The 46,048-nt window shown below is 64.0% G+C and carries 38 protein-coding genes and 1 pseudogene; 14 read left to right on the forward strand and 25 right to left on the reverse strand.

Features of this window, described 5'->3' with window-relative positions:
• Positions 1-159: 159 nt before the first annotated feature.
• Positions 160-1,560 carry an asparagine--tRNA ligase gene (asnS, locus tag PG892_RS10670; RefSeq protein ID WP_039039869.1) on the reverse strand — a complete coding sequence of 467 codons (1,401 nt, stop codon included), beginning with the start codon at positions 1,558-1,560 and terminating at the stop codon, positions 160-162.
• Positions 1,561-1,800: 240 nt separating this feature from the next.
• Between asnS and PG892_RS10675 the strand changes: the two genes are divergently transcribed.
• Positions 1,801-2,103, forward strand: a complete 303-nt coding sequence (locus PG892_RS10675) for a hypothetical protein (protein WP_010674063.1) — start codon at positions 1,801-1,803, stop codon at positions 2,101-2,103.
• Here the strand turns inward: PG892_RS10675 and PG892_RS10680 are convergent.
• Positions 2,091-2,912 (reverse strand): HAMP domain-containing protein, encoded by an 822-nt coding sequence (locus tag PG892_RS10680; RefSeq protein ID WP_043155238.1) that lies wholly within the window; start codon positions 2,910-2,912, stop codon positions 2,091-2,093. The genes PG892_RS10675 and PG892_RS10680 overlap by 13 nt on opposite strands.
• A gap of 135 nt (positions 2,913-3,047) precedes the next feature.
• Positions 3,048-4,322 carry an adenosylmethionine--8-amino-7-oxononanoate transaminase gene (gene bioA / locus PG892_RS10685; protein WP_043155237.1) on the reverse strand — a complete coding sequence of 425 codons (1,275 nt, stop codon included), beginning with the start codon at positions 4,320-4,322 and terminating at the stop codon, positions 3,048-3,050.
• Between the two features lie 193 nt (positions 4,323-4,515).
• On the opposite strand from bioA, the gene bioB reads away from it, so the two are divergent.
• The 5 genes from bioB (at position 4,516) to htpX (ending at position 9,365) form a co-directional block, all read left to right on the forward strand.
• On the forward strand, positions 4,516-5,604 hold the full coding sequence (gene bioB, locus PG892_RS10690; RefSeq protein ID WP_043155235.1) for a biotin synthase BioB: 1,089 nt from the start codon (positions 4,516-4,518) through the stop codon (positions 5,602-5,604).
• A complete protein-coding gene (bioF, locus tag PG892_RS10695; protein WP_043155233.1) occupies positions 5,601-6,797 on the forward strand; it encodes an 8-amino-7-oxononanoate synthase in 1,197 nt (398 codons plus the stop codon). The genes bioB and bioF overlap by 4 nt, the downstream gene beginning before the upstream one ends.
• Entirely contained in the window at positions 6,787-7,590 is an 804-nt protein-coding gene (gene bioC / locus PG892_RS10700; RefSeq protein ID WP_041212694.1) for a malonyl-ACP O-methyltransferase BioC, read from the forward strand. The genes bioF and bioC overlap by 11 nt, the downstream gene beginning before the upstream one ends.
• Before the next feature lie 108 nt (positions 7,591-7,698).
• A complete protein-coding gene (gene bioD / locus PG892_RS10705; protein ID WP_041212695.1) occupies positions 7,699-8,379 on the forward strand; it encodes a dethiobiotin synthase in 681 nt (226 codons plus the stop codon).
• A 113-nt stretch (positions 8,380-8,492) separates the two neighbouring features.
• Entirely contained in the window at positions 8,493-9,365 is an 873-nt protein-coding gene (gene htpX / locus PG892_RS10710) for a protease HtpX (protein ID WP_010674070.1), read from the forward strand.
• A gap of 80 nt (positions 9,366-9,445) precedes the next feature.
• On the opposite strand, the gene PG892_RS10715 is transcribed toward htpX, so the two are convergent.
• Positions 9,446-11,248, reverse strand: coding sequence for a hybrid-cluster NAD(P)-dependent oxidoreductase (locus PG892_RS10715; RefSeq protein ID WP_270825398.1), 1,803 nt, complete (start codon positions 11,246-11,248; stop codon positions 9,446-9,448).
• Positions 11,249-11,598: 350 nt separating this feature from the next.
• Between PG892_RS10715 and PG892_RS10720 the strand changes: the two genes are divergently transcribed.
• Together PG892_RS10720 and nifJ are read left to right on the forward strand one after the other, a co-directional pair.
• Positions 11,599-13,245, forward strand: coding sequence for an NAD(P)-binding protein (locus PG892_RS10720; protein WP_270825399.1), 1,647 nt, complete (start codon positions 11,599-11,601; stop codon positions 13,243-13,245).
• Positions 13,242-16,817: a pyruvate:ferredoxin (flavodoxin) oxidoreductase gene (gene nifJ, locus PG892_RS10725; protein WP_270825400.1), complete on the forward strand. Its 3,576-nt coding sequence runs from the start codon at positions 13,242-13,244 to the stop codon at positions 16,815-16,817. Before PG892_RS10720 ends, nifJ begins: the two co-directional genes overlap by 4 nt.
• A 162-nt stretch (positions 16,818-16,979) precedes the next feature.
• Here the strand turns inward: nifJ and PG892_RS10730 are convergent, their stop codons facing one another.
• From PG892_RS10730 to PG892_RS10755, 6 genes are all read right to left on the reverse strand, one after another.
• Positions 16,980-17,195 carry a YdcH family protein gene (locus PG892_RS10730; RefSeq protein WP_005313020.1) on the reverse strand — a complete coding sequence of 72 codons (216 nt, stop codon included), beginning with the start codon at positions 17,193-17,195 and terminating at the stop codon, positions 16,980-16,982.
• A 276-nt stretch (positions 17,196-17,471) separates the two neighbouring features.
• Positions 17,472-18,062, reverse strand: a complete 591-nt coding sequence (locus PG892_RS10735) for a hypothetical protein (protein ID WP_039039859.1) — start codon at positions 18,060-18,062, stop codon at positions 17,472-17,474.
• A gap of 11 nt (positions 18,063-18,073) precedes the next feature.
• Entirely contained in the window at positions 18,074-19,420 is a 1,347-nt protein-coding gene (locus PG892_RS10740) for an MATE family efflux transporter (RefSeq protein WP_010674075.1), read from the reverse strand.
• Between the two features lie 122 nt (positions 19,421-19,542).
• Complete coding sequence (locus tag PG892_RS10745) at positions 19,543-21,366, reverse strand: SulP family inorganic anion transporter (protein WP_039039857.1); 1,824 nt, start codon at positions 21,364-21,366, stop codon at positions 19,543-19,545.
• Positions 21,367-21,436: 70 nt separating this feature from the next.
• Positions 21,437-22,021 carry a nucleotidyltransferase family protein gene (locus tag PG892_RS10750; protein ID WP_210600170.1) on the reverse strand — a complete coding sequence of 195 codons (585 nt, stop codon included), beginning with the start codon at positions 22,019-22,021 and terminating at the stop codon, positions 21,437-21,439.
• On the reverse strand, positions 22,011-22,268 hold the full coding sequence (locus PG892_RS10755; protein WP_041212700.1) for a GNAT family N-acetyltransferase: 258 nt from the start codon (positions 22,266-22,268) through the stop codon (positions 22,011-22,013). Before PG892_RS10755 ends, PG892_RS10750 begins: the two co-directional genes overlap by 11 nt.
• Positions 22,269-22,422: 154 nt before the next feature.
• On the opposite strand from PG892_RS10755, the gene cysM reads away from it, so the two are divergent.
• Positions 22,423-23,313, forward strand: a complete 891-nt coding sequence (gene cysM, locus PG892_RS10760; protein ID WP_270825401.1) for a cysteine synthase CysM — start codon at positions 22,423-22,425, stop codon at positions 23,311-23,313.
• 15 nt (positions 23,314-23,328) lie between these two features.
• On the opposite strand, the gene PG892_RS10765 is transcribed toward cysM, so the two are convergent.
• Genes PG892_RS10765 through PG892_RS10780 form a run of 4 tightly spaced genes read right to left on the reverse strand, consistent with a single transcriptional unit; the run spans position 23,329 to position 27,076 of the window.
• Positions 23,329-24,513, reverse strand: coding sequence for an iron-containing alcohol dehydrogenase (locus tag PG892_RS10765; protein WP_052814613.1), 1,185 nt, complete (start codon positions 24,511-24,513; stop codon positions 23,329-23,331).
• A gap of 16 nt (positions 24,514-24,529) precedes the next feature.
• Complete coding sequence (locus tag PG892_RS10770) at positions 24,530-25,057, reverse strand: hypothetical protein (protein WP_109112486.1); 528 nt, start codon at positions 25,055-25,057, stop codon at positions 24,530-24,532.
• Positions 25,047-25,637 (reverse strand): TetR/AcrR family transcriptional regulator, encoded by a 591-nt coding sequence (locus PG892_RS10775; RefSeq protein ID WP_109112487.1) that lies wholly within the window; start codon positions 25,635-25,637, stop codon positions 25,047-25,049. The genes PG892_RS10770 and PG892_RS10775 overlap by 11 nt, the downstream gene beginning before the upstream one ends.
• A gap of 8 nt (positions 25,638-25,645) precedes the next feature.
• Positions 25,646-27,076, reverse strand: coding sequence for a coniferyl aldehyde dehydrogenase (locus PG892_RS10780; protein WP_210537946.1), 1,431 nt, complete (start codon positions 27,074-27,076; stop codon positions 25,646-25,648).
• Positions 27,077-27,288: 212 nt separating this feature from the next.
• Between PG892_RS10780 and PG892_RS10785 the strand changes: the two genes are divergently transcribed.
• On the forward strand, positions 27,289-27,582 hold the full coding sequence (locus PG892_RS10785) for a hypothetical protein (protein WP_041212706.1): 294 nt from the start codon (positions 27,289-27,291) through the stop codon (positions 27,580-27,582).
• A 54-nt stretch (positions 27,583-27,636) separates the two neighbouring features.
• Here PG892_RS10785 and PG892_RS10790 read toward each other — a convergent pair whose 3' ends face one another.
• The 8 genes from PG892_RS10790 to PG892_RS10825 all read right to left on the reverse strand — a co-directional run bounded on the left by PG892_RS10790 (position 27,637) and on the right by PG892_RS10825 (position 35,657).
• Positions 27,637-28,086: a C40 family peptidase gene (locus tag PG892_RS10790; protein ID WP_143237323.1), complete on the reverse strand. Its 450-nt coding sequence runs from the start codon at positions 28,084-28,086 to the stop codon at positions 27,637-27,639.
• Between the two features lie 106 nt (positions 28,087-28,192).
• Positions 28,193-29,107: a hydrogen peroxide-inducible genes activator gene (locus PG892_RS10795; protein WP_010674086.1), complete on the reverse strand. Its 915-nt coding sequence runs from the start codon at positions 29,105-29,107 to the stop codon at positions 28,193-28,195.
• 297 nt (positions 29,108-29,404) lie between these two features.
• Positions 29,405-30,370 (reverse strand): alpha-L-glutamate ligase-like protein, encoded by a 966-nt coding sequence (locus PG892_RS10800; RefSeq protein WP_039039849.1) that lies wholly within the window; start codon positions 30,368-30,370, stop codon positions 29,405-29,407.
• A 3-nt stretch (positions 30,371-30,373) separates the two neighbouring features.
• A complete protein-coding gene (locus tag PG892_RS10805; RefSeq protein ID WP_041215543.1) occupies positions 30,374-31,912 on the reverse strand; it encodes an inactive transglutaminase family protein in 1,539 nt (512 codons plus the stop codon).
• A gap of 3 nt (positions 31,913-31,915) precedes the next feature.
• On the reverse strand, positions 31,916-32,704 hold the full coding sequence (locus PG892_RS10810) for an ATP-dependent zinc protease family protein (RefSeq protein ID WP_039039848.1): 789 nt from the start codon (positions 32,702-32,704) through the stop codon (positions 31,916-31,918).
• A gap of 52 nt (positions 32,705-32,756) precedes the next feature.
• Positions 32,757-33,734, reverse strand: a complete 978-nt coding sequence (cmoB, locus tag PG892_RS10815; RefSeq protein WP_201887768.1) for a tRNA 5-methoxyuridine(34)/uridine 5-oxyacetic acid(34) synthase CmoB — start codon at positions 33,732-33,734, stop codon at positions 32,757-32,759.
• A 3-nt stretch (positions 33,735-33,737) separates the two neighbouring features.
• A complete protein-coding gene (gene cmoA, locus PG892_RS10820) occupies positions 33,738-34,475 on the reverse strand; it encodes a carboxy-S-adenosyl-L-methionine synthase CmoA (RefSeq protein ID WP_223916386.1) in 738 nt (245 codons plus the stop codon).
• Positions 34,476-34,808: 333 nt separating this feature from the next.
• Complete coding sequence (locus tag PG892_RS10825) at positions 34,809-35,657, reverse strand: DUF72 domain-containing protein (protein WP_109112019.1); 849 nt, start codon at positions 35,655-35,657, stop codon at positions 34,809-34,811.
• Positions 35,658-36,085: 428 nt separating this feature from the next.
• Between PG892_RS10825 and aspS the strand changes: the two genes are divergently transcribed.
• From aspS to PG892_RS10840, 3 genes are all read left to right on the forward strand, one after another.
• Positions 36,086-37,852, forward strand: coding sequence for an aspartate--tRNA ligase (gene aspS / locus PG892_RS10830; RefSeq protein ID WP_045525291.1), 1,767 nt, complete (start codon positions 36,086-36,088; stop codon positions 37,850-37,852).
• Between the two features lie 100 nt (positions 37,853-37,952).
• A complete protein-coding gene (locus tag PG892_RS10835) occupies positions 37,953-38,693 on the forward strand; it encodes a YebC/PmpR family DNA-binding transcriptional regulator (protein ID WP_010674094.1) in 741 nt (246 codons plus the stop codon).
• Positions 38,694-39,150: 457 nt separating this feature from the next.
• Positions 39,151-40,776, forward strand: a complete 1,626-nt coding sequence (locus PG892_RS10840) for a phosphoethanolamine transferase (RefSeq protein ID WP_223916390.1) — start codon at positions 39,151-39,153, stop codon at positions 40,774-40,776.
• A 391-nt stretch (positions 40,777-41,167) separates the two neighbouring features.
• On the opposite strand, the gene nagC is transcribed toward PG892_RS10840, so the two are convergent.
• The 3 genes from nagC to nagB are packed head-to-tail and all read right to left on the reverse strand — an operon-like array spanning position 41,168 to position 44,342.
• Entirely contained in the window at positions 41,168-42,382 is a 1,215-nt protein-coding gene (gene nagC, locus PG892_RS10845) for a DNA-binding transcriptional regulator NagC (RefSeq protein ID WP_010674096.1), read from the reverse strand.
• A gap of 4 nt (positions 42,383-42,386) precedes the next feature.
• Positions 42,387-43,532 (reverse strand): N-acetylglucosamine-6-phosphate deacetylase, encoded by a 1,146-nt coding sequence (gene nagA / locus PG892_RS10850; protein ID WP_039039842.1) that lies wholly within the window; start codon positions 43,530-43,532, stop codon positions 42,387-42,389.
• A 9-nt stretch (positions 43,533-43,541) separates the two neighbouring features.
• Positions 43,542-44,342 (reverse strand): glucosamine-6-phosphate deaminase, encoded by an 801-nt coding sequence (gene nagB, locus PG892_RS10855; RefSeq protein WP_043155198.1) that lies wholly within the window; start codon positions 44,340-44,342, stop codon positions 43,542-43,544.
• Positions 44,343-44,614: 272 nt separating this feature from the next.
• Here nagB and nagE point away from each other — a divergent pair.
• A pseudogene (gene nagE / locus PG892_RS10860) lies at positions 44,615-45,973 on the forward strand (N-acetylglucosamine-specific PTS transporter subunit IIBC); the annotation flags it as partial.
• Between the last annotated feature and the right edge of the window lie 75 nt (positions 45,974-46,048).

Consider the following 46,048-nt stretch of genomic DNA (forward strand, 5'->3'; position numbering starts at 1 on the left):
CGATTGGATCGGACATACTGAGTACAGTGAAACCAGAATAGAGCAATTAGATCACATCTTTAATCTGATTGGTATGACAGGTGCGGGAAGAGCGAGGCGGGCATAAAAAAAGCCGACCCCGGGGGTCGGCTTTTGCACGGTGCGAGTAGGCGGGTCGCCTTAGAACTCGGCGGTGCGGGGAGTACGGGGGAAGGGGATCACGTCGCGCACGTTGCCCATGCCGGTCACGTAGACCACCAGGCGCTCGAAGCCCAGACCGAAGCCGGAGTGGGGCACGGTGCCATAGCGACGCAGATCGCGGTACCACCAGTAGTCTTCCTTGTTCAGGCCCATCTCGGCCAGACGGGCATCCAGCACCTCGAGGCGCTCTTCACGCTGGGAGCCGCCGATGATCTCGCCGATCCCCGGGGCCAGTACGTCCATGGCGGCAACGGTCTTGCCGTCGTCGTTGAGGCGCATGTAGAAGGCCTTGATGTCCTTCGGGTAGTTCTTCACCACCACCGGGGACTTGAAGTGCTCCTCGGCCAGGTAGCGCTCGTGCTCGGAGGAGAGGTCGATGCCCCAGGAGACCGGGAACTCGAAGCTCTTGCCGCAGTTTTGCAGCACGTCGATGGCGTCGGTGTAGTCAATCTGGGCGAAGTCGGAGGCGACGAAGCGCTCCAGACGGCCGATGGCGTCCTTGTCCACGTGCTGGGCGAAGAACTCCAGATCGTCGCGGCGCTCGGTCAGCACGGCGTTGAAGACGTACTTCAGCATGGCTTCGGCCAGGGCGGCGTTGTCTTCCAGATCGGCGAAGGCCACTTCCGGCTCCACCATCCAGAACTCGGCCAGGTGGCGGCTGGTGTTGGAGTTTTCGGCGCGGAAGGTCGGGCCGAAGGTGTAGACCTTGGACAGGGCGCAGGCGTAGGTTTCGACGTTCAGCTGGCCGGACACGGTCAGGAAGGTCTCCTTGCCGAAGAAGTCCTTGTCGTAGTCCACCTTGCCTTCGGGGGTGCGCGGCAGGTTTTCCATGTCCAGGGTGGAGACGCGGAACATCTCGCCGGCCCCTTCAGTGTCGGAGGCGGTGATGAGGGGCGCCGCGATCCAGAGGTAGCCCTGTTCGTGGAAGAAGCGGTGAATGGCCTGGGAGAGGCAGTTGCGAACCCGGGTCACGGCACCGACGATGTTGGTGCGGGCACGCAGGTGGCCCTGCTCGCGCAGGTACTCGATGCTGTGGCGCTTGGCAGACATGGGGTAGGTGTCCGGATCTTCGACCCAGCCCACCACCTTGACCTCGGTGGCCTGCAGTTCGAACGCTTGGCCGCTGCCCTGGGACTCGACCACGGTGCCGGTCACTTCGACGGAGCAAGCTGTGGTCAGACGTTGCACTTCATTCTCGTAATTGGCCAGGGTATTGGGGGCGACGGCCTGCACCGGATGGAAGCAGGAGCCATCGGAAACGGCCAAAAATGAGATCCCCGCCTTGGAATCGCGGCGGGTCCGGATCCACCCTTTCACAGTCAGGGTGGTGCCGACCGAATACTTACCGGCCAGCACATCAACTACGGATGCGTGCGTCATCGAAATATTGTCTCCAGCTTGTTCTTGCAGCGCTATTTGCAACACTAGGGGTCTGGCCCGGGCGCAGTTGGCCCACCATGGCAGACTAAGCCGTTCATCTTACCCGCGCAGGTTTGATAAACAAGCAAAAATGTCGGACCCTTGCGGGGATTTCCCCATGCATAGTGCATGGATCATGGCGGCTGGACGGGGGTGAGGGTGAAGGAGCGCAGGCGGGGGCCGGATGGCTGGATACGGGTGTTGCAGGGGCTGGTGATCCTCTGCTGGGGCGGCTTTGTCGCCCTGCTCTCCCTCTATCACTTCGCCCGGCCAGAGGTGGCTTACGGCTTTCTGGTCTATGGGGGCGTCAAGGTGCGCCAGAGCTGGGACCCCCTGCTTACCCCCTGGCTGGAGCGCGGGCTCTGGGGTTGCTGCCTGCTGACCCTGGTGGTGCTGGTGCTGGCCCGTGGCCGCAGCCGTCGGCAGGAAGATGCCCGCCACGTCAATCTCTTCATCCTGCTGCTGATCCTGGTGGCCTGCCTGCTGCTTTACTACCGGGGCTGAGGGCCGTCGCCGTCATCCAGCCCCTGAGAGGCGGGGCGCTTGCCTATCTGGCGCTCCACGCTGTCGAGCATCTGGTTGTAGGCGAGCGCCACCCGGCCAATCTCGTCCCCTTCATCCCCCTCCAGCCTGTGGCCGAAGTCGTTGCGATCGGTGGCCTCCTCCATGGAGCGGGTCAGCTGGTTGAGGGGGCGGACTATCCAGGTGCGGATGACCCAGAGGGTGAGCAGGAGTCCCAGCCCGAAGATGAGGGTGAGGCTCAGGGCCGAGGTGAGGATGTTCTGCTCCACCCGGGTAAACAGGGTGTCGAGGGAGTAGTCAAAACGCACCGCCCCCAGCACGGTGTTTTCCGGCACCTGGTGGCAGCTGGTGCAGTCGGTACCGCGAAAATCCTTTCTGGCCAGCAGCGGGCGGGTCACCACCAGCCGGCTGTGCATGCCGTCATGCTCTACCTCCAGGCTCCCCTTGCCCGCCAGCGCCAGGGCATCGTACCTGTCCTTCGGGGCCTCGACGTCACGGCCCGGCCCGTACTGCTTGTTGACCGCCGCCCCGCGCACGATGCGGGCATCTTCCACGTGGGCGTGATGGAGAAACTTGGCGCGCAGGGTGTCGCGGGCGTCCATCTTGCCGGTCAGCATCAGCATGTTGAGGCCGTCGAAGTAGGCCTCGGTCTGCTCGCGGCTCTGCTCCTTGATGAGGGTCAGGATGAGGTCACGCTCGCGCACCGCCTGATAGGCCGCGGAAAACACCAACACCATGGAGAAGATGAAGAGCAGGAAGAAGTTGATCTTGGCAGCAATGGAGAGGCGCATGGGGCTGGTACATCTGTTGGGTAAAACCCGCGCAGTCTACTCTCCTCGCCGGACGGGTTTTGGTGTCTTGCTCACATTCTGATGAAAAAGCGCCGAAAGGCCCTGCGTTCTCATGCAGGGCCCGTTCATCCGGACTCAATATTCGCCGATGGTGATGGCCTCGTGGATGGCGCCGGTCAATACCCGCAGCTCCTCGGGGGTGATGACGAAGGGGGGCATTAGGTAGATGAGCTTGCCAAAGGGACGGATCCAGGCGCCCAGCTCCACGAACTTGCGCTGGATGCGCGCCACGTCCACCCGCTCCTTCATCTCCACCACCCCGATGGCGCCGAGCACCCGCACATCCGCCACTGCCGGGTGCAGGGTCAGTTCCACCAGTTCGGTTTTGAGTTGGTGTTCGATGGCTTGCACCCGCGCCTGCCACGGGGAGGCGAGCAGCAACTCGATGGAGGCGTTGGCTACCGCGCAGGCAAGCGGGTTGCCCATGAAGGTGGGGCCGTGCATGAAGACGCCTGCCTTGCCGTCACACACGGTGCGAGCCACATGTTCGGTCGTGAGCGTGGCCGACAGCGTCAGATAGCCGCCGGTGAGCGCCTTGCCCAGGCACATGATGTCGGGGCTGATGCCGGCCCAGTCGCAGGCAAAGAGCTGGCCGGTGCGGCCAAAGCCGGTGGCTATCTCGTCGGCAATCAGCAGCAGGCCGAATTCGTCGCACAGGGCGCGCACCCACTGCAGGTAGCGGGGGTGGTAGAAGCGCATGCCGCCCGCCCCCTGGACGATGGGTTCGAGCACGATGGCGGCGATTTCCTCGTGATGATCCGCCACCAGGGTGGCCAGCTCCACCACGCTCTGCTCGTCCCACTGAGCGTGGAAGCGGCAGCTTGGCGCTTCGACGAAATGGTGTTCGGGCAGGAAGCCCTGGTAGAGCTCGTGCATGCCGCCATCGGGATCGCACACGCTCATGGCGCCGAAGGTGTCGCCGTGATAGCCGCCCCGAAGGGCAACGAATTTGGCGCGGGGCGTCCCTTTGGCATGCCAGTACTGCTGGGCCATCTTGAGGGCCACCTCCACCGCCACCGAGCCGGAATCCGCCAGAAAGACCCGATCCAGCCCCTTCGGGGTGATCTCCACCAGTTTGCGGCAGAGCTCGACCGCCGGGGCATGGGTCAGGCCGCCAAACATCACGTGGGACATCTTGCCGAGCTGGGCGGTGGCGGCCGCGTCCAGTTCCGGCACCTGATAGCCGTGAACGCAGGCCCACCAGGAGCTCATGCCATCCACCAGCTCGCGCCCGTCCGTCAGGGTGAGGGTCACCCCTTTGGCGCTGGCCACTTCATAGCAGGGCAGGGGATGGGTGAGGGAGGTATAGGGGTGCCAGACGTGGTGCAGGTCGAATTCTTGGTTGGTCATTTTGTGTTCTATTGTCAATTGATTTGATCTGGTCGGTGTTGACAGTCTACGCGTGCTCTCTACACTAGCCAACAATTTCAGCCACTTGGCTTCGCGCACGCCCTGGCGTCGCGCTGTCCAGCTGGCGGGTCTTGCGGCGAACGCTCTCTTGAGCGCGGCGCAGGATCCCACCAATAACAACCGGAAGCCATGTATGAATGCTCTCACCGCGGGTGCCCACGCCCTTCGTCACGACTGGACCCTGTCCGAGGTTCAGGATCTCTTTGCCCTGCCATTCAACGATCTGCTGTTCCAGGCCCAGACGGTGCACCGTGCCCATTTCGACCCGAACGAGGTGCAGGTAAGCACCCTGCTCTCCATCAAGACCGGGGCCTGCCCGGAAGATTGCAAATATTGTCCCCAGAGCGCTCGCTACCACACCGGGCTCGAGACCGAGCGGCTGATGGAGGTGGAAAAAGTGCTGGAGCGGGCCCGGGAGGCCAAGGCCAACGGCTCGTCCCGCTTCTGCATGGGGGCGGCCTGGCGCAACCCGAAAGAGAAGGACATGCCCTACATCCTGCGCATGATTGAAGAGGTGCGCGGGCTCGGCATGGAGACCTGCATGACGCTCGGGATGCTGACCGCCGATCAGGCGGCGCGTCTCGGGGCGGCGGGGCTCGATTACTACAACCACAACCTCGACACCTCGCCGGAGTTCTACGGCGACATCATCACCACCCGCACCTATCAGGACAGGCTCGACACCCTGGAGCATGTGCGCGGCGCCGGCATGAAGGTCTGCTCCGGCGGCATCGTCGGCATGGGGGAGCAGGCGAAAGACCGTGCGGGCCTCTTGATGGCGCTGGCCAATCTGCCGCGCCACCCGGAGAGCGTGCCCATCAACATGCTGGTCAAGGTGAAGGGGACGCCCCTGGAGAACCAGGAGAACCTGGACCCGTTCGAATTTATCCGCACCATCGCCGTGGCGCGCATCATGATGCCGGCCTCCCACGTGCGCCTCTCCGCCGGGCGGGAGAAGATGAACGAGCAGATGCAGGCCATGTGCTTTATGGCCGGGGCCAACTCCATCTTCTACGGCTGCAAGCTGCTGACCACCCCCAATCCGGACGAGAACAGCGACATGCAGCTCTTCAAGCGCCTTGGCATTCGCCCCGCCCAGCGGGCCCAGAAGCCGGATCAGGTTCAAGAGGAGGAGCTGCTGGCCGAGGTGAACCGCCAGAGCGAGCCGAGCGAACTCTTCTACGATGCCACCCGTTCCCGCGCAGATGTCCTCCGTCCATGATGACGCCCGTTGTTACCGGCCCCTTTGCCCTGGGGGAGGCGCTGGCCGAGCGTGAACAGGCCACCCTGCTGCGCCGACGCACCCCGGTGGATGTGGCGAGCGGTGGGCGGATCCGGGTCGGGGGGCGTGATTACCTCAACGTCTCTGGCAACGACTACCTGGGCCTTGCGGGTCACCCCGCCATCAAGGCCGCCTTCACGGCGGGGGTGGCGCAATATGGCGCAGGGGCAGGCGCCTCGCCCCTGGTGACGGGTTACAGCCGCGCTCACCAGCAGCTGGAAGAGACGCTTGCCGACTGGCTCGGCGTGGAGGCGGTGCTGCTGTTCAACTGTGGCTTCTCCGCCAATCAGGCGGTGCTCAAGGCCCTGCTCGGCAAGGATCACCTGCTGTGGCAGGACAAGCTCAACCACGCCTCCCTGCAGGAGATGGGGAGCCAGCTCCCCTGCAAGATGAAGCGCTTCGGCCACAACGACATGGCGGCCCTTGAGCGGCTGCTTGAGCCAAACCGGGGCCTGATCGTCTCGGAAGGGGTCTTCAGCATGGACGGGGATCAGGCCCCCTGGGCTGAGCTGGCAACACTCGCATCCCGAAGCGGCAACTGGCTGATGATTGACGATGCTCACGGCCTCGGCGTGCTGGGTGCCGAGGGGCGCGGCACCCTGGCGGCCCAGGGGGTGAACCCGGCCAGCGTACACATCCAGATGGGGACCTTCGGCAAGGCGCTCGGGGTGGCCGGCGCCTTTGTGGGGGGCAGTCGCGAGCTGGTGGAGTACCTGGTCAATTTTTCCCGCCACTATGTCTACAGCACCCATATGCCCCCCGCCCAGGCGTGCGCCGTGCGCCAGAGCATCGAACTGGTACGCGTAGCCGACGAGGCCCGTGCCCACCTGGCTCGCCTTGTCGCCCGGTTCCGGCAGGGGGCGCAGGCGCTCGGCTGGCGGCTTGGGGCAAGTGATACCCCCATCCAGCCGTTGCTGGTGGGGGAGAGCGTCGCTGCCCTGCAACTGGCCGAGCGGCTGCGGGAGTGCGGTGTCTGGGCTGGCGCCATCCGCCCGCCCACGGTGCCGGTCGGCACGGCGCGCCTTCGCATCACCCTGTGCGCCGCCCATGGCGAAGATGACGTGGATCGCCTGCTCGAGGCCCTGGGGCCCCGCCCATCCACTGAAGAGAGAGGGGGCGCCCATGGTGCATGAGCGTTTCCAGTCGGTGGACAAGGCACAGCTCGCCCGCCGCTTCGGAGCGGCGGCCCGCCACTACGACGCCCACGCCCGCTTCCAGCAGGAGGTGGGGCAGTCGCTGCTGGCGCGCATGGACGAGGGGGGCGTGAAAGAGGTGCGCTCAGGGGCCGGGCTGGATCTGGGTTGCGGTACCGGTTTCTTCCTGCCTGCCCTGGCGCCGCGCTGCGAGACGCTGACCGGGCTGGATCTCGCACCCGGCATGCTGGCCCAGGCGGCCCTTCGCGGCAGCGGAGCCCGCCTGGTGTGCGGCGATGCGGAGGGGCTGCCCTTTGCCGACCAGAGCCTGGACTGGGTCTTCTCCAGCCTGGCCCTGCAGTGGTGCGAGCGGCCGGCCCAGGCCTTTGCCGAGCTCAACCGGGTGCTCAAACCCGGTGGCCAGGTCTTCTTCTCGACCCTGCTTTCGGGGTCACTGTGGCAACTGCGGGAGGCCTGGCGGGCCGTGGATGGTCGTGACCATGTCAATCGCTTCCTGACGTTGCCCCAGTTGCAGCAGGCGGCCCGTGACGGGGGCTTCGAGGCCCCGGCACTCTGCCCGCTGACCTGGTCCCTCGCCTACCCGGCGCTCAGTGGACTGCTGCGCGACCTCAAGGGGATAGGTGCGAGCCAGGTCAACGACGAGCGGTCTGCGGGCCTGGGTCATCGCCAGCGCCTGGTGCGACTGGGGGAGGCCTACGAGCGCCACCGTCAACCGGACGGCCTGCTGGCCGCCAGCTACGAGGTCTGCCTCGGGCGCCTGGTGCGGCGCTGACACAAAAAGACCCGGCGCACCCACCCCTTCAGCGGCAGGACGCGCGCCTGCCTTTCACCATGGATATCGGGGCGCCTCTGCGCCCCTGCACTGCATCGAGGAATCATCATGGGGACATCCTATTTCATCACGGGTACGGACACCGACGTGGGCAAGACCCTGGTGGCCCGCACCCTGTTGCTGGCGCTTGCCGCCAGAGGCATTCGCTGCGCCGGGTACAAACCGGTGTCGGCGGGCTGCACCCGCACCCCGGAGGGGCTTCGCAATCTGGATGCCTTGCTGTTGCAGCAGGCGGCCACGGTTGCGCTGCCCTACGAGCAGGTCAATCCCTATGCCTTCGAGCCGCCCATCGCCCCCCATATCGCCGCCCGTGAGCGGGGGGTGAGCATCCCCTTCGAGGGGCTGTCCGCCGGCTTGCGGGAGATTGAGGGAGCTGGGGCCGATCTCGTCATTGTCGAAGGGGCGGGGGGCTGGTTCCTGCCGCTGGATCATCAGCGTCTGCTCTCGGAGTGGGTCGCCCAGGAGCGGCTGCCGGTGATCCTGGTGGTGGGGGCCAGGCTGGGCTGCCTCAACCATGCCCTGCTCACCGTCAGCGCCATTCGCCAGCAGGGGTTGACCCTGGCGGGCTGGGTCATCAACCGGGTGGATCCGCACATGAGCCGCTACGAGGAGAACCTGGACACCTTGAAAGCCATGTTGCCGGCCCCATTTCTGGGGGAGCTCCCCTTCGTGGACGCGGTGAATGAGGTGGATTTGCACCACTGTCTCGATGTGTCGCCCTTGCTCTGAGGCCAGACATTCAGCAAACATTCATCGAGTCTGTCTATTATCTGGGGCAAGTGTGGCATCGGTCGCCCCTGGGGCGCCCCGAACCATGCATCCATATCTCACAAGGAGTCAATATGAAGCGAATTATGCTATTCCTGGTGACCAACCTGGCCGTCATGCTGGTGCTGGGGGTGGTACTCAATATCCTGTTCTCGGTTCTGGGGATCAACAAGTCCAGCATTTCCGGTCTGTTGGTGTTCTGCGCCGTGTTCGGTTTTGGGGGTTCCTTTATCTCCTTGCTGATGTCCAAGTGGATGGCCAAGCGCAGCTATGGCGTCCAGGTCATCGAGCAGCCCCGCAACGAGACCGAGCACTGGCTGGTGAGCACTGTTGCCCGTCAAGCCCGTGAGGCTGGCATCAAGATGCCGGAAGTGGGGATCTACGACTCCCCCGAGATGAACGCCTTTGCCACCGGCGCCCGCCGTGACGACTCCCTCGTCGCCGTCTCCTCTGGTCTGCTCTACAGCATGAGCCGCGACGAGGCGGAAGCCGTGCTGGCCCACGAGGTGAGCCACGTGGCCAACGGCGACATGGTGACCCTGACCCTGATCCAGGGGGTGGTGAACACCTTCGTGATGTTCTTCGCCCGCATCGTGGCCGGCGTCATCAGCAACTTCTTCAGCTCCAACAACGAGGAAGAGAGCAGCAGCACCGGCGGTTTCGCCTACATGATCACCGTGTTCGTGCTGGAGATGGTGTTCGGCGTGCTCGCCTCCATCATCGTCATGTGGTTCAGCCGTCAGCGCGAGTTCCGTGCCGACGCCGGTGCCGCCAAGCTGGCCGGCCGCGACAAGATGATTGCCGCGCTCCAGCGTCTCGCCCGCGGTGCCGAGCCGCAGATGGAGGGTTCCATGATGGCGTTCGGCATCAACGGCAAGCGCTCCATGAGCGAGCTGTTCATGAGCCACCCGCCCATCGAGCAGCGCATCGCCGCCCTGCGGGGCTGATAGCCAGTCATCTAAAGAAAACGGCTGCCCTCGGGCAGCCGTTTTGCATTCCGGGGACGGGGTTTTGCCCCCCGATCACCCTATTTGATCACCAGATCCGTCAGGGGCACGGCGCAGCAGGCGAGGATCTTGCCCTCGGCACGCTCGGCGGCGCTGATGGCGGGGGCATCGGGGTGATCCACCTCGCCCGAGACCAGGGTCTGCTTGCAACTGCCGCAGATACCGGCACGGCAGCTCCAGGGCAGCTCTACTCCCTGCTTGTTGGCCTGATCCAGCACGGTGCCCTGGTTGTTGCCCGCAAACTCCCGCTCGCCGATACGCAGTTGCACCGCCTGATGGGGGCGGGCCACCGAGAGCAGGGCCCCGCCAAAGCTCTCCTGGCGGATGCGCTCGGCAGGCACGCCAAGGGCGGCCAGTCTGGCGGCCGCATCGGCCATAAAGCCGTGGGGGCCGCAGATAAACACCTCCCGCTCCTGCAAATCCCGGATCCGGCCCAGGTGATCGTCATTCAGACGGCCGCTGAGCCCCTGCCAGTGTTTGTCAGGCTGGCTCAGGATCAGGGTGAGGGTCATTCCCTGCTGCGCCATGGCGTGCAGCTCGCTGGCGGCAGGAATGTCTGCCTCGCTGCGACACAGGTGCATGAAGTGGACGTCATCGAGCTCCCCCCGTAGTGCCAGAGTGCGGGCAATGGAAAGCATGGGGGTGACACCGGATCCCGCCGAGAGCAGCAGCAGCCTGCGCTCGGACCCTAAGTGAAACTCGCCGGCCGGGGGGGCGGCCAGCAACCGGTCGCCCACTTTCAGCTCATGGTGCAGCCAGGGGGAGAGGCGGCCATCGGCCAGCTTCTTGACGCTGATGCTGTAACGCTCGGGCCGCTCCGGCGTGGAGCTCAGGGTGTAGCGGCGCTGAACCCGTGAGTTTTTGATATCGAGGCTGATGGGCAGGTGCTGTCCAGGCAGGTAGTCGGGCAGGGGCTCGCCGTCGGCAGCCTCGAACCAGAAGGTTTCCAGATCCCGGGCCAGGGGTTCCCGGGCGACGCACACCAGCTCCCGTTTTTTCGGGGCCGCGTTGGGGTAGACCGGCGCCCGGGCCCGCTCCAGCACCTCGATCTCGCTGCCCGCGTCAATCCACCCCTCGTTCAGGGCCACCAGATTCTGGCCGAAATAGACCTCACCATCTTCGCCACGGCGGTAGCGGGTGAGGGTAGCCAGCGGCTCTTTCAGGGCATTGAAGCGCTCCGTGCCTGCCTCCACCGTGGTCATGATGCAGCGGCTGCACGGCTTGTCCACCCGAAACTCCACCTCGCCGATGCGGATCCGCTTCCAGCCATCCTCTTCAAAGGGGCGGGTGCCGCTCGCCACCAGGTTGGTACGAAATTGGCTCATCTGGTGCAAGGCATCGGATCTCAGGTTGAGATCCTCAAGGGAAGCCTGGCTGATGAGCAGCAAGGGGTAGCCGTCCGCAAAGCTCACCCGGGTGCCGGTCTTCTCCCGAAAACGATCGGATGCCTCCCCGAGCCAGAGCAGGCGCACCGGCTCCCTCGCCACCCGGCTCAGCCACTCATCGGCTTCGGGCCCGGTGTGCAGGGCGGTAAAGCGATCCCCCCAGACACCGGTGTGCTGAGGGGCGCGACTGAACGCCGCCTCCATGAGGGCAAGGGGGGGCAGACCCGGATAGCGCAGTTGCAGCCCCCCCTCGACGGGGGTGGCCACCACCTGCTGCAACTGGGGATGGGTGCGGGCGGTGATAAAGGTGCCATCCGGTTTGACCACCATGTAGCGGCGATCCCCGGCAAGCCCCTCCTGGGTCACCCGGGCGCGCTCCAGCGGCATGCCTGCCGTCGATTTGATGGGGTAGAGATGTATGCTGGCGAGGGTCGGCATGTCCTGGTCCTTGTGCTGTGGCGATTCCTGTGAAGAGGGGAAGATAACGATTCCTGCCCCGGGCGGCAATCTTCTCCTGCTACCCATGTCGAGGGCGGCGAGGGGGCTCGGGCGACAGGCCCGAATGGCTGCGGGGTGTGACGGAGATCCGGTTGTGAAGGGGGCGACCCATAAAGCGCAACATTTATTGATCCTGATCCACCATGTCGTACAAAAAACGGCCCATCATCGGGCCAGCTTCCAGTTTCTGACGCTTTCGCTTCTTCCCTCTCCGGCCACCGTCTGCCCAGGCAAAACGGTATCAAGCGCATTCGGATGGGGCCTGTCACACAAAAAGAAGAAAGCAATGTATGAGCAAACAACTGGATATGACCCCACAGCCGGATCTCTCCCAGAAAACGGGAACAGGCCCGGTCCGTACTCGGCTACCCGTCTGGCGGCCGGCCCTGCCACCTTGCAACCATGCCTGCCCGGCTGGCGAGAACATCCAGGCTTGGCTTGCCCTGGCCGAAGCAGGCCGCTTTGAGGCGGCCTGGCAACGACTGATCGAAGAAAATCCCCTGCCTGCAGTCCACGGGCGGGTCTGTTATCACCCCTGCGAAACGGCCTGCAACCGTGCCCAGGTGGATGATGCCGTCTCCATCCACGCCATCGAGCGCTTCCTCGGCGACGAGGCGCTGGCCCGTGGCTGGCAGCCTGCGCCACCTGCCTCTGCCAGCGGCAAGAAGGTGCTGGTGATCGGTGCAGGTCCCTCCGGCCTCTCCTGCGCCTGGCACCTCAATCGGCTCGGCCATCAGGTGGAGATCCGCGAGGCGGGGCCGCTGGCTGGCGGCATGCTGCGTTTCGGCATTCCCGCCTACCGCCTGCCTCGCGACGTGCTGGATCGGGAGGTGGCTCGCATCGTGGCGGCCGGGGTGACCCTGACTCTCAACCACAAGGTGGAGGATGTGCTGTGCGAGCGCGACGAGGGGGGCTTTGACGCCGTCTTCATGGCCATCGGCGCCCATCTGGCCAAGCGGGTTGATATTCCGGCCCGGGAGGCGGGCAAGATCCTCGATGCGGTGAGTTTCCTCGAACAGGCGAGTCTGGCCGAAGAGAAAGGAATGCCACCGCCCAAACTGGGACGGCGGGTGGCCATCTACGGTGGCGGCAATACCGCCATGGATGCGGCCCGCACCGCTCGTCGCCTCGGGGTCGAGGAGGCGATGATCATCTACCGCCGCGACCGGGACCATATGCCAGCCCACGCCTTTGAAGCCGACGAGGCCGAGGAGGAGGGGATCAAGATCAACTGGCTGCGCACTATCCGCCAGCTCGACAGTACCAACATCGAGGTGGAGGTGATGGCGCTGGATGCCGAGGGCAAGCCGGTGCCCACCGGCAAGTTTGAAACCCTGGAAGCGGACTCCCTCATTCTGGCGCTGGGTCAGGAGGTCGACCTCTCGGTGCTTGAGAGCATCCCCGGCGTGCGGGTCAACAAGGAGGGAGTAGTACAGGTTGGTGAGAACCTGATGACGGATGTGCCGGGCCTCTTTGCCGGTGGCGACATGGTGCCCTCCGAGCGCACTGTCACCATCGCCACCGGCCACGGCAAGAAGGCGGCGCGCCATATGGATGCCTGGCTGCGTGGTCGCCTCTACCACAAGCCGCTTTCCTATTCATTGGTGGGGCCGGAGCAGTTGCAGCTCTGGTTCCAGACCCATGCGCCGGCCAGCAGCCAGCCGGTCAAACCTCCCTCGGCGCGGGATGACTTTGGCGAGATCATCGGCGGACTGGACGAGACGGCGGCCCGCTACGAGGCGGCGCGCTGCTACTCCTGCGGCAACTGCTTCGAGTGCGACGGCTGCTATGGCAGCTGCCCAGAGCAGGCCATCGCCAAGCTGGGGCCGGGTCTGGGGTATCAGGTGGATGCCGAACGCTGCACCGGCTGTGGTGCCTGCCATGACCAGTGCCCCTGCCACGCCATCGAGTTGCGCCAACCGGAGGAGTCCCAATGAAACATGAACTGATCATGGTTGACGGCAACGAAGCCGCGGCCCGGGTGGCGTACCAGCTGAGCGAAGTGTGTGCCATCTATCCCATCACCCCGAGCTCGACCATGGCCGAACTGGCCGACGCCTGGGCGGCACAGGGGCAGACCAACCTCTGGGGCAACATCCCCACGGTGGTGGAGATGCAGAGCGAAGGGGGAGCGGCTGGCACGGTGCACGGCGCCCTGCAGGCGGGGGCGCTCGCCACCACCTTCACCGCCAGTCAGGGGCTGATGCTGATGCTGCCCAACATGTACAAGATCGCAGGCGAATTGACCTCGGCGGTGTTCCATGTGGCGGCCCGATCCTTGGCGGCGCAGGGGCTCTCGATTTTTGGCGACCATCAGGACGTGATGGCGGCGCGCAGCACCGGCTTTGCCATGCTCGCCTCCGGCTCGGTGCAGGAGGCGCAGGACCTGGCTTTGGTCGCCCACAGCGTCACCCTGCAATGCCGGGTGCCCTTTATCCACTTCTTCGACGGCTTTCGCACCTCCCACGAGGTGAACAAGATCACCGCGCTGCATCGGGATGAGATCCGGGCCCTTATCGACAACGACTGGGTGCGCGCCCACCGTGCGCGGGCGCTCAACCCGGATCATCCGGTGATGCGTGGCACCGCCCAGAACCCGGACACCTATTTCCAGTCCCGCGAGAGCGTCAACCCCTTCTACGAGGCGGTGCCGGCCCGGGTGCAGCAGTGCATGGAGATCCTCGGCGAGCTGACCGGCCGCCACTACCGGCTGGTGGAGTACCACGGCGCAACCGATGCCACCGATGTCATCGTGCTGATGGGCTCGGGGGCGGCCACCGCCCGCACGACGGTGGATTGGCTCAACCGGCAGGATTGCAAGACCGGGGTCTTGGTGGTGCGCCTCTATCGCCCCTTCCCGGTGCAGGCGCTGCTCGATGCCCTGCCCGCGAGCGTTCGCCGCATGGCGGTGCTGGATCGCACCAAGGAGCCGGGGGCAGGGGGCGAGCCGCTGCTGCTGGATGTGCAGAGCGCGCTGATCGATGGCTTGCAGCGCGGCCTTATCAAGCGGCTGCCCTGGCTCAGTGGCGGTCGCTACGGCCTCTCTTCCAAAGAGTTCACCCCCGCCATGTGCGCGGCGGTATTCGAGGAGCTGGCCTCCGACGCGCCGCGCCCGCGCTTTACCGTAGGGATCGTGGATGATGTGTCGGGCCTCAGTCTGGCCTGGCACCCCATCGGCGATCTGGAGCCCGCCAGCCGGGTGCGGGCGCTCTTCTTCGGTCTCGGTGCCGATGGCACCGTCGGCGCCAACAAGAACAGCATCAAGATCATCGGCGAGCTGGAGGGGTTCCACGCCCAGGGCTACTTCGTCTACGACTCCAAGAAGTCGGGTTCGCGCACCGTCTCCCACCTGCGCTTTGGCCCCGAGCCCATCGACGCCCCCTGGCTTATCGAGCAGGCGAGCTTTATCGGCTGCCACCAGTGGGGCTTTGCCGAATCGGTCGATCTGCTGGAGCACGCCGCAGAAGGGGCGACCCTGCTGCTCAATGCCCCCTATGAGGCGGACAAGGTGTGGGACCAGCTGCCCGAGCGGCTGCGCGCCCGCATTCGAGCCCTCAATATCCAGCTCTATTGCATCGATGGGGATCGGGTGGCCGAGCGCAACGGCATGGGCAATCGCATCAACACCATCATGCAGACCTGTTTCTTTGCGCTGGCTGGCATCTTGCCGCGGGATGAGGCGATTGCGCTGATCAAGGAGAGCATCGAGAAGAGTTATGCCCGCAAGGGACCCGAGGTGGTCGAGCGCAACTTCGCGGCAGTGGACGACACTCTGGCTCATCTCCATCAGGTGGCCATCCCCGCCGGTGAGGAGCAGATCAGCGACTATCCGCTGCCATTGGCTCCCGGCGGCAGCGAGTTTGTCCAGCGTGTCACCGGCGAGATGCTGGCGGGGCGCGGCGATCGCATCCCGGTCTCCATGCTGCCGGTGGACGGCACTTACCCCACCGCCACCAGCCGCTTCGAGAAGCGGGATATCGCCCGCGAGATCCCGATTTGGCATTCGGATATCTGCATCCAGTGCGGCAACTGCGTCTTTGTCTGCCCCCACGCGGCGCTGCGGGCCAAGTTCTACCATCAGGACTGGCTGGCGACTGCCCCCGAGGCAGCCCAATCGGTGCCCGTCACCGCCAAGGGTTTCCCCGACAGCCGCTACACCTTGCAGCTCTATCCGGAAGATTGCACCGGTTGTGGCCAGTGCGTGCAGGCTTGTCCGGTGCGGGCAGGAGCGGATGAGAGCCATGAAGGCGAGCGCGCCATCGCCATGATGGACAAGGCTCCCCATCTGGCTGGTCAGAAGCAGGCGCTGCGCTGGTTCGAGAGCCTGCCGTGGCCTGCCCGCGAGCGGGTGGACTTCTCCACTGTGCGCGGCACCCAGTTCCTCGAACCCCTGTTCGAGTTCTCCGGCGCCTGCGCCGGTTGTGGCGAGACCCCTTACCTCAAGCTGCTGACCCAGCTGTTTGGTGACCGCATGTTGGTGGCCAACGCCACCGGCTGCTCCTCCATCTACGGCGGCAACCTGCCGACCACCCCGTGGGCCAAGAACGGTGAAGGGAAGGGGCCGGCTTGGTCCAACTCCCTGTTTGAGGACAACGCCGAGTTTGGTTTTGGTTTTCGTCTCACCGCCGATCAGCATCACGGTCAGGCGGTGGCGGCCCTCGAAGCGATGAAGGGGGAGCTGGGCGCAGAGCTGGTCGATACCCTGATTAGCGCCCCGCAGCGGCTAGAGTCGGAGATCCGCGCCCAGCGCACCCGGGTGGCGCAAGTGCGGGAGCGGTTGGAGGAGGTGAAATCCGGCAAGGCCCGCGAGCTGCTCTCCTTGATTGATCAGCTGGTGCGCCGCTCGGTCTGGATCATCGGCGGCGATGGCTGGGCCTATGACATCGGCTCATCGGGGCTCGATCATGTGCTCGCCTCCGGCCGCGATGTGAACGTGTTGGTGATGGATACCGAGGTCTACTCCAACACTGGCGGCCAGATGTCGAAATCGACCCCGCTCGGTGCCGTCGCCAAGTTCGCGGCGGGGGGCAAGACGCTGGCCAAGAAGGATGTGGCGTTGCAGGCCATCTCCTACGGCAACGTCTATGTTGCCCGCATCGCCTCTGGTGCCAACCCGCAGCAGGCGCTGCAGGCCTTGCGGGAGGCGGAGGCCTATCCGGGCCCGTCGCTGATCATCGCCTACAGCCACTGCATCGCCCACGGCATCGACATGGAGCAGGGATTGGCCCAACAGAAGCGTGCGGTCGATTCGGGCCACTGGCCGCTGATGCGCTACAACCCGGTACTGCGAAGCGCCGGGCAGAACCCCTTCAGCCTCGACAGCCTGCGCCCCTCCATCCCCCTTGCCGAATACCGGCAGCAGGAGACCCGTTATCGGGTGCTGGCCCAGAGCCATCCGGAGGAGGCTGAGCGGCTGATGCAGGTGGCGCAAAAAGTGGCGTGGCAGAAGTGGGCCACCTACGAGGAGATGGCTACCCGCGAGGCCAGCCATTTCCATCCGCCGGTGTGATAATGGGGTGAGTGAAATATAACCAAGCGGGCCATTGGCCCGCTTCATTTTCCGGTGCCAAGGGAAGTGGCCGTTGCCGCGCCTCGTGAGCGGCCAACAAAAAGCCCGGCGTCGGGCCGGGCTGGCAGGATAAGTTGCTTATCCAGGTATTCGTCGAGGCGTCTAGTGTGGATGTTGTTTGAGGATGTCGTATATCTCCTCTTTCAGTTTAAGTTTCTGTTTTTTCAGATCCTTCACCTCGGAGCTGTAGTCGCTGGCGTGGTGTTTCTCCAGCTTCCTGATCTCCGCATCCAGGTCGTTGTGCAAGTCAAACTTCTTCTGGAAATGGACATCACTGCTCTTCAGTTTCGAGATGAGATCTCTGTACTCCGGAAACATGTAATGAAGCCTCCTTGTTGTCGTTTGATTGTGCCTGCAAGACCAAAGTACCCCTTACTGCCGGGGAGAAACGTGATCCCGATCCAATTCGGGGCCACGGAATTGCTGCATGGGAAGGGTGATTTTTAACTGTTTGAATTACATGATGATTGCCTGCTGACCCAGGGGCAGCAGAGGAAAGAAGCGGGATCCGCTTCACATTCGGGAGAGGGGGTCTGCAACGGGGCGGGCAACAGAAAGGGGCGCGAGGCCCCTGACTGGAAACGGGTGAGCCGTTTACTCTTTTTTCTTTTTCTTCTCGGGCAGGGGCTTGCCGTCTCTGGCAATCACCTTGCCTGCCTCGAAACCGATCTGCGCCGCCAGCTCTTCCAGATCCGGCGCCTTGGCCTCGTTGCCGATGGCGTACTGGTAGTTGGCGATGGAGATCTTCTCCGCCACCGGTGTGCCCGGGACGATGGGTTCGCGCCAGCCCTGACCGATGTGGGCCACCAGGGTGCCGTTCATGATGAGCTCGCCGACGATCTCCTGGGTGGGGATGCCCTTGCCGTAGGTGAGGCCCTGCGGGTGCTTCTTGCCGACCAGGGGCTCTTGGCTTGCGGGCATCAGCTTGGTGCGGATCAGCCACTTGGGCGATTTGGTCTTGCCCACCGCCTTGCCGGTCTGGTACTCGTTGATCTTGATGGTCTTGATCATCTGGGCCGTGAACTCCTTGGTCAGGGCCTTCTGGGCTTCGCTGGTCTCGTCGATGACGATGGGGGCCACATACCAGGTCTGGGGAGCCTGCGCCTTGGGGGTCGCCGGGGCGGTTTGCGCCATGGCGAGCGGGCTGAGCAGGATGGCCGTCAACAAGAGTCCGATTTTCTTCATGGTGATTCCGCTTATGTTTCGACAAGAATTTTGTTTTGCCAGCGACGACTGCGCCAGCGCCAGAACATGGCCAGACCGCGCACCCACTCGTCGCAGGCGAGGGCCAGCCAGATGCCTACCAGGCCATAGCCCTGCATGATACCAAGGAAATAGGCCAGGGGAACGGCAATGCCCCACATGGAGACGAGCGCCATGTAGAGCGGGAAACGGGCATCCCCGGTGGCGCGCAGGGCGTTGATCACCACCAGATTGAAGGTGCGACCGGGTTCGAGGATGAGGCTGATGAGGAAGAGCTGCGCCACCTGGGTGATGATGTCGGCGTCGTCGGTGAACAGGCTGATGATGGCGCGGCCGTTGAGGGCGGCGGCGATGGCGATGGCGGCGGTGACGATGAGGCCGAGTTTCAGGCTCTTCATCAGTTGGCGATAGGCTTGATCGAAGCGTCGGGCCCCCGCCAGGTGGCCGATGATGATCTCGTTGCCAAGGCCGATGGAGAGGCCGAACAGCAGGATGAACAGGCAGATCTGGAAGAAGTAGGACTGGGTCGCCAGCGCCTTGTCGCCGAGCAGGCCGACGAAGGCGGTCACCACCATGAACTGCAGCATCCAGGAGAGGTTCTCCCCCGCCGCTGGCAGCCCGATGTGCAGCACCTTGTCCAGCATGGCGCGGCTTGGGCGGACGATCTCGGGCAGACGCAGCCGGATGCCGGTCTTGCGCGCCACCAGCCATACCAGCAGCACCACCCCGACGATGCGCCCGGCCACCGTGCTGATGGCGACCCCGGCGACCCCGAGCTGGGGCAGGCCGAACCAGCCATAGAGCAGCAGCAGGTTGCCGACGAAGGTGATGAGGTTGACGATGAGGGTCACGTACATGGCCTGGCGGGTGTGGCCGTGGGCACGCAGGGTGGCGGCCAGACAGAGGGCCGCCGCCTCCGGCAGCAGGCAAAGCCCGATGATCTGCAGGTAGAGGCTGCCGTCGCTCATCAGGTGGGCAGGCAGGTTCATCAGCGCCAGCATGGTGCCGGCCCCCGCCATGACGCCGACCGCGGCCACCAGTCCCACCAGCAGGTTGAAGCCGATGGCGGTGTGGATGACGACGCGGGCTTTTTCCTTGTCTCCCGCCCCCAGATACTGGGTGATCACCACGCTGGTGCCGATGCTGACGAAGCTGAACAGGGTGATGGCGAGATCGAAGACCTGGTTGCCCACCGCGAGGGCCGCCACCCCCTGATAGGAGACGTGGCCCACCATGAAGGTGTTGAGGGCCCCGGTCAGAAAGTGAAGGGCCAGATCGATGAACAGTGGCCAGGTCAGGGCGAACAGGGAGCCCGGGCCCGCGTGGGATTGAGTCTGCATGGGATATCCAGGTGCTGGCGATGGCCCTCGTCAGGGCCAACTGGAGGGGCATTTAACACCAAGCGGGGGCGGGGTGCAATCCTGGTCGCAGGAGGAGGGGGCCTGCGACCAGAGGATGTGTCTCAGACCGGCGTGGCGCCGGCCTCCTGCTCGCTGGGGCGGGTGAGGCGCGCCGAGTCGGGCAGGTCGTCATCGTGCGGCCAGCGGGTGAGCAGGGCATCCGTGGTGCTCTCCACCCCCTCGTCATCCCGGAACACCGGCTCCCGGTAACAGCGGGTCATGCGCAGGGCCTGGTACATGTCGGGGCAGAGGATGATGCCATCCTCGCCGACCCGGATACCCGCCTGTTTGAACCACTGGCTCATCTGGCCGTGCCGACCGGCCATCACCATGTGGATGCCGCGCCGCTTGAGCTCCTTGTGCAGCTCTCCCACCATGCTCATCACGCTGATGTCCTGATGGGTGAAGCAGGCCACCGCATCCACCACCAGGCACCTGGGATTGTGGGGATCCTGCACCAGCAGTGCCAGCACCCGCCGCTTGAAGTAGGGGGCGTTGAAGTAGGTGAGCGGGGAGTTGAAGCGGTAGACCAGGATGCCGGGAATCGCCTTGGCCTGCTCGTTGTCCCCCAGGGTGCGCACCACGCCCTCGTCGTCCATGCCGAGCAGCTGGTCGGTGGGGCGCATCACGTTGCGCAGGAACTGGAACAGCCCCAGCAGGACAGCGAGGGTGATGCCCGGAATGACCCCCATGGTGAGCACGCTGACAAAGGTCACCAGGGCGAGCCAGAAGGCGGCGCGATCCGAGTCGCGCAGGGCCCAGAGGCCGCGAAAATCCGTGAGCGACAGGGAGGCCATCACCAGCACCACGCCGAGGGCGGCGGTGGGAATGTATTGCAGCGGCGCCGTCAGGTAGAAGGTGACCAGGGCGATGACGGCGGCGGCGATGATGGAGACCAGCTGGCTCTTGCCGCCGTTGGCGTCGTTCACCGCGGTGCGCGAATCCGCCCCGCTGATGGCAAACCCCTGGGAGGCGGCGGCGGCCAGGTTCGCCATGCCCAGCGCCCTAAACTCCTTGTCCGCATCAATCTCGTAGCCGTTCTTGGCGGCGAAGCTGCGGGCGGTGAGCATCATGGAGACGAAGCTCACCATGGCGAGGTTGAGGGCGGGCAGCACCAGCTCACGGATAAGCCCGGGGGGAAAGTCCGGCATCTGGAAGGCGGGCAGCCCCGAGCCGATGGTCCCCAGGGTGGCGATGTCGACGCGGCCGAGATTGAACAGCCACACCAGGGCCGCCGTCACCACCATGGCCACCATGGAGGAGGGCCAGGCCGGTCTGTAGCGCTTGGCCAGCAGCAGGGTGAGCAGGGCCGTCAGGCTCATGGCCAGGGTGGGCAGATGGGTCTGGGTAATGTAGCTGGTGCCGTTCAGGATCCGCTCTATCAGGTAGCGCTCGCTGAAGGTGAAGCCGAAGATCTTGGAGAGCTGGCCCACCATGATGGTGATGGCCACCCCGTTGAGCAGCCCCATCAGGATGGGGCGGGAGAGAAAGTCTGCCAGCACCCCCAGCTTGAAGCGGCTGGCGATGAGGCACCAGAAGCCGGTCATGGCGGTCATGGTCATCACCAGTTGCCAGTGACGGGTGGGATCCCCGGCGGCGAGCGGCGTTACCACGGCGGCGATCACCGCGCAGGTGGCGGCATCCGGACCGACGATGAGCTGACGGGAGGTGCCAAAGAGGGCATACACCACCATGGGCAGGATGCAGGAGTAGAGGCCGACGATGGCGCCCACCCCGGCGAGCTCCGAATAGGCGATGGCCACGGGCAGGGCCACGGCCGCGACCGAGAGACCAGCGCGAAGATCCGGCATCAGCCAGGCCCGCTGGTATTGCAGCAAGGCGGCGAGCCCCGGCAGCCAGCGCTCGAGAGAGAAGAAGTCGCGCATTATTTAACCCATTGAGTTACAAACATCTTTTTCTTAGTGTGCCCAAGGTTGTCGGCCCTTTGCAATCCGCTCATGGCCAGTTCACCACAAGGTCAGGCCAGATGCGTTGCCACTCCTTGGCCCTGACCCGTTCGCTAAAGATACAGCTCTCCTGGCGACAGCGCGGATTGGGGCTCACCACCAGGGACCAGTTGGGGGCAAAGCCGTAGGGGGCCAGCCACTCGAACGCATCATCTGCCAACAGGCGGACTCCGATGCAGGTGGGTATCTCCACCCAGTGGCTGAGGGCCGAGAGCGAGCTGGCAAAAGGAGGCACCTGCTGGCGCAGATGCATGCGGGCCTGGTTGCGCACCTCCCACAACTGGCCTGGCATCCTGGCGGCGAGCCAGGCTTCGTGATCGGCCTCCTTCAATCCAGTCGGATCAGCGCTGTCCAGATAGATAAGATCGATGTCGTTGAGCGGGGTGGGTTCGGCCTTGTGATGGAGGTGATCCCAGATGAGGTTGCGCACGAAGCCCGCCCCCAGGGCCCAGTCGGGCAGCGCCAGCTCCCGCGCAGCCCGGAGGCAATCCATGCGCGGGTGATCGGCCCGCAGCAGGGCCTCGGTGCAGGCCCGCAGGTGCGCCTCCCGCAGCGCCCCGGCTTCAACCGGCATTGCGGCGCAACCAGACGTCGATGTAGCTGCAGCTCGGCACTATGGTGAGCCCCTCAGAGAGGGTCCAGTCGTAGAAGCGGCGGGCCAGCTTGTCGGCAATCCCCTGTCCGCGCAGCTCGGGGGGAACCTGGGTGCTGTAGGCGTCCACCGTGGTGGCGTCCAGCCGGCGATAGGCAAGGCGGGAGAGCTTGCCGTCCACGGTGCAGACAAACTGCTGCTGATCGGCCTGGTGAAGGATGTCGCTCATCGGGAGTCCTCTCTGGGTGAATGGGAAGATCAGAACATGGCGGACAGGGTTTGCCAACGCCATTCTTTGCGCCCATGGCGGGCTCGCTTACACTGGCCGGCCTGCGAATGGTCGCAAGGCAAGGTATAGAACATTGAGAGAGGATGGATCCGTCATGGCCTTCGCCACCCTGGACGATCTGATAGGCAACACCCCGCTGCTGGCGCTGCGCCGCATCAATCCGCACCCCGGCGTCACCCTGCTGGTGAAGCTGGAGGGCAACAACCCCGCCGGCTCCGTCAAGGACAGGGCGGCGCTGAACCTCATCAGTCAGGCAGAGGCGAGTGGTCACTTAGCGCCAGGAGCCCGGCTCATCGAGGCCACCTCCGGCAATACCGGCATCGCGCTGGCCATGGTGGCGGCGTCCCGGGGTTACCGGATGCGGCTCATCATGCCGAGCAACATGAGCCAGGAGCGGCGCGACGCCATGCAGGCCTACGGCGCCGAGCTGGTGCTGGTGGAAGAGGGCATGGAAGCGGCGCGAGACCTCGCCCTGGCCATGCAGGCGCGGGGGGAGGGGCTGGTGCTCGATCAGTTCAACAACCCCGCCAACCCGGATGCCCACTACCGCTCCACCGGCCCCGAGATCTGGCGCCAGAGCGGCGGGGCGGTCACTCACTTCGTCTCGGCCATGGGCACCACGGGCACCATCATGGGGGTCTCCCGCTACCTCAAGGAGCAGAACCCGGCGGTGGCGGTGATCGGCCTGCAACCGGCCGAGGGGAGCCAGATCCCCGGCATTCGCCGCTGGCCCGAGGCCTACCGGCCCGCCATCTTCGAGCCTGAGCGGGTCGATGGGGTGCTGGATGTGACACTGGAAGAGTCCCTCGTCATGATGCGCCGCCTGGCGCGGGAGGAGGGGATCTGCTGCGGCGTCAGCTCGGGTGGCGCCGTGGCCGGGGCCTTGCGGGTGGCGGCAGAGATCGGGCAGGGGGTGGTGGTGGCGATCATCTGCGATCGGGGGGATCGCTACCTCTCCACCGGGGTCTTCACCCCCGATGTCTGACGGGCAAGGGGCCCGCTACTCCCAGGCCCGCTCCAGCAGGGCCAGCAACTGGTCCCTGTCCGCATCCTTGCGGTTGTAGAGCAGGGCGCCGTCGTTGATGGCGAGATCCCGGATCCCGGGCAGCAGCGTCTTGTCGGTGAGGCCCGCCTCCCGCAGGGTGCGGGGCAGCTTGACCGTCTGCCACAGGGTATCGCGCAGTGCCTGCAACGCCTCGATGGTGGCCTGGGGTCTCCCCTCGGCCGGGGTCGCGGCAAAGCGCTCCGGCCCCACCAGGGGCAGCAGCAGGCGGGCGAGCTCGGGGTCGATGCCGGGCCGGTTGTAGTCGAGCACGGTGGGCAGGAAGAGGTTCATGCAGAGGCCATGGGGCAGGTGGCAGCGCGCCCCCAGACTGTGGCCGAGGGCGTGCACCAGCCCCACCATGGAGTTGGAAAACGCCATGCCCGCCAGGGTGGAGCCCTCCGCCAGTTGCAGCCGCAGGCCCTTGTCCGTCGGGTGGGCCAGCACCCTGGGCAGGGCGGTGGCAATCTTCTCCACCGCCATCAGGGCCAGGGCGTCACTGACCGGGTTCTTGCCGTTGCCGATGAAGGCCTCGATGGCGTGGGTCATGGCATCCATGGCGGTGGCGGCGGTGATGGGTAGCGGCAGCCCCAGGGTGAAGCGGGGATCCAGCACCGCCAGCCGGGGCAGCAGGAAGGGGGAGGTGAAGGGCACCTTGCGCCCGCTCCCTTCGTCCTTGATCACCGCCACTAGGGTCACTTCGGAGCCGGTCCCCGCCGTGGTGGGGACCACCGCCAGGGGGTTGAGGGGACGGGTCAGGCAATCCGCTCCGGCATAGTCGAGCAGCCGCTCGCCCCCCAGAGTCGCCAGTATGTTCACCGCCTTGGCGGTGTCGATGACGGAGCCGCCGCCAAGGGCGAGCAGGCTGTCACAGCCCAGCTCCCGGTAGTGGCGGGCGATCCGCTCCACCACGGCGGTGGAGGAGTCCGCCGGGATCTCGTCCCAGATGGCGGCGACCGGCAAGGCCCCTTCGGCCATCACATCGGCCAGCAGGGTGGCGAGCCCGCTGCCGCTGACCCCCTTGTCGGTGAGAAGCAAGGGGCGGCCAGCTCCCAATCCCCTCAAGGCATCCGGCAACTGCTCCAGTGCCTGCTCCCCCGCCATCAGCTTGACCGGGCAGAAAAAATCGTAATAACGGCTCATCCCGTTCTCCTCGTGTTCAACCGGTCAGCAGACCCAGATAGATGTGGCAGGCCCGCGCGAGCTTGCGATGCGGGTCCGGGTAGTGGCGAAGCAGGGGCCGCGCGATGAAGGCGGGCAGGATCAGGCTCTGCAACTGCTCAAGCGCTCGCACCAGGTGCATGGCCGCGTCGAGATCCCCCTCCACCAGCAGCCGGTTTTCGCAAAAGGCCTGGTTGATGCCGAGGCGAAAGCTGAGGGCGCGAAAGGCGACGGCGGGGTGCTTGAAGCGCACCCGCAGGAGGTGGTGGCTGTCATGGGCACAGGTCGAGTGCGTCCTGCCAGCCTCCTCACCGCAGTGCCAGCGCCCCGCGAACTTGTAGAGACTCAGCCCCCGGGTCATGCCGTTTACCTCCAGCCTGATGGTGAGGCCGTCCGGCAGGGGGGCAAGCTCGCGGCGCACCGCCTCGTCGACCCGGGCGGCGCGGCACAGAGTGCGGCCGATGATCCAGAGCAGGCTGCCAATCCAGAGGCGTCTGCCGGTGGCAAGCAGGGCGTCAGGGCGCATGGGAACCTCCGCTGATGGCGGACCAGAAGAGGGTGAAGGCGTTCTCCTGCCAGTGGGGGTCTTCTCCCAGTTCAGGCTGATCGACAAAGAGGGAGGCGCAGGCCAGAAACTGGCCCTGGCACACCTCCAGCATCAGGGCAGGCGGGGCCGACATCAGCTCGCCACTGGCCTGGCCCCGGGCGAGCAGGCTCGGCAGAAAATGCAGGGTCTCAGCCAGGATCTGGCTGCGCAGGGGGCGGGCCAGCAGGGGGGAGTGGAAAAAGCCCAGCACGAACCTGAGCTCACGGGGGTGGGCCTGCATCCAGCCCATGGCCTGGTGCCAGTAGTGGCGGGCCTGCTCCTGGAGCGGCAGGGCGGCATCGGCCTCGGTGATGGCGGCGCCAAGGCGCAGCTTGATGTCCTGGTAGAGGCTCTGGATCAGCACCTCCTTGCTGGGAAAGTGATGAAACAGGGTGCCATTGGCCACCCCGGCCGCCTTGGCGATGCGGGCGGTGGCGGCGCCCTGCAGGCCATCCTCCGCGCACAGGGCCAGGGCGGCATCCAGGATCTGGCGGCGTTTGTCGGTCATGGTTTCTCGCATCTCGCCTCCTAGCGCAGGAACAGGGCCATCATCAGCCGCTGGTACCAGCGCCGATAGGGGGGGTGAATGAGGGAGCCTGTGCTGAAGCGCCCGCGGCGCAGCACGGTCTTGGCCTTGGAGAAGGTGAGAAACCCCTCGCGGCCGTGATAGTGGCCCATGCCGGAGGGACCGATGCCGCCGAAGGGGGCATCGTCCGCCGCCACCTGGAACAGACTCTCGTTGATGGCCATGCCCCCAGCGTGGGTCTCCCGGATGAGGCGGCGCTGCAGCGTCTCGTCCAGGCTCATCAGATAGAGCGCCAGGGGGCGGGGGCGGGCCGCCACATAGGCCAGGGCCTCCTCGATGTCGTCATAGGGCACCAGGGGCAGCAGGGGGCCGAAGATCTCCTGCTGCATCACCTGGCAGTGGCCGGGCACCTCGGTCAGCAGGTGGGGCACCAGCTTGCGGGTGGCGTCATCCCGGGCGGGCGTGACGCAGGGGTGGATCTGGGCGCCGGCCTGCCTCGCCTCCTCCAGCCAGGCGGTGAGCCGCTCGTACTGGGGAGCGTTGATGATGGCGCCATAATCCGGGCTCTCGAGCCCTTTGGGGTAGAGGCGGCGAAAATGGGCCTGATAGGCCTCGATAAAGGCCTGCTCCTGCCCCCTCGGCAGCAGTACGTAGTCGGGGGCCACGCAGATCTGGCCGGCGTTGAGGCTCTTGCCGAAGATCATCCGCTCTACCGCCAGGGCCAGGGGCATGTCGGGGGCGATGAGACAGGGGCTCTTGCCGCCGAGCTCCAGGGTGAGAGGGGTGAGCTGGGGGGCGGCCGCGGCCATCACCAGCCGACCCACCGCCGTGGAGCCGGTGAAGATGAGATGGTCGAAGGGGAGGGCGCTGAAGGCGGCCGCGATCCCTGCATCCCCCTCGATGACCACCACCTCGTCACTGCCGAGGGCCTCATCGAGCAGGATGCGCAGCACGGCGTTGGTGTGAGGGGTGAACTCGGAGAGCTTGATCATGGCGCGGTTGCCGGCGGCGAGGGCGCCGATGAGGGGCCCGAGGCTCAGCATCACCGGGAAATTCCAGGGCACCATGATGCCGACCACGCCGAGGGGCTGATAGTGCACCTCGACCCTGGCGGGGGCCAGCAGCAGGCCGGAATGACGGCGCTCCGGTTTCATCCACCCCTTGAGCCGTTTCAGGGTGTAGTTGATCTGCATGACGCAGGGGAGCACATCGGCGATCAGGCTGTCGTAGTCGCTGCGCTGGCCGTAGTCCCGGGCCAGGGCCTGACACATTGCCTGTTTGTGGCGCAGCAGCCCCTGCTTGAGGGCGTCAAGTCTGGCGCGGCGGGACGCCAGATCCGGCATGGGAGTGGCCTGGCTGGCCTGCCTGAGCCGATGCAGTTGCTCGGGGAGGGAGAACTTGTCCGGTGAGGCGGGGGTGACGGTGGTGTCCATGGCATGCTCCGCACGAAAAGTGACCGACTGATTAGTCGGTCCAAATCTAGCGATTCGTTGCCGACTTGTAAACCGGGCGGGGGCAGAGGGTGGCTGCCAGTGGGGAGCGTTGTCCGGAACTGTGTCCGGGCTCCCATTTTTGAGGCATTCGGATTGGTCTTATATCCAATAAGGGGTAATTGTGGGGCACCAACTCGGAGGGAGAACCGCACATGACCAGGGAATTGCATAGCCTGCTGGCCCGGCTGGATGACGTGATCGCGCGCATGCCGGACAGTTTCAACACCTATGAGTTTGCCCAGAAGCTGGCGCTGCAACATCAGCAGGAGTATTTCGCCGCGGGCCACTCCCTGGCGGGCCAGGAGAAGAACCTGCTGCGCCTGCTCCACGAGAAGATTGCCCTGGCGCTGGCGAGCCATGAGGACGTCATCGAGGGGGCCCTGCTGCCCTGCATGACCCCCTGGGGAGAGCGCGCCACCTCGCCCCGCTGGCACCGCAAGCACTGACCCGGCAACAACATGAAAAGGCCCCGAGGGGCCTTTTCATGTTTGGGGTCGCACCTACTGGACCAGCCTGCGGGCCTGCCAGTAGCGGCTGTTCCAGTAGACGTTGTCGAGGCGCGAGCGGATCACGCCCTTGCTGGTGGAGGCGTGGATGAACTCACCTGCCCCGGTGTAGACCCCGACGTGGTACTGCTGCCAGCCGGTCTTGAAGAAGACCAGGTCCCCGTGCTGGAGACGGTATCTGTCCACCGGGCGGCCGAGGCTCGCCTGGGATTCCGTGGTGCGGGGCAGGGTGAAGCCCAGCACCTGGCTGTAGGCGAGCTGGGTGAAGGCGGAGCAGTCGAGACCGGCGCGGCTGGTACCGCCCATGCGATAGGGCACGCCGCGCCACTGCTGATAGAAGTTGTCGAATGCGCCGCTCTGGCGCACGGGAGGGGGAGGCTCCGGCGTGCTGGAGCAGGCGGCGAGAAGCAGGACCAGCAGGGGCAGCAGCAAGGTGCGAAACATCTCAACTCCTTGATAGGGCACGGGGTTCATCATAGACGATGATCCTGCCTGGAACCTGAATGACAACGGCATTGACGAGTGGCCGCCTGTGGGGGCAGCCACTGGATCACCCCGCCGGTTTGGGGGTAATGAGCGGCGTCAGCAGCTCGGCAATCTTGTAGAAGGTCTGCACCCGGGTGGTGCTGGGACGCCACACCAGGCCTATCTCCCGATAGGGTTTCTCCCCGGGCAGGGGGATGGCCACCAGGTCCGTGTTGTCGAGGATGCCCGCATCTATGGCCATCTGGGGCAGGAAGGTGGTGCCAAGACCGGCCCCCACCATCTGCACCAGGGTGTGCAGACTGGTGGCGGCGAACGGGTTGATCTTGCTCTTGTCCCGCAGCCGGCAGGCGCTCACCGCGTGCTCCGTCAGGCAGTGCTCCCGCTCCAGCAGGAAGATGCTCTGGTTGGGCAGCTCCTTGTAGTCGAACGGCATGTGCAGGCCCGCCGCCATGTGGGAGGGCATCACCATGTGGAAGGGATCCTGGCCGACGGTCTTGCTGTGGAAGCCGCCGATCTCCACCGGCAGCGCCAGGATCAGCAGATCGAGCTGCCCCTGCTCCAGCTGCTTGAGCAGATTGGTGGTGGTGTCTTCCCGCAGCAGCAGCTCCAGATCCGGATAGGCCTTGCCGCACACCTGCAGCAGCTTGCTCAGCAGGAAGGGGGCGATGGTGGGGATGCAGCCCAGGCGCACCGTGCCGTGCATGACGCCCCCCTGCTGCTGCCCCAGCTCCATCAGATCCCGGGCGTCGGAGAGCAGGTTGCGCGCCCGCGCCACGATTTCCATGCCGACCGGCGTCATGATGAAGCTCTTGTGATCCCGCTCCACCAGTTGCAGGTTCATCATGTCCTCCAGGGTCTGGATCCCGGTACTCAGGGTCGACTGGCTGACATGGCAGGCCTTGGCGGCGCGGTTGAAATTCTTGTGCTCGTCCAGAGCGACCAGATACTGGAGCTGCTTCAGGCTGGGCCAACGTTGCATAGGAGAAACCCGATCGATGCTATCTATTTGATTTGATTAATCTACCATCGAGAAGCCCCGTTGTCGTCGACAAATCGGTGCCCCCTGGCAGGCGCACTGCCTCACGAACATGGGGTGGCCTGCGCCGATGAGCTGGTCACCCCTCATTGGTCAGGAGCTTATCCCCTTGTGCCGCGCCATTGAAGGGGGGCCGCCATGGGATGTGACGGGGATCGGCCTTCGGGCGGGGCGCCCTGCGTGCAGGGGCGGCCATAAAAAAACGCGCCGGTGGGCGCGTTTTTGCAGAAGGGGGGCGGACTATTCGTCGAAGATACCGAAGTGATCCTTGGCGAAGTTGACCCGCTGCTCCACGTTCATCTTGACCTGACCCAGCTTCTCGATGGTCTTGAGGTTGGGCACCAGGCCGCGACCGTTGGCGATCTGGATGGCAAGGCCCGGACGGGCGTTGAGCTCCAGCAGCATGGGGCCGCGGAACTTGTCCAGCACCATGTCGGTCCCGATGTAGCCAAGACCGGACATCTCGTAGCAGGAGGCCGCCAGGTTGAGCAGGGTGTCCCAGTGGGGCACCTTCAGATCGTAGAGATCCAGGCCGGTGTCCGGGTGGTGGCGCAGCGGGTTGCCAAACTGCACCGCCCGCAGGGCGCGGCCGGTGCGCAGGCACAGGCCCACCCCCACGGCGCCCTGGTGCAGGTTCGCCTTGCCATCGGAAGCCGAGGTGGAGAGGCGCATCATGGCCATCACCGGGAACCCCTTGAAGATGATCACCCGGGCATCGGGGACCCCTTCGAAGGAGTAGCCGTCGAACACGTCGTCGAAGTTGATGAGCCCTTCCACCAGCGCCACGTCGGGCTTGCCGCCGAGGGAATAGAGCCCCGCCAGGATGTTGGAGACATGGCGCTCCAGATCCTGGCCGTTGGCGGCGCTGCCGTTGGGCTTGTAGAAGAGGCCGTCCTCCTGGCGCAGGATCACCAGGATCCCCTTGCCGCCGGAGCCGCGGGCCGGCTTGATGCAGAAGCCCGGCCAGTCCTTCACCAGCTCGGTGATGCGAGTCACGTCGTGCTGCTCGCGGATGGTGCCGATGAGTTCAGGCACCGTCACCCCCGCATCCAGCGCGATGCGCTTGGTCTTGAGCTTGTCATCCACCAGCGGATAGAGGCGGCGCGGGTTGTAGCGGCTGATGTAGGAGTGGTTGCGCTTGTTCATGCCGAGGATGCCTGCCTGGGACAGGCTCCACGGACTGGTGTATTTCTGCCAGAACCACATCTGTTACTTGTCCTTACCCGGGGTGGCACCAGACTTCATCTCGTCCACCAGCGGCTTGAAGCGCTTGAGCTCGCTCAGCTTGTAGCCGGTGTAGTTACCCATCAACAGCACGGTCGCCATCAGCACCAGCTGCAGGCCGAGGAAGTTGAAGGTGAGGTGACGAATGAGCTCGTTGTCCATGGCCAGGTAGGCGATGACCGCCACCAGCAGGGAGCCGCCACCCTGGCGGAACACCTCTTTGGGACCCTCTTCTTCCCACAGGATGGACATGCGTTCGATGGTCCAGGAGAGGATGATCATCGGGAAGAAGGTGATCTTCATGCCGTCGGTCAGCCCCAGCTTGAAGGCGAACGCCGAGAAGATGCCGATCATCGAGATCACCATGATGATGATCGCCGATATTCGGGCGACCAGCAGCAGGTTCAGCCTCGAGAGGTAGGAGCGGATCACCAGGCCGGTGCCGACGATCAGCAGGAAGCCGATGAGGCCGGTGACCAGCGAGGTCTGGATGAAGGCGACCGCGATCAGCACCGGCATGAAGGTGCCGGAGGTCTTGATCCCCACGATGACCCGCAGGAACACCACCATCAGCACGCCGATGGGGATGAGCAGCAGACCCTTGAACAGGGCTTGCTCTTCCAGGGGCAGGCTGTGGATGGAGAAGTTCATCATCTCGGATTTTTCGAACTTCTGGGCCAGGGCCACGTTGACCGGTTGCTCCTGCTCGATCATCGAGAAGGTGACGCGGGAGTTGTGACCGCCGGTGACGTCCAGGAGGGCGCCGGAGTTGTACTCCCACAGCAGCAGGTTGGCCGGTTGACCCTGTTCACCGCTTTGCGGGTTGAACAGCTTGTAGTCGGTCGGGCTGTTGAAGACCTGCAGGTAATCCACCAGCTCCTGACGGCGACGGCCATCTTCCAGGCTGAGGGCGTGGACCACCCGGGCCGGGACGTCCGCGTTGTTGAGCAGCTCGGCAATCAGATTGGCGCGGCTCTTGTGGGACTTGAGCAGCTCGGCGTTCTGTTCCTGCTTCTCGATCTCCTTGATGATCTCGCGGGTCAGGGTGTAGCCGTCGGCGGAGCGCTCCTGGGCGCGCTCCAGGATCTGCTTCATGGCCGTGGCGTAGGGCTCGCTCTCGATCTGCTTCTCGATGGCGGGCGGCTGCGGGTTGGCGGCGGGCTTGGCATGGGCATCGGCCATCATGTCGACCCGGTAGTAGAGCTCCTGACGGCCGGAGGCGGCGCGGATGGACCACTCGGCGCGGGCATCCCCGTCTTTTTCCACGAACGACAGGCCATAGCCCGGGCTCGCGGCGTTCTCGTTCATCAGGGTGAAGCCGGGCTGGGTGCCCGGAATGGCCAGGGAGGCGATCACCGGCTCGCCGGTGGCCTCGAATTCGAGCTTGGCTTCGATGGACCAGATCTGGCGCTTTTCACCCGGTGTGAGCGGGACGTCCAGCGCGATGTGATGATAGAAGGTCATCCCCAGGCCGACGATGTAGAGCAGGGCGACCAGCAGATAGAACGGCTTACGGGAAACCATGGATTATTTCACATCCTTGAGCTTGGGTTTGGGTTGGATATATTCGCGGGCCACGTCGACCACGGCGATGTCTTTGAGGAATTCACGGCCCAGCAGCACGGGGAAGGTCATGTCGCTGCGGTCCTTCAGGGTAAATTCGGCCTTCTCGGTCATGTCGCCGATGCGCACGGCGAGGCGGACCACGGGGCGACGGTCGAGATCGTCGGCGGAAGCCTGACGGACCCGCACGTGACGCACCAGGGGCGCTTCAATCTGGATCTTGTCGTCCATCTCCTGGTGGCTCAGGAAGAAGCGCACCCAGTTCTTGCCGTTGCGCTCGAAGATGGTGATCTCCTGGGCGCTGATGGAGGAGGTGGTGGCGCCGGTGTCGACCCGGGCCTGGAAGGCGTCGTTGGCGGCGTCAACCCAGATCCACTCCGCTTCACCCACCAGCAGCTTGCCATCGACGGTGTGACCCTGGCTCGGCGCCGGGCACTTCTCGGTGGGAATGGGCATGGCCTTGGGCGGCTCGGGAGGCAGGGTAGCCAGCTTGCTGTCGACTTTCTTCACGGACTCTTTCATGTTGGTGACATCGGTGTTGAGCTGAACCAGCAGGTGCTGTTGCTGCACATACTGCTTCTGTTGCTGTTCCATGGATGTTTGCAGACGTTGCTCGCTCAACGAGATCTCGTTGCGCAGCTCGGCCAGCGTCAGGGTCGGGGCCGGGGGGGCTTTTTCCATACTGACACACCCGCCGAGACTGAGCAGGGAGAGCAGGGTCATTCCTTTTAATTTGCTTTTCATGTCATTCATTTAACTGTGCTTCCTGGAATTGGGTCAGTGTAACTTCCACAGCCGCCATCGGCTAGTCTTTGGCCTTTCTGGCGATCAGTACGGCACGTTTGGGTGCCGGGTATCCTTCGACCGTGAGTGCAGGATTGTGTGGATCCAGATAGTCACTCAGGGACTCGTTAATCATCCAGTCGGTACGACGCTGTTCGTCGGTGCTGGTCATATTCTCGTCGACGATGCGCACATCGGTGAACCCGCAGCGCTCGACCCAGCGTGTGAGGGCCGCGCTCGAGGGGAGGAACCAGACGTTGCGCATCTTGCCGTAGCGATCGGAGGGCATCAGCACCTGGTTTTCGTCGCCGTCCACCACCAGGGTCTCGAGCACCAGCTCCCCATCGTCTTTGAGCTGGTTGCGCAACTGCTCGATGTGCTCGATGGGGGACTTGCGATGATAGAGCACCCCCATGGAGAAGACGGTGTCAAAGGCCCGCAGATCCGGCAGCTCCTGGATACCGAGCGGCAGCAGGTGGGCGCGCTGGTCGTTGTCCATGAAGTGGCGAATGGCTTCGAACTGGCAGAGGAACAGCGGGCTCGGGTCGATGCCGACCGCCAGTTTCGCCCCTTCCCCCACCATGCGCCAGAGGTGGTAGCCGCTGCCGCAGCCCACGTCCAGCACGTAGCGGCCCTGGAGCGGGCTGATGTGGGGCAGCACCCGATCCCACTTCCAGTCGGAGCGCCACTCGGTGTCGATGTGGATGCCGTGCACATGGAAGGGGCCCTTGCGCCAGGGCATGAGCTGGCGCAACAGGCTCTCGGTCTTCTTGCGCTCACCCTCTCCCAGGCTATCGGAGCCGCCGATGGCGACCCGCTCTTTGAGCTCTATCCGGCCGGGGGCCACGACGGGCAGCTTGGCGAGGGCGCGGTTCCAGCGCGGCAAATCCCCGTGCAGGTTGTCGTGCTGCCAGGCGTGCAGCTGGGCGGGCAGGGTGTGCAGCCAGTGGCTCAACCTGTTCTTGGCGATCAGTTGATAAAAATGGGCGAAATCGATCATGGCTTAGTTGGTGTCGCTGGCTTTGATGGCAATCATGGAGCCGAAGTTGAAGCACTGGAACCAGAGGTCCAGGTGGGTGAAGCCGGCGTCCCGCAGGCGCGCCTGATGGACCGCCAGGGTGTCGGTGCGCATCACGTTCTCAAGGGCGGTGCGCTTCTGGCTGATTTCCAGTTCGCTGTAGCCGTTGGCCCGTTTGAAGTCGAGGTGCAAGTCGATGAGCAGCTCGTTGACCTGCTCGTCATCGAAGCGGAACTTCTCGCTCAGGATGAGGATGCCGCCGGGGCTCAGGCCGTCAAAGATGCGCGCGATGAGGGCGGCCCGCTTCTCGGGGGCGACGAACTGCAGGGTGAAGTTGAGCACCACCACGGAGGCGTTCTCGATGGGGATGTCGCAGATGTCCGCCTCCACCAGCTCCACCGGCACCTCGGACTTGAAGCCCGAGAGGTGAGCGCGGGCCCGCTCGATCATGGGGTGGGAGAGATCCACCGCCGTGATCTGGCAGCCGGGCTGGGTGACGTGGCGGCGCATGGCCTGGGTCGCGGCGCCGAGGGAGCAGCCGAGATCGTAGAGGCGGCTCTGGGGCTGGGCGTAGCGGGCGGCCATCATGCCGATGGCGGAGATGATGTTGCTGTAACCGGGCACCGAGCGCTGGATCATGTCGGGGAAGACGTCGACGACCTGCTCGTCAAAGCAGAAGTCTCCCAGACGGGCAATGGGGGCGGCAAAAATCTGATCGTGCATGCTGACGCAACCTGACAGCCGGTGTGGTGGGCGGCTGTTTTATTCAATTGAATCTTGGGTGGACGGGCATCGAAATGGCGTCGTCACCGGTTGACGAACGGGGTGGCTTGCTCCGGGATCCTTCGGGCTGCCCCTGTTCGCAACGGGCCATGGTCCGGGCCCTCAGGGTGCCGGGCTGGGGTGGGCAACGCATTGCCATGCACCCAGGCCCGGGACCTTACTTGGGGCGCTAGTGTAGAGGAAAGGCGGGCGTTTGTCTTGACGCCAACCCCGGTGGGACCACAAAAAAAGCGGCTTTTTTTGGGGACGGAGAAGGGGCGGGGAGGGGGCCGCTCAAAAGGGCAGCACCCCCTGGCGGGCGCGATCGTTTTCTCCTGGCCAGGGGGCCATCTCCTGGCCGAGCAGGCGGCTGATCTGCCGTGCGAGTTCGGGGGCCCGGGCATTGTCGGCGGTGTGGACAAAGAGGTAGAGATCCTTGCCCTCCTGGAGCCATTGTTTCCAATGTGGCAACCATGGTGGCAAAAATGGGTGATTGTCCTCGATTTGAGGCAAACCAATCAGGCGCACCACCGGGGCACCCCCTGTGGCCAGCAGATGGACCGGCAACCTGGGTTTCTTGCCCTGGGCATCGATCATGGCGGCCGTGGTGGCGGGCACCGAGAAGAGCGGGCGGCTGTCGAGCATGATGCGATTGATGCCCCGCGCCATCAGCATCCGGTTGAGGGCCCGTTCCGCCTCCCCCTTGGCGAAGAAATCGGGGTGGCGCACCTCGAGGGCATAGGTGAAATCCTGGGGCAGCCGCGCGAAGAAGGCATCCAGACGGGCCAGCCCCTCTGGCCCGAAGCGGGCGGGCAGTTGCAGCTTGAGCAGCCCCAGCTTGTCATGCAGGGGGGCCAGCAGGCGGATGAAGGCCGTCACCTGTTTGTCCACGCTCACCAGATCGCTCTGGTGGCTGATCTCCTTGGGAAACTTGAAGCTGAAGCGAAAGTGGTCGGGGACCGCATCGGCCCAGCGCTGCACCGTCTCCGGGGTCGGCGAGGCGTAGAAGGTGGTGTTGCCCTCCACGGAGTTGAATACCCTGGCATAGTCGGCGAGGTGCTCGGCGGGCCTGGCATTCATCCCCAGCAACTGGCCGGGCCAGGCCGGGTGTGACCACTGGGGCAGGCCCAAATAGAGGCTCATGATGGTTCCTGTCGGCAGGTTGGCGCACTTTTGCCCTCCTTTTTGCGCCAGAACAACAAAAAACAGGGTAAAGGGGGCTGCGGGCCATTTTACCCAAATGGAGGTTTTCCTCTATAATGCCAACCCTTTTGTTTGCCACATTGTCGTAATGCGCGCGACCGAGCCCCCGGGTGACGATGATCGCGGCCCGGCAGTGGCCAGACAACGACGCCAGCCGATACCCCGGCGCCCACTCGTCATCCCGGTCGGGAGCGGGGGCATGCCTGGGACGGCGGCAAGAATCCGGCTCGGGGAGCCGGATGACCCGAGACAGATTTCAAACCGGGCAAGAAGCAGGATCTGGCCAGCTGTGAGACAGACGGTGCTTGCCAGTCGTGCCCGGCGACCCAGGATGAACCGTCTCTCTACCATTTCGAAGGAAGAAGTCCATGCGCTCTATCTATTGCGGACAGGTCAATGAGGCCCATGCCGGGCAGACCATTACATTGTGCGGTTGGGTCCATCGTCGTCGTGATCTCGGCGGCCTCATCTTTATCGACATGCGCGACCGCGAGGGCATCGTGCAGGTGTTCTTCGATCCGGACAAGCCGGACGCCTTTGCCCTGGCCTCCGAGCTGCGCGGCGAGTTCTGCATCCAGGTGACCGGCGTGGTGCGTACCCGCCCCGACTCCCAGCGCAACAGCGACATGGCCACCGGTGCCATCGAGGTGTTCGCCCACGAGCTGACCATCATCAACCGTGCCGAGCCGCTGCCCCTTGACTTCAACCAGGTCAACAGCGAAGAGGTGAGCCTCAAGTACCGCTACCTGGACCTGCGTCGTCCCGAGATGGCCAAGTACCTGAAGACCCGTGCCAAGGCCAGTGCCTTCGTGCGCCGCTTCATGGACGAGCACGGCTTCCTCGACATCGAGACCCCGATGCTGACCAAGGCGACCCCGGAAGGGGCCCGTGACTACCTGGTGCCGAGCCGCGTGCACAAGGGCAAGTTCTACGCCCTGCCGCAGTCCCCCCAGCTGTTCAAGCAGTTGCTGATGATGTCCGGCTTCGACCGCTACTACCAGATCGTCAAGTGCTTCCGCGACGAAGACCTGCGTGCCGACCGCCAGCCGGAATTCACCCAGATCGACGTGGAGACCTCCTTCATGACCGCGCCCCAGGTGCGTGAAATCATGGAAGAGATGATCCGCAAGCTCTGGCTGCACATCCTGAACGTGGACCTGGGTGACTTCCCCATCATGACCTTCGACGAGGCCATGCGCCGCTTCGGCTCCGACAAGCCGGACCTGCGCCTGCCCATGGAGCTGGTCGATGTGGCAGATCTCTTGACCGAGGTGGAGTTCGCCGTGTTCGCCGGCCCCGCCAAGGATCCGAAAGGCCGTGTGGCGGCCCTGAAGGTACCGGGCGGCGCTGAGCTGTCTCGCAAGCAGATCGACGAGTACACCAAGTTCGTCGGCATCTACGGTGCCAAGGGCCTGGCCTGGATGAAGGTCAACGAAGCCGGGAGCGGCCTCGAAGGGGTGCAGTCCCCGGTGGCCAAGTTCCTCTCTGACGCCATCGTGCGCGAGATCCTGGCCCGTACCGGCGCGATGGACGGCGACATCATCTTCTTCGGCGCCGACTCCAAGAAAGTGGTGTGCGATGCCATGGGCGCCCTGCGCCTGAAGGTGGGCCGCGATCTGGGCCTGGTGGAGAACGTCTGGAAGCCGCTGTGGGTCATCGACTTCCCCATGTTCGAGGAAGATGGCGAAGGCGGCCTGGCGGCCATGCACCACCCCTTCACCGCCCCGAGCAACCTGGGCCCGGCCGAGCTGAAAGCGAACCCGGTGGGCGCTTACGCGAACGCCTACGACATGGTGATCAACGGCTACGAAGTGGGTGGCGGCTCTGTGCGTATCCACAACAGCGAGATGCAGTCCACCGTGTTCGACATCCTGGGGATCACCCCGGACGAGCAGCGCCTGAAGTTCGGCTTCCTGCTGGATGCCCTGAAATACGGCACCCCGCCCCACGCCGGCCTGGCCTTCGGTCTGGACCGCCTCAGCATGCTGCTGACCGGCACCGACAACATCCGGGATGTCATCGCCTTCCCGAAAACCACGGCGGCCGCCTGTCTGATGACAGACGCCCCGAGCTTTGCCAACCCGGCCCAACTGGGCGAGCTGGCGATTGCGACCACCGTCAAGGGTGACGAATAAGCCGTTATCGGCAACAAAGGCCGCAGCGATGCGGCCTTTCCCGTTTCCCCCTGGGCGCAACCAGTGTTACTGAAATTTCCAACTATAACGGAGAGTCCCTATGGCAGGTCACAGTAAATGGGCCAACATCAAACACCGCAAGGCGGCGCAAGACGCCAAGCGCGGCAAGATCTTCACCAAGCTGATCCGCGAAATCACCACCTCCGCGCGTCTGGGTGATGCCGATCCTGCCAACAACCCCCGCCTGCGTGCGGCGGTGGCGGCAGCCCTGACCAGCAACATGACCCGCGACACCATCAACCGCGCCATCGCCCGTGGGGCCGGCGGCGGTGACGGCGAGCAGCTCGAGACCATCGTGTACGAAGGGTACGGCCCGGCCGGTTCCGCCGTCATGGTGGAGTGCCTGACCGACAACCGCAACCGTACCGTGGCCGAAGTGCGCCACGCCTTCAGCAAGTGCGGCGGCAACCTGGGGACCGACGGCTCCGTGGCCTATCTGTTCACCAAGAAGGGGGTGCTGACCTTCGTGGGCGCCGATGAAGACGCCCTGATGGACGCCGCCCTGGAAGCCGGTGCCGACGACGTGGTGACCGAAGAAGATGGCACCATCGAGGTCTACACCACCCCGAACGACTTCGGCACCGTGCTGGACGGTCTGGAAGCCGCCGGCTTCAAGCCCGAGAGCGCCGAAGTGACCATGATCCCCTCCACCGAGGCGGAACTGGATGCCGAGACCGCGCCCAAGCTGATGCGCCTCATCGACATGCTGGAAGATCTGGACGACGTGCAGGAGGTGTACCACAACGGCTCCATCTCCGACGAGATCGCCGCGACCCTGTGATTGCCTCTCGGGAGCGCTGTGATCCCCCAGGGCAAGGGGAGGCCGACCACAACGGTCCTCTCACCCGGCTCCGACGAGATCGTCGCGACCCTGTGATCCCTCAGGGCAAAGGGGAGGGCGACCACAACGGTCCTCTTCCCCGGCTCCGACGAGATTGCCGCGACCCTGTGATTGCCTCTCGCGACCCTGTTCAGGTTCGCGAACACACAGGTGCGACACCTTGTTCACCTTCGCAAAAACGGCAGCCCGGGCTGCCGTTTTTTTATGTGCCAGACCGAGCACCTCCCCTTGTGGTTCGATTTCCTCTCTTAATGTTCGCTTAAGTTTGCCGTCCTAGGATGACCCCGTATCTGGACCTCCCTGGCTCTTGTCCTGTTTTTCAGGGCCGAGTGTCGGGATGGTCACCACGAAGCCTGCTGGCAGGTTGTTAGTTCCACTGGTTTGTCGGAGTCTCTCTATGCGTCTCACTCTGGGAGTGATGAAGGTCAATCTGTTGCTGGTGCTGCTGTTTGCACTGGTCTTCAACTGGCCCATTTTCCTGCACTTTTATCGTATTCTCAGCGCCCTTGAACACGTCAAGGCGGGGTTTGTCCTCTCCATTCCCCTGGTACTGGTGGCGGCCCTCAACGCGGTGTTCCTGCCCTTTACCTTCCGTTATCTGCTCAAGCCCTTTTTCGCCTTGCTCATCCTGACCGGCTCCCTGGTCAGCTACGCCATGCTCAAGTACGGGGTGATCTTCGACATGGGCATGATGCAGAACATCATCGAAACCAACAGTGGGGAGGCGGGCTCCTACCTCAACGGCTCCGTGGTGCTCTGGTTCCTGCTGACCGGCCTGCTGCCGGTGCTGGTCCTGCTGTGGGTGAAGATTGAGTACCCCTGTCCCTGGTACAAGGGGCTGGGTCTGCGCCTCGGTTCCATCGCCCTCTCCTTGCTGTTTCTGATGGGGGCTGCCGCCCTCTATTACCAGGATTACGCCTCGGTCGGGCGCAACAACAAGTCCCTCGGCAAGGAGATAGTGCCCGCCAACTATGTGCACGGGCTCTACAAGTACGCCCGGGATGTGGTCTTCGCCACTCCCATTCCCTACCAGCAGATCGGCACCGATGCCAGGGTGATCGGCCAGCATGAGAAGCCGACCCTGATGTTCCTGGTGGTGGGGGAGACGGCCCGCAGCCAGAACTACTCTCTCAACGGCTACAAGAAGGAGACCAACGGCTTCACCGAGAAGGAGGCCAATGTCGTCTCGTTCAGGAACGTGCGCTCCTGCGGCACCGCCACTGCGCTCTCCGTGCCCTGCATGTTCTCGAACATGACCCGGCGTGGCTATGACGAGGCCAGGGCCCAGTCCCAGGACGGCTTGCTGGACGTGCTGCAACATGCCGGGATCTCGGTGCTCTGGAAGGAAAACGACGGCGGCTGCAAGGGGGTGTGCAAAAACGTCCCCACCATCGAGATTGAGCCCAAGGCATTCCCCGCATACTGCTCCGGCAATGCCTGTCATGACGAGGTGCTGTTGCAGGGGCTGGATCAGCAGATCGCCGACATGCAGGGCAAGCAGGGCAGCAAGCTGGTGGCCTTCCACCTGATGGGCAGCCACGGTCCGACCTACTATCGCCGCTACCCGGCCGCCGATCGCATCTTCCTGCCGGACTGCCCGCGCAGCGACATCGAGAACTGCAGCAACGAAGAGCTGGTGAACACCTATGACAACACCATCCGCTACACCGACAAGGTGCTGGCCCAGCTCATCGACAAGCTCAAGAGCCTGGAGAGCCAGTACAACGTGGGGCTGGTCTATCTGTCGGATCACGGCGAATCCCTCGGTGCCATGGGGCTCTATCTGCACGGCACCCCCTACAAGTTCGCACCGGACGATCAGACCCGGGTGCCGCTCCTGACCTGGTTCTCTCCCCAGTTGCAGGCAGACCGTCAGCTCAATCTGGATTGCCTGCAACAGGAGGCAGCCAGCAAGCGCTTCTCCCACGACAACCTGTTCCACTCCATGCTCGGTATCATGGACGTGCAGACCCAGGTCTATGACGGCAAGCTGGATCTGTTCAAACCGTGCCGGGCGGGGTGAATGGGCCCGAGCGGTTGAGCGGCACGACAACCTGTTGCCCCGCACCATGCTCGGCATCATGGACGTGCAGACCCAGGCCTATGACGGCAAGCTGGATCTGTTCAAGCCGTGCCGGGCGGGGTGAATGGGCCAGAACGGTTGAGCGGCACGACAACCTGTTGCCCCGCACCATGCTTGGCATCATGGACGTGCAGACCCAGGTCTATGACGGCAAGCTGGATCTGTTCAAGCCGTGCCGGGCGGGGTAAACCACGGCGTCCGATTACGCCGCTACGGGGCTCATCGAACCTTCGCTCTGTTCAAACCTTGTAGAGCGGGGTAAACCGGCGAAAACAGACCATAAAAAAACGGCAGCCACTGGCTGCCGTTTTCGTATCCGAAGGGGTAGGCCTTACTTTTGCTCCATGATGATCTGCAGCAGATCCCCTTCCAGCAGGGAGCGCTTGACCAGGGCGAAGCCGCCGATGGTGGGCTGGTTCTGGAAGCGCGCCTTCACGATGGGCAGGCCGCGATGGAAACTTGGCAGAGACTGGTGCTCGACACAGCGGCGGATGGCCGGGATCAGGATCTCTTCGGCGGCGGTGATTTCACCGGCGATGAGCACCTTCTGGGGGTTGAACAGGTTGACCGTGATGGCGATGGCGCGCCCTAGGTGCTCCCCCACGTTCTCGATCACGCTGCGGGCCAGCTCGTCACCGGCCACCGCCGCCTTGCACACCTCCTGAATGGTGATGTGCTTCTCTTGCAGCGAACTCAGGTGACCGCGGCTGATGAGCTCCTTCACCTTGTCGACGATGGCCTCGTTGGAGGCGATGGTCTCGAGGCAGCCGAAGTTGCCGCAGTGGCAGCGCTTGCCAAGGGGTTCGACCTGGATGTGGCCTATTTCGCCGACGTTGCGGTTCTGGCCAAGAAACACCTTGCCCTTGGTGATGATGCCCGAGCCCGTCCCCTGGTGGACACTCACCAGGATGGAGTCCATGCAGTCGCGGGACTCGCCGAAGAAGTGCTCGGCCAGCGCCAGCGAACGGGTGTCGTTGCCCACGTAGCAGGGGAGGTTGAAGTGGTGCTCCAGGAGCTTGGCGAGCCCCAGGTTGCGGATCTGGTAGGTGGGGGTGTAGATGACCATGCCGGATTCCGGGTTGACCAGACCCGGCATGGTCAGCGCGATACTGATGAGGTTGCGGCTGCGATCCTGATTGGCGTCGATGAAGGCGCCAATCTCCCGCAGCAGCATGTCCACCACCGGTTGCTGCTCGATCTCGGTCACCTGGGTGATGTGCTGATCGAGCTCCTTGCCGTCGAGGTCATACAGGGAGAGCTGCAGGTAGCCGCGACCCAGCTTGGCGGACACAAACTGGAAGCGATGCTTGATGGTGGTCAGGGAGATGGCGCGGCGCCCGCCAGTGGAGGCTTGCGGCGAGGTTTCCCTGATGAGGCCGTGCTCGATCAGTTGCCGGGTTATCTTGGTCACGCTGGCCGGGGCCAGCTGACTCAACTCGGCAATTTTGACCCGCGAGATGGGCCCCTGCAGGTCAATGAGGCGATAGACGACCGCACTGTTTACCTGCTTGATAAGATCTACGTTTGCTATTTGTCCGCCAGTCATAGTGTCACTGTGTTGTGTAGTGTCCGTTAACCACGGTCCCGCAGACCGCGAAGGCCTGATCAAAGACGGTGAGGTTGGCAATTTTTCCGACCTGGATACTACCGAGACGCGAGTCCCATCCAATGGCGCGAGCGGGGTAAAGGGTGGCCATTCTCAGTGCTTCGTCGAGCGGCAATCCGACCTGTTTGACCAGATTTTCCACCCCTTCGATCATGGTGAGGGCGGAGCCGCCGAGTGTACCATTCTCATCGACGCACTGACCATCGCGGAAATAGACGGTTGCGCCGCAAAAATCAAATTTCTCAAAGCCTTCCGGTGCACCCGCCGCCGCGGTGGCATCGGTGACCAGCACCAGCCGCTCCCCCAGCATCCTGTGCGCCAGGCGCACGTTGGCCCAGTGTACGTGGTGGCCGTCGACGATGATGCCCGCATAGACATCCTTGCGATCGTAGATGGCACCGACCACGCCGGGCTCGCGACCATTCAGGGTCGGGGTCATAGCGTTGTAGAGGTGGGTGGCAAAGCGCATGCCGTTGTCAAAGCCCGCCATGGCCTGGTCGTAGTTGGCGGCGGTGTGGCCAGCGGAGACCAGGATGCCGGCCTCCACCAGACGGCGGATGTGCTCGGGCTTGTTGCGCTCTGGCGCCAGGGTGATCTTGGCGATGGCGTCCGCGTTGTCGCAGAAGAAGTCGATCATCTCGTCGGCGGGCTGGCGGATCTGTTCGGCCGGGTGGATCCCCTTGCGCTTGAGGTTGGTGTAGGGCCCTTCCAGATGGACGCCAAGCACCTCGTTGGGGTGGGCGGCCATGTAGTCGCGGGTGACGGCGACGGCCTGCTTCATGTCCGCATCCGGGCTGGTGATCAGGGTCGGCAGGAAGCTGGTGGTCCCGGATTTCAGGTTGGCCGCCTGCATGGTGGCCAGGGTGTCCGTGGTGATGTGACCGTTGAACATGACGCCACCGCAGCCGTTGAGCTGGACGTCGATGAAGCCGGCGCTGAGGTTGGCGCCCTGGAGGTCAATCTGCTCGATGCCGGCGGGCAGTTCTGCCTGGCGGGAGATGGCGACAATCTTGTCGCCATCGATGACCACGCCATAACCGGTCAGCACGCAGCTGCCGGTGTAGAGAGTGCAATTAGTCAGAGCGTACATGGGAGCTCCTCAGAGGTGCTTGATGTTGTCGGCTTCCAGTTGCTGGAAGTAGCGCACCGTCTTGACCTTCAACTCCATGGTGGAAGGTTCGTCGCACACCACAATCCCTTTCGGATGCAGTTGCAGGGTGGAGATGGTCCACATGTGGTTGACGCAGCCCTCCACGGTGGCCTGCAGGGCCTGGGCCTTGGCGTGACCGACCACCAGGATCAGGATCTCTTCGGCGTCCATCAGGGTGCCGACACCCACGGTCAGAGCCAGCTTGGGCACCTGCTCCATGTCGCCGCCAAAGAAGCGGGAGTTGGCGATGCGGGTGTCTTCGGTCAGGGTCTTGACCCGGGTACGGGAAGCCAGGGAAGAGGCCGGTTCGTTGAAGGCGATGTGACCGTCGTTGCCGACGCCGCCCATGAACAGGTGGATTTTGCCGTAGGACTTGATCTTGTCTTCGTAGCGCTGGCACTCGGCCACCAGATCCTCGGCGTTGCCATTGAGGATGTTGATGTTTTCCGGGCGAATGTCCACGTGATTGAAGAAGTTGTTGTGCATGAAGCTGTGGTAGCTCTCCGGATGTTCCTTGGGCAGCCCCACATACTCGTCCATGTTGAAGGTGACCACGTTCTGGAAGCTCACCTCGCCGGCTTTATGCAGCTCAATCAGGCGCTTGTAGGTGTTGAGCGGGGTGCCGCCAGTGGGCAGACCCAGCACGAAGGGGCGCTCGGCAGTGGGTTTGAACGCATTGATGCGGTCAACGATGTAACGGGCAGACCAGAGACCCACCTGGCTGGCAGACTTCAACGGGATCAGGCGCATTCTATATACCTCAGTACGGTTGCCGCACAGGGAGTGACGGCAAGGGACCAGACACGGATTCAAGTTGTTTTATAGCGTAAATAAAGATTGCGAACTAAGCCACATCTATCGGCTACCTTTATCTCTGTTGAGTGATAATGATCACGAAAGCCGGTTTATTAATTTGCGCAGCGAAATAAAGCACATAGACTGCCAATCAAGCCTTGATGGCTTATGCGTCGAACGTGATAAGCACTTAATTTCTAGAAAAACACCAACTAAGGAGAGGAACCGTGAACATTCTCGGTTATTTGCAAAAGATCGGCCGTGCCCTGATGGTGCCGGTAGCGGTATTGCCTGCCGCCGCGATCCTGATGGGGATTGGCTACTGGATTGACCCGAACGGTTGGGGTGGCGGAAGCCCTCTGGCTGCGTTTCTGATCAAGGCGGGCGCCGCCATCATCGACAGTATGCCCATTCTGTTCGCCGTCGGCGTCGCTTACGGCATGTCCAAGGATAAAGACGGTTCCGCCGCGCTGGCCGGTCTGGTCGGCTTCCTGGTGGTCACCACCCTGCTGAGCCCGGGCGCCGTGGCCCAGATCAAGGGTATCCCGGCCGACCAGGTGCCGGCAGCCTTTGCCAAGATCAGCAACCAGTTCGTCGGCATCCTGTGTGGTGTCATCGCCGCTGAGCTGTACAACCGCTTCAGCAGCGTGGAGCTGCACAAGGCGCTGGCCTTCTTCTCCGGTCGTCGTCTGGTGCCGATCGTGACCTCCGTGGTGATGATCGTCGTCTCCTTCATCCTGATGGCCGTCTGGCCGGTCATCTACGGTGGCCTGGTGAGCTTCGGTGAATCCATCGTCAGCATGGGCTCTACCGGTGCCGGCATCTATGCCTTCTTCAACCGTCTGCTGATCCCGGTCGGTCTGCACCACGCCCTGAACTCCGTGTTCTGGTTCGACGTGGCCGGCATCAACGACATCCCGAACTTCCTGGGTGGCCAATCCTCCATCGACGCCGGCAAGGCTGTCGTGGGCGTGACCGGCATGTACCAGGCAGGCTTCTTCCCCATCATGATGTTCGGTCTGCCGGGTGCCGCACTGGCCATCTACCACAGCGCGAAGAAAGAGAACAAAGAGAAGGTTGCGTCCATCATGATCGCTGCCGCCTTTGCCGCCTTCTTCACCGGGGTGACCGAGCCGCTCGAGTTCTCCTTCATGTTCGTGGCGCCGGTACTGTACGTCATCCATGCCCTGCTGACCGGTATCTCCGTGTTCATCGCAGCCTCCATGCACTGGATCGCCGGTTTCGGCTTCAGTGCCGGTCTGGTGGATATGGTGCTCTCCAGCCGCAACCCGCTGGCGACCCAGTGGTACATGCTGCTGGTACAGGGTCTGGTCTTCTTCGGCCTCTACTACGTGGTCTTCCGCGCAGTGATCGCCAAGTTCAACCTGAAAACCCCGGGCCGTGAAGATGACGAAGCCGTGCCGGTACAGGCTCAAACCACCGATCGCACCGAGCTGGCCAAGCAGTATCTGGAAGTGCTGGGTGGTCAGGACAACCTGGTGACCATCGATGCCTGCATCACCCGTCTGCGTCTGACCCTGAAAGACCGCAGCATCGTTGACGAGCGCAAGCTCAAAGCCCTGGGCCTGTCTCTTGATCAGATCTTGATCCCCTGCGCCATCAGATCCTTGGCGGCAAGAAAGCCATCCAGTTTACTTTGC

The sequence above is a fragment of the Aeromonas sp. QDB68 genome (assembly GCF_027707405.1).
GTDB classification, from domain to species: Bacteria; Pseudomonadota; Gammaproteobacteria; order Enterobacterales; family Aeromonadaceae; genus Aeromonas; species Aeromonas caviae.

What these genes read in the sequence shown, in the direction of transcription:
- PG892_RS10730 (WP_005313020.1), bottom strand. Translation starts at nt 17,195, where the DNA reads ATGTTTCCGGAGTACAGAGATCTCATCTCGAAACTGAAGAGCAGTGAT.
- nagC (WP_010674096.1), bottom strand. Translation starts at nt 42,382, where the DNA reads ATGACTGGCGGACAAATAGCAAACGTAGATCTTATCAAGCAGGTAAAC.
- PG892_RS10745 (WP_039039857.1), bottom strand. Translation starts at nt 21,366, where the DNA reads ATGCGCGACTTCTTCTCTCTCGAGCGCTGGCTGCCGGGGCTCGCCGCC.
- PG892_RS10795 (WP_010674086.1), bottom strand. Translation starts at nt 29,107, where the DNA reads ATGCAACGTTGGCCCAGCCTGAAGCAGCTCCAGTATCTGGTCGCTCTG.
- asnS (WP_039039869.1), bottom strand. Translation starts at nt 1,560, where the DNA reads ATGACGCACGCATCCGTAGTTGATGTGCTGGCCGGTAAGTATTCGGTC.
- PG892_RS10680 (WP_043155238.1), bottom strand. Translation starts at nt 2,912, where the DNA reads ATGCGCCTCTCCATTGCTGCCAAGATCAACTTCTTCCTGCTCTTCATC.
- PG892_RS10790 (WP_143237323.1), bottom strand. Translation starts at nt 28,086, where the DNA reads ATGTTTCGCACCTTGCTGCTGCCCCTGCTGGTCCTGCTTCTCGCCGCC.
- cmoB (WP_201887768.1), bottom strand. Translation starts at nt 33,734, where the DNA reads ATGATCGATTTCGCCCATTTTTATCAACTGATCGCCAAGAACAGGTTG.
- PG892_RS10740 (WP_010674075.1), bottom strand. Translation starts at nt 19,420, where the DNA reads ATGCAGACTCAATCCCACGCGGGCCCGGGCTCCCTGTTCGCCCTGACC.
- PG892_RS10755 (WP_041212700.1), bottom strand. Translation starts at nt 22,268, where the DNA reads ATGAGCGACATCCTTCACCAGGCCGATCAGCAGCAGTTTGTCTGCACC.
- PG892_RS10805 (WP_041215543.1), bottom strand. Translation starts at nt 31,912, where the DNA reads ATGGTTTCCCGTAAGCCGTTCTATCTGCTGGTCGCCCTGCTCTACATC.
- PG892_RS10750 (WP_210600170.1), bottom strand. Translation starts at nt 22,021, where the DNA reads ATGCCGGTTGAAGCCGGGGCGCTGCGGGAGGCGCACCTGCGGGCCTGC.
- PG892_RS10780 (WP_210537946.1), bottom strand. Translation starts at nt 27,076, where the DNA reads ATGGACACCACCGTCACCCCCGCCTCACCGGACAAGTTCTCCCTCCCC.
- PG892_RS10835 (WP_010674094.1), top strand. Translation starts at nt 37,953, where the DNA reads ATGGCAGGTCACAGTAAATGGGCCAACATCAAACACCGCAAGGCGGCG.
- bioF (WP_043155233.1), top strand. Translation starts at nt 5,601, where the DNA reads ATGATGACGCCCGTTGTTACCGGCCCCTTTGCCCTGGGGGAGGCGCTG.
- bioA (WP_043155237.1), bottom strand. Translation starts at nt 4,322, where the DNA reads ATGACCAACCAAGAATTCGACCTGCACCACGTCTGGCACCCCTATACC.
- PG892_RS10715 (WP_270825398.1), bottom strand. Translation starts at nt 11,248, where the DNA reads ATGCCGACCCTCGCCAGCATACATCTCTACCCCATCAAATCGACGGCA.
- bioD (WP_041212695.1), top strand. Translation starts at nt 7,699, where the DNA reads ATGGGGACATCCTATTTCATCACGGGTACGGACACCGACGTGGGCAAG.
- PG892_RS10720 (WP_270825399.1), top strand. Translation starts at nt 11,599, where the DNA reads ATGAGCAAACAACTGGATATGACCCCACAGCCGGATCTCTCCCAGAAA.
- cmoA (WP_223916386.1), bottom strand. Translation starts at nt 34,475, where the DNA reads ATGCACGATCAGATTTTTGCCGCCCCCATTGCCCGTCTGGGAGACTTC.
- PG892_RS10785 (WP_041212706.1), top strand. Translation starts at nt 27,289, where the DNA reads ATGACCAGGGAATTGCATAGCCTGCTGGCCCGGCTGGATGACGTGATC.
- PG892_RS10800 (WP_039039849.1), bottom strand. Translation starts at nt 30,370, where the DNA reads ATGTGGTTCTGGCAGAAATACACCAGTCCGTGGAGCCTGTCCCAGGCA.
- nagA (WP_039039842.1), bottom strand. Translation starts at nt 43,532, where the DNA reads ATGTACGCTCTGACTAATTGCACTCTCTACACCGGCAGCTGCGTGCTG.
- nifJ (WP_270825400.1), top strand. Translation starts at nt 13,242, where the DNA reads ATGAAACATGAACTGATCATGGTTGACGGCAACGAAGCCGCGGCCCGG.
- aspS (WP_045525291.1), top strand. Translation starts at nt 36,086, where the DNA reads ATGCGCTCTATCTATTGCGGACAGGTCAATGAGGCCCATGCCGGGCAG.
- nagB (WP_043155198.1), bottom strand. Translation starts at nt 44,342, where the DNA reads ATGCGCCTGATCCCGTTGAAGTCTGCCAGCCAGGTGGGTCTCTGGTCT.
- bioB (WP_043155235.1), top strand. Translation starts at nt 4,516, where the DNA reads ATGAATGCTCTCACCGCGGGTGCCCACGCCCTTCGTCACGACTGGACC.
- bioC (WP_041212694.1), top strand. Translation starts at nt 6,787, where the DNA reads ATGGTGCATGAGCGTTTCCAGTCGGTGGACAAGGCACAGCTCGCCCGC.
- PG892_RS10775 (WP_109112487.1), bottom strand. Translation starts at nt 25,637, where the DNA reads ATGCGAGAAACCATGACCGACAAACGCCGCCAGATCCTGGATGCCGCC.
- PG892_RS10810 (WP_039039848.1), bottom strand. Translation starts at nt 32,704, where the DNA reads ATGAATGACATGAAAAGCAAATTAAAAGGAATGACCCTGCTCTCCCTG.
- htpX (WP_010674070.1), top strand. Translation starts at nt 8,493, where the DNA reads ATGAAGCGAATTATGCTATTCCTGGTGACCAACCTGGCCGTCATGCTG.
- PG892_RS10770 (WP_109112486.1), bottom strand. Translation starts at nt 25,057, where the DNA reads ATGCGCCCTGACGCCCTGCTTGCCACCGGCAGACGCCTCTGGATTGGC.
- PG892_RS10825 (WP_109112019.1), bottom strand. Translation starts at nt 35,657, where the DNA reads ATGAGCCTCTATTTGGGCCTGCCCCAGTGGTCACACCCGGCCTGGCCC.
- PG892_RS10840 (WP_223916390.1), top strand. Translation starts at nt 39,151, where the DNA reads ATGCGTCTCACTCTGGGAGTGATGAAGGTCAATCTGTTGCTGGTGCTG.
- PG892_RS10765 (WP_052814613.1), bottom strand. Translation starts at nt 24,513, where the DNA reads ATGAGCCGTTATTACGATTTTTTCTGCCCGGTCAAGCTGATGGCGGGG.
- cysM (WP_270825401.1), top strand. Translation starts at nt 22,423, where the DNA reads ATGGCCTTCGCCACCCTGGACGATCTGATAGGCAACACCCCGCTGCTG.
- PG892_RS10735 (WP_039039859.1), bottom strand. Translation starts at nt 18,062, where the DNA reads ATGAAGAAAATCGGACTCTTGTTGACGGCCATCCTGCTCAGCCCGCTC.